Here is a 57065-nt window from a genome sequence, read left to right as displayed (position 1 = left end):
GGCCGCATTGCACGGCGAGATCAACCGGCGTGAACGGCCCCGGCCCCGAACGCGCTTTGAGAAACGGCGTCCGGCTGCCGTCGACGATGAAAACCGGTCGTGCCATCAGCTCGCCGCCCTCTGTTCACCGAGTTCCTGGAAGAACTGATGCACATCTCCGGTTTTCTTGTAAATCGGCGACAGCGCTTCGGGCGCAAAATCATCGACCTCGATCACTTTTGTGACGGCTTCATGAGCGGCCGCAAGCTGCTCGCCTTCGGCCTGCGTGATCACGCCCTTGGCGACGCCATCCTTCCAGTCGCGGATGTGCGCGGCCCGCATGCGCTTGGCGATCGCATCGGTGCCCGCAACGAGCTTGAACGCGCGCTCCAGCCGGGCAAAGCCGCCGTCGTCGTCGACATGGGCGAGATCCGGCGTGAGACGCTCGCGCGCGGCCGATGGCTCCAGCACGAGACTTGCGCATTGGTGCACGACACGGTCAGACGGGCCGAGCACCCGCGCGCCGAAGGGCTGGACCACGAGCTTGAGGATAACAGCGACAAAACGGTTGGGCAGATTGGCGAGGATCTCGGCAAGCCGGTTCTCGATGGTCTTGAAGCCGGTCGCCATGCACCATTCCAGCGCAGCAAAATCCTCCTTCTGCCGGCCCTCGTCCTGCCAGCGTTTCAGCGCGGCGGAGAGCAGATAGAGCTCGGAGAGGATGTCGCCGAACCTCGCCGACAGCATCTCCTTGCGCTTGAGCGCGCCGCCGAGCGTGAGCAGCGCCATGTCGGCGCAGAGCGCAAAGGCCGCAGAGTAGCGCGCGAGCTGGCGGTAGAATGGCGTTGCATCGCCCGCATCCGGCGCAAGCGCGAAGGCGCCGAAGCTCCAGCTGCGGCCGAACGCACGCAACAGCGTCTGGAAGCTATGGCTGACATGTTTCCAGAACGCTTTGTCGAACGCGGCGAGCCCGCGCTCGCGATTCGTGTCCGCAAGCGCGTTCATCTCGTCGAGCAGATAGGGATGCGCGCGGATCGCGCCCTGCCCGAACACGATAAGGTTGCGGGTCAGGATGTTGGCGCCCTCGACCGTGATACCAACAGGCACGGCGCGGTGCAGATTGCCGAGATAGTTTTGCGGACCGTCGATCACGGCCTTGCCGCCATGGATGTCCATGGCGTCGTCGACCGCGGTGCGCATCCGCTCGGTCGCGTGCAGCTTCATGATGCCGGAGATGACGGCGGGATGGATGCCGGCATTCAGCGCCGCGCAGGTCAGCCGGCGTGCCGCGTCGAGCTGGTAGGCGGTGGCGACGATGCGCGCGAGCGGCTCCTCGACGCCCTCGAATTTGGAGATGGAGATGCCGAACTGCTCGCGGATGCGGGCATACGCGCCGGTGGTGCGGGCGGCATAGGCGGCACCGGCCGCCGATAGCGACGGCAGCGAGATGCCGCGGCCGGCGGCAAGCGCCGTCATCAGCATCTTCCAGCCCTGCCCGAGTCTCTCCTTGCCGCCGATGACGTAGTCGAGCGGGATGAAGACGTCGCGGCCCCAGTTCGGGCCATTCTGGAACACTTGCATCGACGGCAGATGACGATGGCCGATCTTGACGCCGGGCAGATTGGTCGGGATCAGCGCGACAGTGATGCCAAGCTCTTCCTGGCTGCCCACGAGATGATCAGGATCGTAGGCCTTGAAGGCGAGCCCGAGCAGCGTCGCGACCGGGCCGAGCGTGATGTAGCGCTTGTGCCAGTTGAGCCTTAGGCCAATGACCTCGCGGCCCTCGAAATCGCCCTTGCAGATGATGCCGGTGTCGACCATCGAGGCGGCGTCGGAGCCGGCTTCGGGGCTAGTCAGGCCGAAGCACGGAATGTCGCGGCCGTCGGCGAGGCGCGGCAACCAGCGCTCCTGCTGCTCTTTCGTGCCGAAGCGCATCAGAAGCTCGCCGGGCCCGAGCGAGTTCGGCACCATCACGGTGACGGCCGCCGCAATCGAGCGGGTCGAGATCTTGCGCACCACTTCCGAATGCGCATACGGCGAGAAGCCGAGGCCGCCAAACTCCTTCGGAATGATCATGCCGAAGAATTTTTCGCGCTTGACGAAATGCCAGACCTCCTGCGGCAGGTCGCGCCATTCCCAGAAGATCTTCCACTCGTCGAGCATGGCGCAGAGCGCGTCGACCGGGCCGTTGAGGAAGGCCTGCTCCTCGGGGGTGAGCGTCGCCTGAGGCACCTCCAGCAGCTTCGACCAATCCGGGTTGCCGGTGAAGAGATCGGCATCCCACCAGACGTCACCGGCCTCCAGCGCCTCGCGCTCGGTGTCGGACATCGCTGGCAGCACGCCGCGCGCCCAGGAGAAGATCGGCTTTGTGATGGTGTCGCGGCGGAAGCTCATGGCTGACCTCATGCATCGGCGCGGTTATCGGCATTTTAGCGGAAAGTGGCCGGGGTAAGTGAACACTTCGCGAGCAAAAAGACGCGAATTGACGCGGCCGGGCGGCCGCCCCGGGGGCCATAACGGCCGGGGCGTGGGGGCAGTTCCGGGGAGGGGAATCGGGCTGAATGCCCTGTCGTCATTCCGGGGCGACGCGCAAGCGTCGAGCCCGGAATCCATAACCACCATCGGGAGTATGGATTCCGGGCTCGCGCCTAACGGCGCGCCCCGGAATGACGATGCGGAGAGAGTGGCTTAACCCGGATCAGATCAGTCCGGCCGCACCATCTCGAACATGTTTTCCGGCTTGATCTCGAAGTAGTCGCCGCGACGGCCGGCGCGGACGATGGGGCGGGCGGCGGCGGTCTGGTAGACGCCGTCCTTGATCATGGCCTTGTCGATATGGACGGCGACGACCTCGCCCAGCGTCAGCCAGGCATCGGCCTCCTTGCCATCGGCGCCCTTGAGGCGGACGATGTCGGACACCTTGCACTCGAAGGCAACCGGGCTCTCGGCCACGCGCGGCACGTTGACGAGCTTGCCGGGGACGGCGGTCAGCCCTGCGAGCTTGAACTCGTCGACCTCGGGGCCGACATGCGCGGCGGTCGCGTTCATGTGCTTGGCGAGATCCATGGTCGTCAGATTCCAGACGAACTCGCCGGTCTGCTCCATGTTCGACACCGTGTCCTTCCAGTTGGTGGAGGAAAACCCGATGATCGGCGGCACGTAGCAAAAGGCGTTGAAGAAGCTGTAGGGCGCGAGGTTGACGTGGCCCTTGGTGTCGCGGGAGGAGATCCAGCCGATCGGCCGCGGCGCGATGATGGCGTTGAAGGGATCGTGCTTGAGGCCGTGGCCCTTGGAGGGCTCGTAGAAATAGAGGTCTTTGTCGGTCACGGCGAGGTCTTCCCCTGATCCAGGCTACGTCGGCCTGCTTATAGGGGAAATTCCAGCGCCCGTCAGTGGCGCGGCGACAGACCGGCGATGACGAAATCGATCATCTGGTCGATGGTCGGGCCCGGCTTGGTAGCGCACTGGGCGATCATCTGGGGGTGGAAGAAGCGCATCATCGCGGTGCAGGCGCACATCGAGGCCAGTTGCAGGTCCGGCGCCTCGAACTCGCCGGACGCGGTACCTTGCGCGATCACCTGGCCGATGACGCCGGCAATGCACTCCATATGGGCGACGCAGACGTCCCAGTCCTCCTGCATCGCGATCTCGACCATCTCATGCAGCTTGTTATCACCGACATAGCGCTCGGTGTTCATGCGGTGGATGGTGGTGAGCAGCTCGCGGAAGCGCGGGAGCACCGGACCAGGCCTCGCCACGATCCGCTGCGCTTCGATCTCGACCTCGCCCATCAAGGCCCGCGCCACCGACTGGTGGATCGCCTTCTTCGATTCGAAGAAGCGATAGACATTGGCGGGGCTCATCCTGAGCTCCTTGGCGATGTCCCCGACCGTGGTCTTCTGGTACCCGATCTGGCGAAACAGCCGCTCGGCCACCTCGAGGATACGATCCCGGGTGTCGCCTTCGATATGTTCCGCAACCAGTGTCATGTGTCAGGACTCGTCCATCAGCAGTCTTCTCATTTATTCAGCCGCTTCAGCAAGCGGAATTGCGTGCTGGTCATCGCTCCCATGCTGCGGCGCGGCAGGCTGCTCGGGGGTGCCCGCCTCGTCCAGGCTCTTCCTGAACCACAGGGCGTAGAGGCCCGGCAGGTACAGCAGCGTCAGGAAGGTCGCGACGAACAGGCCTCCCATGATCGTGATCGCCATCGGGCCCCAGAAGGCCGAGCGCGACAGCGGGATCATGGCCAGGATCGCGGCGAGCGCCGTCAGCACCACCGGCCGGGCGCGGCGGACGGTTGCCTCCACGATCGCCTCGCGGCGGGTCAGGCCGTGGGAAACGTCGGTCTCGATCTGGTCGACCAGGATGACCGTGTTGCGCATGATCATGCCGGCGAGTGCGATCAGGCCGAGCAGCGCCACAAAGCCGAACGGGGCATTGGCGACGTTGAGGCCGAACGAGGCACCGACGATGCCGAGCGGCGCGGTGAGGAACACCAGGATCAGGCGCGAGAAGCTCTGAAGCTGGAACATCAGCAGCGTCAGCATCACCATGACCATCAGCGGGAAGAGGATGAAGATCGAGGCGTTGCCCTTGGCGGATTCCTCGAACGCCCCACCCGGTTCGATACGGTAGGCCGGCTCGAGATTGTCCTTGATCGCCTTCAGCTTCGGCGTGATCTGGCTGGTGACGTCGGGCGCCTGCACGCCGTCGACGACGTCGGAGCGCACGGTGATCGCCATGTCGCGGTTACGCCGCCACATGATCGGCTCCTCATGGGCATACTCGATCTTGGCGATCTGCTGGAGCGGCACGGCGACGCCGTTCTTCGAGGTGATGGTCAGATCGCCGACGCCGCCGAGATCGAGTCGTTCGGACGGGACCGCACGAGCGACCACGGCCACCTTCTCGATGCCGTCGCGAATGGTGGTAACCTGCGCACCCGAGATCAGCATCGACAGCGCCTGCGAGACGTCCTGCGGCGTCAGGCCCATGGCGCGGGCACGATCCTGGTCGACGACGAGCTTGAGGTAGGGCGACTGCTCGTTCCAGTCGAGCTGGACGTCCTTGACGCTCTTGTTCTGCCGCATGACGTCGCGGACCTGATAGGCGATCTCGCGCACCTTGTTGGCGTCGGGGCCGATCACGCGGAACTGGACGGGGAATCCGACCGGCGGACCGAAGTTGAAGCGGTCGACGCGCACGCGCGCCTCTGTCAGCATGCCCTCCGCAGCCGCGTTCTCGATCTTGGCCTTGATGCGCTCGCGCGCCTCGACGCCCTTGGCGACGATGACGATCTCGGCAAACGCCTCGTTGGGAAGCTGCGGATTGAGGCCGAGCCAGAAGCGCGGCGAGCCCTGGCCGACATAGGACGTATAGGTCTCGATGTCCTTGTCGTCCTTGAGCAGCGTCTCGGCCTTCTTCACCGCCTTCTCGGTGACGTTGAAAGCGGTGCCCTCGGGCAGGCGAAGCTGGAGGAACAGCTCGGGCCGCTCCGACAGCGGGAAGAACTGCTGCTGGACATGGCCGAAGCCGACGATCGAGGCGATGAAGACGCCGACGGTCGCGGCCACCACGGTGATGCGGTGGTTGACGCACCATTGCACGATGGCGCGCAGGCCGCGGTACATGCGGGTCTCGTAGACCGCGTGCGGATCGTGATTGTGGTGCACCTTGATGTTGGGCAGCAGCATGACGCCGATATAAGGCGTGAAGATCACCGCCACGAACCAGGAGGCGACCAGCGCGATCGCCACGATCCAGAAGATGCTGCCGGCATATTCGCCGACCGCGGAATTGGCAAAGCCGATGGGGAGGAAGCCAGCGGCCGTGACCAGCGTTCCCGTGAGCATCGGAAACGCAGTGGATTCCCAGGCAAAGGAGGCCGCGCGAAAACGGTCCCAGCCCTGCTCCATCTTCACCACCATCATCTCGACCGCGATGATGGCGTCATCCACCAGCAGGCCGAGCGCGATGATCAGCGCACCGAGCGTGATGCGGTGCAGATCGAGCGACATCATGTTCATGACGACGAAGACGATACCGAGCACCAGCGGCACCGACAGCGCGACCACGATGCCGGTGCGCCAGCCGAGTGCCAGGAACGAGACGAACAGCACGATGACGAGGGCTTCCATGAAGGAGTGCACGAACTCGCCGACGGCGTGCTCGACCACCTTGGGCTGGTCGGCGATGAGCTTGACGTCGATGCCCTGCGGCACCGCCTTCATGAACTCGGCGGTGGCCTTCTCGACCTCCTTGCCGAGATCGAGGATGTTGGCGCCCTTGGCGGTGACGACACCGATGCCGATCGCGGCCTTGCCTTCCTGGCGCACGATGAAGCTCGGCGGGTCGACATAGCCGTGGGTGACGGTGGCGATATCGCCTAAACGGAACACGCGGCCGTTGCTCTCGACCGGCGTCTCGGCGACGGCCTTGGCGCCATCGAGCGCGCCGGTGACGCGCAGCGGCACGCGCTGCGACGAGGTCTCGACCGTGCCGGCCGGAGTCACGTTGTTCTGCTTGGCGAGCGAATCGAACAGCGCCTGCGGCGTGATGCCGAGAGTGGCGAGCTTGGCGTGCGAGAATTCGACGAAGATGCGCTCGTCCTGGTTGCCGTAGACGTCGACCTTGGTCACACCCGGCACCTTCAACAGGCGCTGGCGGAAGCCTTCCGAGACCTTCTTGAGCTGGGCATAGTCGGCGCCGTCGCCGGTCATCATGTAGAGGATGGAATCGACGTCGGAGAACTCGTCGTTGACGACGGGTCCCAGAATGCCCGACGGCAACTGGCCCTGCACGTCGGCGAGCTTCTTGCGCAGCAGATAAAACAGATACGGCACGTCCTTCGGCGGCGTGGAATCGCGGAAGGTCACCTGGAGCGCGGTGAAGGCCGGCTTGGAATAGGTCTGCACCTTCTCGAAGTAAGGCAGCTCCTGGATCTTCTTCTCGATGGGATCGGCGACCTGCGTCTGCATCTCCTGCGCGGTCGCGCCCGGCCAGATCACGGAGACGTTGACCACCTTCACCGTGAAGAACGGATCCTCGGCTCGCCCGAGCTTCTGATAGGAGAAGAAGCCGGCGACGCCGAGTATGATCATCAGGAACAGGACCAGCGTCGGATGGCTGACGGCCCAGGCCGAAAGGTTGAAGCGCTTCATCGCACTCTCCAAAGATGGTCCAATTGCAAAAAAACCACAGCCACTCTGTTCAAACCGTCGTCGCGAGGCAGCGAAGCAATCCAGGGGGCTGGGCAGGTTCTGGATCGCTTCGCCGCTTCAGCCCCGGCATTTGCGCTTGGGCCGAAACTCACCTCACACGACGTGACTCGTAAACTCTAGAAAGACAGCGACGAGACGATCCGCACCCGCTGGCTCGGATCGAGCTTCTGCACGCCGAGCGCCACGATCTTGGCGCCCTCTTCGACACCGCTGGTGATGATGACGTCGTTGCTCTCGTAGGACTTCACCACGACCGGCTTGAGCGTGACGGCGCCATTGTCGTCGACGACATAGAAGGAGGGCTTGCCGCCTTCGTTGAACAGCGCCGACAGCGGCAGCCGCGCGACGCGCTCGGTCGCGGCATCCGACAGCGTCAGCGTCGCGGTCATGCCGAGCGAAACCTTGTCGTCGGCCTCGGGCAGCGAGAACTTTGCAAGATAGGTGCGCGTCGACGGATCGGCCGTCGGCGCGATCTCGCGCAGCTTGGCCGCATATTTCTTGTCCGGCTCCGACCAAAGAGTGACGCTGGCGGCGCCCGACTTGGCACGTCCGACCAGCGTCTCAGGGATCGCGACGACCGCTTCCTTCTCGGCAAAGCGGGCGACACGGATCGAAGTCTGGCCTGCGGCAACCACCTGGCCGGGCTCGATCAGCGTTGCGGTGACGACGCCACGGGCGTCGGCGTTGAGCGTCGCGTAGGAAAGAGAATTCTTGGTCAGCTCGACTGAGCGCACGGCCCGGTCCAGACGCGCGCGGGCCTCGTCGGCGGCGGCGCGGCTCGAATCCATCGCCGCATCCGTAGTCCAACCCTTGGCCTTCAGATCCTTGGCGCGCTGCTCGGCAGCGGCGGCCTGGGCCAGCACGCCGGTCGCGGCGGTCTGCTCGGCGACGGACTGCTCGGCCTGGAGCTTCAGATCGACCTCATCGAGGGTCGCGAGCGGCTGGCCGATTTCGACGGTCTGGCCGACCTCGACCAAGCGCTTGGCAACCTTGCCGGCAACCCGGAAACCGAGATCGCTCTCGATCCGGGGCCTGACGGTGCCGACGAAGCTGCGCTCGGGCGTTTCGGCATCATAATGAGCTGTTGCCACCAGAACCGGCCGCGGCGGCTCGGCCTTTTCAGCGACGGTGTCATTGCACCCGGCCAGCGCAGCGGCCATGAGGGCCAGCGACACACCCGCCAAGAGCTTGGAATAGCTGGACAAAACTGACCGAACGAACATCGGAGGACACTCCCGCGACTGCAATGAGAGGAATGTCGACTAATCACTGATAAAAGTCAATAATCGTCAGTCATCAGGAAAGCGTGATCGTTAAGGGGTGGTAAGGATTTGGATGGCGGTTGCCGGGAGGGTGCGATCGTAGGGTGGGCAAAGCGGAGCGTGCCCACGATGCCTGCCGGAATCAGGAAAATGGTGGGCACGGCGCGAATCGCGCCTTTGCCCACCCTACGAGAGCCCGTAGCCCGGATGGAGCGGAGCGCAATCCGGGGCCTGCAGGCTGTAGCTCGGAGCGCCCCGGATTTCGCTTCGCTCCATCCGGGCTACGCAGCGGTGAGTGCTGCTCTACCGCCCCTGCCCGGCGAACTCGTGCTTGCTCTCGTGGCCACCGACAAAAACCAAAATGCCGGCGATCAGGGGCAGGACCGCCAGCACCAGCAAGCCGGTCGAGGTCTGGCCGGTGGCTTCCTTGACCCAGCCGATCAGGTACGGCCCGCCGAAGCCGGCGAGATTGCCGATCGAGTTGATCAGCGCGATGGCGCCGGCCGCCGCCGTGCCGGAGAGCCAGGCGGTCGGCAGGGTCCAGAACACGCCGAAGCAGCAGAACACGCCGATCGCCGCCACAGTGAGCACCACCATCGTCATGGTGGGATCGGTGAGATAGGAGGAGACGGCAAGCGCGACGGCGGTGAGCAGCAGCGGCGCGCCGACATGCATCACGCGCTCGCGCGTCGCATCGGAATGCCGCGCCCACAGGATCATGGCGATGGTGCCGAACAGATACGGGATCGCGGTGACAAAGCCGGTCTGGGCGTTGGTGAGGCCGAACGCCTTGACGATCTGCGGCAGCCAGAACTGCATGCCATAGAGCGCGCCGACGAAGCCGAAATAGACGAGGCTCAGCATGATCACCTTCGGCGACGACAGCGCCTCGCCGAGCGACAGATGCTTCACCGTCTGCTTGGCCGCGATTTCCGAATCGAGCCTGGACTTGAGCCAGGCCTTCTGATCGGCCGAGAGCCAGTCCGCCTTCTCCGGCCTGTCGGTGAGATAGAACCAGGTGACGATGCCCAGCAACACCGAGGGGATGCCTTCGATGATGAACAACCACTGCCAGCCCTTCAACCCCATCGCACCGTCGAGCCCGAGCAGCAGGCCCGAGACCGGCGCACCGATCACGGTGGAGACCGGGACAGCGATGGCGAAGGCCGCGAGGAAGCGGGCGCGATACTCGGCCGGGTACCAATAGGTGAGATAGAGGATGATGCCGGGGAAGAAGCCGGCCTCGGCGACGCCGAGCAGGAAGCGCAGCACGTAGAAGCTCGTCACCCCGCTGACCAGCGCCATCAGCGCCGAGATGATGCCCCAGGTCACCATGATGCGGGCGATCCAGCGGCTCGCGCCGAACTTCTCCAGCGCCAGATTGCTCGGCACCTCGAAAATGAAATAGCCGATGAAGAAGATGCCCGCGCCCCAGGAGAAGATCAGCGGCGTGAACTTCAGCTCCGCGTTCATGGTCAGCGCGGCGAAGCCGAGATTGACGCGGTCGAGATAGGAGAAGAAGTAGGCCAGCACCAGGAACGGAATCAGGCGCCAGGAGATGGCGCGGATCGTCGAGGTCTCGATTTCCGACTTGGCTGAGCCGGCGGAACCGGCATAGGTCGTGGTCTGGCTCATGGCTTTCCCCCCGGGGTTGTTGCTCTTATGGGCTGGTTGCGGTTTTGAGCATCGCGGGCAAAGAGTCAATGGAGCGAGCAATGCACGGGGCGCAACCGGATAAACCTGTTGCGCCGCTACAGACATCACTGATCCGCGCCGGCCTTGCTCTTGCGGTCATCGCCTGCGGGCTGTCGTTGCGTTGGTACGGCTTTCCGCTCGGGCTTCCCGCCTTCGTGGTGAAGTATGGCGGCTCGCTGCTATGGGCGACGATGGTGTTTCTGCTGGTCGGGGTGTTGCTGCCGGGGATGTCACGGAGCCGACTTGCAGCCATCGCCGTGGCGATCGCGATCGTCGTCGAGTTCTCCCGGCTGGTGCATGCGCCCTGGCTCGATGCGTTTCGGCTCACCACCGCGGGCGCGCTGCTGTTAGGACGGATCTTCTCGCTGTGGAATCTGGTGGCGTATGGGGTGGGGATTGCGTTTGGCGTTTGGGTCGATGGTCTTGTAGGGTGGGCAAAGGCGCGTTAGCGCCGTGCCCACCATTCTCCTTCGCGGACCACGATGGTGGGCACGCTTCCGCCTTCGCTCTTCGAGCTACGGCGGACAAGTCGCTTTGCCCACCCTACGAGACCGAAGCCGTGGCGAGCGCGCTTCACTCCGCCAATTGAAACCGCTCAAAGCGATCGAGCTCCTCCTCGATCACGCGCTTCAGCTCCTTGCGCCCCGCCGTCTTCTTCCCCTGCCCGACCCAGGTCCATTTCTGCATCAACAGCTTCTTCACCTGCCTATCGGTCTTGAGGTCAAGCGCCGCGACGATCTCGTCGCCCACCAGCACGGGCAACGCGAAATAGCCAAGCTTGCGCTTGGCCTTCGGCACATAGGCTTCGAACAGATGGTTGTAGCCGAAGAACAGATTGGTGCGCTTGCGCTGGATGATCAGGGGATCGAACGGCGAGAGGATGTGAACGAGATCGGGCGCGGCGCCCTCACCCGGCTCCAGCGCCGCGGGCGCGGCCCAATGCTCCTGCTTGCCGGCGCCCTCGATCGCAACGGGCACGAGCTCGCCGCGGCGCACGCGCGAGGCGACCAGCTGAGCGATCGCCTTCTTGCTCGGCGCATCGAGGTGGCAGATCGAATCCAGGCTGACCACGCCCTGCGACCGCAGCGCGCGGTCGAGCAGATAGGCCGTGATGTCTCTCGCTGACGCCGGCCTCGGCAGCTTGTCCCAGCCGAAGTGCCGCGTCATCAGCTCGTAGGTCTTGAGCATACCCTGGCGCGCGCTGACGGTCGCGACGCCGGTGTAGAAGGCGAGCTGCAAAGCCCGCTTCGAGGGTTTTCGGCTCTGCCAGAGATGCTCCTTCTCGGTGAGCACGTCGTCCTCGATGTCGCGGATCGTCAGCGGACCGGCGCGCAGGAGCCGCATCACCTTGCGCGTATCGGCCGGCTTGACCGAGGCGTACCATTTGTGCCCCTCGCGCCGGTGCTCGCGCATCGCCGGCAGGAAGAAGCGAAAATCGTTCGCTGGCACGTAGGACAGCGCATGGGTCCAGTATTCGAACACGCTCCTGTCGACGCTCTGGGCCTGGCGCAGATCGGCACGCCGGTAGGACGGAATGCGGCTGAACAGGATGTGGTGGTGGCTGCGCTCGATGACGTTGATGGTGTCGATCTGCACATAACCGAGATGGTCGATCGCATCCGCCACCGCGCGCGCCCCCTCCCCGAACGGCGCGCGCTCGTCCAGCCGCTGGGCATGCAGCCAGATCTGCCGGGCCTGTGTCGTGGGGATCGGAAAGGGTTTGGGCGCGCGTGACATTGCAGGAGGCAATGTAGCCGGATTCGCGCCAGGAAAAAGAGAGACGCCAAAGAAGCTTTCTCAAGAAAAAGCCGCGCTGCCAACTGCTGACAGCGCGGCCGAACCGTGCGCGCCTCACTTCATCGACATGGCCTTCTGCGCCTTCATGTAATGCGTGCAAGCGCTCTTCATCTTGCCGTTGCTGATATCGGTGTTGGCCATGGCTGCGCTGCGAGGGTGCAAGGCCTCAATTGCCGTTCTTTTGCACCTTGGGCCGGTCACCGACGCTGCCTGTGGCGACATCGGGCTCGCAGGACGCTTTGCCACGCCCCTCCGCCTGGCAGCGATAGACGCTGCCGGTGAGGCGGTCGACCAGCCACATGTTCTCGTCGTTCGGACCGTCGAGGCCGACATAACGGCTGCTCAGCCCGGTGATCAGCGTGGACAGCAGGATCGCCACCGCGATCATCGCCGCACCGACATAGATGGGCATTGAGCTCAGAAAGACTGTCCGATCCTGCGGCCCGCCACGATAGAACTGGTAATCACTCGGCCTGGGCACTGGACTGAACTCGGCTCCCTTCCTCGGCGGTTGTTGGACGCGGAGTCCTGCTAGGCGCCCAACTGGCCGAATTCTTGTTCGCACGCGGGCCATCACGCGACGGCTTTGCGACGATCGGTGAGCAAGGGTTTCCGGAACAAATTGGCGGCCCGAACCGGGCCGCCTGTTGCTTGCCTGCCGGCTCAGCGGCGGCCGAACAACCCGCCCATCATACCGCCGAACAGACCGCCGGGGCCGCCTGGCGGACCGGCACCGCCACCGCCGTAATGGCGCCGGCCGCCACCGCCGGAGGACCGGCGACGCGCGGGCTCGTCGTCTGCCTGCTCGGAGGAGGCCGCGCGGGTCGAGACAATCTCCGACAGCAGGGCCTTGTGCTGGAGCTTGTTGAGATAACCAGTCGCAGGATAGCCACGGGCAGCCTGCCACCGCCTCATCACGGAACGGGTCTCATCGTCGAACTTGCCCGTCGCCTTGACGTCGAAGCCGAGCCCGGTGAGGCGGCGCTGCACGTCGCGGCGCTGGTTCTTGTCCAGACCGATCTGGTCTTCAGACACCTGGTTGGCTTCTTCCGTAAAGGTCGCGGGATCGATCCCGGCCGAGAGATTGCGGGTGGTGATGGATGGACCATCCTGCAACGCCGCGATGCGGGCGAGTGCGATCGATTTGAACGTGCCGTTGGGATAGCTGGTGAGATAGGCGTTGAGTTCCTCGACCTTGTTGGAGTCCCTGATCGAGCGCCAGAACTCGAGCTCGACGTCGGAGCCTTGCTTGCTCGCGGCCGACACCGGTGCGTTCGACGGATCGGTCGTGGCCGCGGCCGGCACACCAACCGGATTGAGATAGACGTTGCCCGTGAGGTTGGTGTGCCCCCAGGGCAATTGCCCCTTGCTGGTCTCGTCACTGACCTGGGCACGGACCTTGGTCATCGCCTGCTGGATCTCGATCCCGGGCTGGGCAATGTTGGCGACGAGCGCGCGGGTGAACGGGCTGTTGGTGCCGGCCTCGCCGTCGAGCGCGGTCTGGCCGGGGCCGGTGGCAAAGGCAATCAGCGTGCCCTCGCCCGACTTCATCTCGGCAAGACCGGTCTGGACGTTGACGGAGCGGGTGGCCTTGGCCGAGCGGATCTTTGCCGCGAACGGATTGTCGCGGCAGGCGTCCAGGAACACGAGCTTCACCTTCGCGTCCGACATGGTCTGATCGAGCGTGAGGTCGACATTGATCGCCGCGCCCAGCTTGACGTCCATCTCGGATTTCAGGTCGGCGTCGACCGGCAACAGGTAGTTGACGCCGTTCACGGCAATCCCGTGGCCGGCATAGAAGAACACCGCGACGTCGGCGCCTTCGCTCTTCTTGCCGAACTCCAGCAGCTTCGCGGTCATGGCATCGCGGGTGAGGTTGGCGCCCTCGACGACGTCGAAGCCGACATTGCGCAGCACCCTGGCCATCGCCTTGGAGTCGATCGCGGGGTTGGGAAGCTGCGGGACGTTCTTGTAGGCGGCGTTGCCGACCACGAAGGCGACGCGCTTGTCCGCGAAGGCCGCGTTGCCGCTGACGAGAAATACTGCGATTGAAATTGCTGCGATCAAGAAGCGCATGATCATTCTCCCCTGATCCAAACTTCCTCGCTGCTCTCGGTTCGACCTGAGCCGATCCGATGAGAGCAATCTGATCCAATTCACAACGACGCACTGTGATCTGGATCACTCGGGGATTTCTGCTGCTCGAACCGAGCTGAGAGTCGCTGCGACGGTCGCTTTTTGGGCTGCTGACGCAGCGGGCAATACGGCTGGTGACGAACAATGGCCAAAAGATTGTACCTGCGCGGGCTGCGAGTCCAGCCGGTTCAGCTGTCGATGCCGAATGAGACGGCGCTTCTTCCCGGTGGCAGGGCACCGCCGCTGGCCCGACATGCCATGGATTCCGATCGGCGCCGGCGCGAGGATGCACGGGTCATTTCGGTCGTCTGGAATGTGACCCGCATCACATCGAGGCTGTTGAACCTTCCCTACGCTCGCAACATCAAATCGCCATCAGGCGTAACAGCGAGGATTCGACAATGACCCGTTTTGATAAGTTTTTTGGACTGAAGGCGATTACCCTCACGGCCGCGCTGTCGATGACGGCGGGCCTGGCTTTCGCCGGCGATAACGTCTCCGCCAACCAGATTCTGGATGCGCTGAAGCCCAAGCCGGCGACCCGCGGCCTGTCCGTCGGTCCGCAGGCCGATCCGGCGGTGCAGGCCAAGGAATCGACGTTCCTGAACACGGTGCGCAACCGCTCGACCCGGTCGCTCTCGACGGGCGAGCGCGAGCAGATCGCCGAGCTCGCCGCGACCAAGCCGAAGATCGATCTGGAGATCCAGTTCGACTACAACTCGGCCGACATCGCCAAGACGTCGGTGCCGTCGGTGCAGGCGCTCGGCAAGGCGCTGTCCGATCCGTCGCTGAAGGGCTCGACCTTCGTGGTCGCCGGCCACACCGATGCGATCGGCGGCGAGGAGTACAATCAAGGGCTCTCCGAACGGCGCGCCGACACCATCAAGAAGTACCTGGTGCAGAACTATGGTCTCAACGGCACAGATCTCGTCACCGTCGGCTATGGCAAGACCAAGCTGAAGGACACCGCCAACGGCGCCGACCCGATCAACCGCCGCGTCCAGGTCGTGAACATGGAAGCCAAGACGACGGCGTCCAAGTAAAATTGTCCAAGTGAAATTCAAGTCATCGCCGCGTGAAACACGCCGCCTGCCACGATCGTGACAGGCGGCGCTTTCATATCCAGCTCTGGAACAGCATCAACCGGTTGAACGTCTGCATGGACGTGCCGATGAAGGCCGCCGAGATCGGCAGCATCACCGCAAAGCCGATCGCCGCGACCCCGACATAGGCCCACAGCAGCCAGCGCGGCAGCCCCTCTCGTCGCAGCACATAGACCAGCGCAAGCGACGCCACCGTTGCGGCCGGCAGATAATAGTAGAGGAAGCCGAGCGTGCGCGGCAGCAAAGCCCAGGCGAGCCACGAGCCGAAATAGAACGCCGCGATCAGGAACGCGTCCCAGCGCCGCGCGACGATAAAGTCGCGCAGCACGACGGCGAGCGCGAGCAGCGCCGGCCACGCGACCAGCGGATTGCCGAGGAAGACGATCGCGGAGACATTGTTCTCCGAGGTCTTGTCGAACAGGAACCACACCGGGCGCGCGAGCAGCGGCCAGGATGGCCACGCGCTCATATAGGTATGGCCGGCGATCGCGGTCGTAGTGTTGTCGGCGAATATCCGGCGCTGCGCCTCGATCAGATCCGGCAGCGACGCTCCGTAGAGCGGCACGAAAGCGGCAAGATATGTCAGCGCCGGCAGCACGGCAAAACAGAGCGCGACATGCTGCACGCGAAGATCGGGCCAGAGATCGGGCCGATACCAGTCGCTCGGCGTCGCGCCGGCGAACAGCGTGCGCCAGCCCTGCATCAGCCGGATCACCGCAACCATCACGATGCAGATGCCGAGCGGAAACAGGCCGCTCCATTTGCAAGCCGCCGCGAGGCCAAACAAGGCGCCCGCGAGCGCGAACAACGCATGCGGGCGCTCTCTTCGAAAGCCGTGCATGAAGGCGGCAATCGCGAGCAGGCCGAACCCGAGCGCGTAAATGTCGAGCATGGCGATGCGCGCCTGCACGTAAAGCATCTGGTTGAAGCCCGCGATCGCCGCGGCGGCGATCGCGGGCCCTTGCGCGGAGAACAGCGCGAGCCCGCACAGATAGATCGCGACGATCGCCAGCGCGCCGAACAAGGTCGACGGATAGCGCCAGCCCAGCGCATTGTCGCCGAAGGCGGCGATCGATGCCGCGATCAGCTCCTTGGCCAGCGGCGGATGCATCGGATTGAGCATCGGTTGCGACATCGTGGGTGCCAGCATCTGCCGTGCCGCCGGCACGTAATGCACCTCGTCGAAGACGAACTTCTCCGGCGCCGTCAGGCCGATCAGCAGCGCGAGATGCGCGACCAGGAAAATCGCGACAGCGATCACTGCGCTCTGCGACACCTTCGGAACCGCGGGCAATTCGAACGGCTGCTGTGGGGCTATTTTGCGTGGCAAATCTGCTTCACCGCGGAGAAAAACAAAGACGGCACTTTTCATTGAACGCATTCTGCCGCAACTGTCACTAAGCATAACGCACGTCCAGCACCGCTTGTGATAATTTCGCCACATCAGAAGCGCGCACGATCCGGTACGATCAGGGACATATCGATCGGTTGCGAAATGAATTTGCGTTTCTGGCTTTTCCCCACTCTGTTGTCGGCCGCGTTGTGCGCGGCGCACTGCGCGCAGGCGCAGACGCGCGTCGGCGAAGCCGTCGTGATCCAGAACGACGTGGTGCGCGTGGCCACGACCACGACGCCGATCAGTGTCGGCGACAGCATGCTGCGCGACGAGACCGTGCGCACCGGCGCCGACAGCGCCGCGCGCTTCGTCATGGCCGACAGCACCAACCTCTCGCTTGGCCCGAGCGCCACGCTGAAGCTCGACCGCACCGTCTTCAACGACGAGCACAGCTATCGCGACGTCGCGATCCGCATGACCACAGGCGCATTCCGTTTCGTCACCGGCCATTCGGAGAAGACCGCTTACAAGATCACCACCCCGCTCGCGACCATCGGCGTGCGCGGCACCACGCTCGACATCCTCTCCCAGCGCGGCCGCTCCGTCGTCGTGCTCCAGGACGGAGCCGCCAGCGTCTGCACGACGAACTCCCAGTGCGTGCAGCTCACCCAGCCCGGCGACACTGCAATCATCACCTCGGCCGGCGGCAAGGTCAGCATCACCAAGACCAACACGCCGCCCTGGACCTTTGCCGCCAATTGCGCCGCAAGCGCCGGGCTGTGCTCGGTCAACCAGTATGCGGACGCCTCGCCGACCATCACGCCTGCCGTCCACGACGACGGCATGCTGTGCGGGCGGTGATGATGGCGAAACTCGACGTCAGACGCCTCGTCCTCGCCGCCGCGCTGACCGCAACCGCTGCGTTTGCGTTCTTCGCGTTCAATGCGCGACCGGCGGCAGCGCAGGCGACTTGCGAGTCCGGATGCGGTGGGCCGACGCCCTCACCGTCACCGACCTATTCACCGTCGCCGTCGCCGTCGCCGACACCCACACCGACCCCCTCGCCTTCGCCGAGCCCCTATCCGTCGTCCTCGCCGAGCCCGTATCCACCGCCTCCACCTTCGGGCCCGACCGGCGCGGACTCCAGCGGCAATTCGATCGGCGGCCTCGCCAACCAGCGCTTCAACCAGATGATCACCAACCGGGTGCTCGGCACGGTGCTGCTCGGCGTCAACGAGCAGGTCAATTGCAGCGACTGCATCAGCGCATTCGGCTCCGCCGGCTCGTTCTCGGCCGGCATTCACGGCCGCAAGGAGCTGACCAACAACCTGTCTCTGCTCGCCGGCATCGCCTACACGCAATACAGCGAGGGCGGCTACAATATCACCAGCGCGCCGATCGGAGCGTTCGCTCTGCGCTATGACTTCACCGACTGGGGCTCGTCGCGCCCGTTCTTCGACGTCGGCACCATCCTGACGCCGTGGGAGAAGGCGCGCTACACCCGCAACTACAACACCAGCCTCGGGCCGGTGAGCGTCACGGGCTCGACCAACGCGTCGAATTACGCCGTCTATGGCCGTGCCGGCTGGATGAGCCGCGTGTCCCCGCGCGACGAATTCGCGGCCTCGATCGAAGTCTGGCAGCTCTGGCAGCGCGTCTCCGGCTATTCGGACAGCGCCGTGGCGTTCAATCCGTTCGACGCCTCCATTGCGACCGGCACCGACCGCACCAGCCTGGTCAAGATCGGCGGCCAGTGGACGCACCTCTTCGGCAGCAACATCGAGACCAACATCAATGGCGGCTGGGTGCAGTCCTTCGCCAGCCATGGCGGCATCGTCGCCACCGTGACCGGCGACGGCCTGGTGGTGCCGACCATGGGCAACCAGGGCTGGTTCGAATATGGCGGCCGCCTCGGCTTCCGCGTGCAGAAGGGCTGGATCGTCGACCTGTTCGCCAACGGCACGCTGGGCCCGCAGCCGGTGGGGAACACCATCCATGGCGGCGTGGGGCTGCGGATTAATTACTGAGGCCTCTAGGCAAGGTTTCGTAGGGTGGGCAAAGCGGAGCGTGCCCACCAACTCTCTCAATCGTCGATGAATGGTGGGCACGGCGCTTTGCGCCTTTGCCCACCCTACAGCACCTGTGTTGACGTCACGCTGCCGACTTGCCCTCGAACGCGCGACGCAGCACTTCCACATCGAGCTTGACCATCTTCATCATGGCTTGCATCGCGCGCGCAGCCGCAGCCTTGTCTGGGCTCGACAGGAATTCGAACATCACCTTCGGCACCACCTGCCAGGATACGCCCCAGCGATCGCTGATCCAGCCGCACTGCTGCTCCTTGCCGCCATGAGCAAGGAACGCGCTCCAGACGCTGTCGACCTGAGCTTGATCGTCGCAATGGATCATCAGCGAGATTGCGTGGGTATATTCCACCTTCATGCCGCCGTTGAGCGCGACCAGGGGCTGCCCGGCCACCGTGAACTCGACGACGAGCACCGAGCCTGTCTTGCCGGACGGGCCGTCCGAAACGTTGCGCTGGACGTGCGTGATTTCCGAGTTCGGAACGAGCGACACGTAGAACTTCGCGGCTTCCTCGGCATCGCCGTTGAACCACATGCAGGGCACGAGCTTGGACATCGTGAATGCTCCTCTTGGGATGGTCGATATTCGTTGGCTTCGGTCAGGCGTTCGCCATGTCGGACTGCGCGGCGAAGGCCGCCATGTCCATCCAGTTCACGCCCCACATATGACCATCCGGATCCTCGAAGCTGCGGCCGTACATGAAGCTGTATTCGTCCTTCGGGCTGGGATCGGCCACACCGCCCGCGGCCTCGGCCTTGCCGACGACGTCATCGACCTCGACGCGGCTGTCGGCCGAGAGGCAGAGCAGCACCTGGTTGGAGGTCTTGGCATCCGCGATCGGCTTCGGCGTGAACTTGCGGAATTTGTCGTGGGTCAGGAGCATGGCGAAGATGGTCTCGGAGAAGACCATGCAGCTCGCCGTCTCGTCGCTGAATTGCGGGTTCCTGACCGCACCGACCGCCTCGTAAAAGGCCGTCGCGCGCTTGAGGTCGGTCACCGGCAGATTGACGAAGATCATTTTGGGCATCGGAGGCTCCTTGGGCGGGGTTCTGCCCAAGGACGGATGGCCCGACGGCCATCCGACACGGCTTCCGAATATTTTTTGAAGGCCGTGCCTGCGTGGTTCTGTCGCACAGAACCAGCAGGCTTTCAGGCCCTTACTTCTTCTCGTTGGGATCCCGGTGCACGGGGTCGATCCACAGCACGGTCTCGGGCTTCTCGACCGGCTCGATGTCGAGGTTGATCGCGACCGCCTCGCCGTCGCTGCGCACCAGCACGCATTCCAGCACCTCGTCCCGGCTGGCGTTGATCTCCTGATGCGGCACGTAAGGCGGGACGAAAATGAAATCGCCGGGGCCGGCCTCCGCGGTGAATTGCAGGCTCTCGCCCCAGCGCATCCGCGCCTTGCCCTTCACCACGTAGATGACGCTTTCGAGATGGCCGTGGTGATGCGCACCGGTCTTGGCGTCCGGCTTGATGCTGACCGTGCCCGCCCACAATTTCTGCGCGCCGACGCGCGCGAAATTGATCGCGGCCGCGCGGTCCATGCCGGCCGTCGACGGCACATTGGTATCGAGCTGATTGCCGGGAATGACGCGCACACCGTCATGTTTCCAGCGATCGTCATGATCGTGGTCATGGTGGGAATGCGTGTGGTCATGGCCGGTCATGGGACTTGCTTTCTGTTGGTTCCGTGCGCGGCAAGCTAACCAAAGCGGGCCTATCAAGCCATACCCAAAATCGGAACTCTCGTAGTCGGCAGGCGTTGTTTTCGCGAGCCAACTGGAAGGAGAGTTTCATGGGTAGCACGAGCGACAAGATCAAGGGCACCGCCAACGAGGCCATCGGCAAGGCCAAGCAGGGCATCGGTGAAGCCACCGGTTCCGATCGCCTGAAGGGCGAAGGCGTGGTCCAGGAAGTGAAGGGCAAGGGCCAGCAGGCCATGGGCGACGCCAAGGACGCCGCGAAGGAAGCAATCGATCGCGCCGCGGCTGCGGCAAAGCGCGCGGCGGAGTGACGCGCGTCAATCTGAAAGCGAAGAGACCGGCCGCGAGGCCGGTCTTTTTGTTTTGCGCTGATCTCTATCCGTCATGGCCGGGCTTGTCCCGGCCATCCACGTCTTGGCTGCACGAAGGAAAGAACGTGGATGCCCGGGACAAGCCCGGGCATGACGACGTAGGTTCACTTCACCGCGAGCAATTCCACGTCGAACATCAAAGTCGCGTTCGGCGGGATCACGCCGCCGGCGCCGCGCGCGCCATAGCCGAGCTGCGGCGGGATGATCAGCGTGCGCTTGCCGCCGACCTTCATCGTGGCAACGCCCTCGTCCCAGCCGGCGATGACACGGCCCTTGCCGATCGGAAACTCGAACGGCTCGTTGCGGTCGACCGACGAGTCGAATTTCTTGCCCTTCTGGCCGTTCTCGTAGAGCCAGCCGGTGTAATGCATCACGCAGATCTGGCCGGGTTTCGGCGAGGCACCGGTGCCGACAACGTTATCAATGGTCTGCAAGCCTGAAGCTGTGGTCATGGGTTTTCCTGCGGTCTGGGCCGAGGCCGTGGTGGAAACGAATGTCGACACGCTGCCGATCACGGTGATCGCAAGTGCCGACATGATGGCGAAGAGTGCGCGCTGGAAACGCTGCATAAGAGACCTTCCGTTTGAGGCGGAAGGTGTCTAGCGCAACGAAGCAATCGTTTCCAGCCCTCGGCCCTTAATAGCCCAGTGCGCAGCCGTCCTTGCGCGGATCGGAACCGCCGGTGAGCGTGCCCTTGTCCCAGTCGATCCAGATCGCCTGCGCGCCGCCGAGCGGGCCGACCACGCTGGTGGTCTTGTGGCCGAGCTTCTTCAGGCCTTCGACGATATCGGCAGGCACGCTGTCCTCCAGCTGGTACTGGCCCTCGTAGTGCAGACCGCGCGGCATGTCGATCGCCTCCTGCACGTCGCAGCCATAGTCGAGGATGTTGGTCACCACGTGAGTCTGGCCGACCGGCTGATATTGTCCGCCCATCACCGCGAACGGCATCACGGAGCGGCCGCCCTTGGTGAGCAGGCTCGGCATGATCGTGTGAAGCGGACGCTTGCCGCCGGCGATGCAATTGGGATGGCCGGGCTGGATGCGGAACCCACCGGCGCGGTTCTGGAACAGCACGCCGGTCTTGTTCGAGACGATCGCCGAGCCGAAGGAATGCGCGATCGAATTGATGAACGAGCAGACGTTGCGGTCCTTGTCCACGACCGTGATGTAGATGGTCGAGGGATTCATCGGCGGCGCGACGTTCGGCAGGTCGAGCATGCCGTCCATGCGGATCTTGCTGATGTACTCGTCGGCAAAGCCCTTCGCGAGCATTTCGGCGACGTCGATCTTCATATGCTCAGGGTCGGCGACATGCATCTCGCGGTTCATGTAGGCGATGCGCGCGGCTTCGGCTTCGAGATGGAAGCGCTCGATGCTGAGCGGCGCGTACTTGGTCAGGTCGAACCGCGACAGGATGTTGAGCATCAAGAGCGCGGTGACGCCCGGGCCGTTCGGCGGGCACTGCCAGACGTCGTAACCCTTGTAGTTGGTGCCGATCGGCGTCGTCGTCTCGGTGGTGTGGGCGGCGAAATCGTCGAGCGTGTGCAGGCCGCCGATCCCGCGCAGGGTCTCGACCATATCCTCCGCGATCGCGCCCTTGTAGAAGGCGTCGCGGCCGTCCTTGGCGATCGCGCGCAGCGTCTTGCCGAGTTCGGCCTGGCGGATGATGTCGCCGGCGACCGGCGGCTTGCCACCCGGCAACAGGTAACGCACCGTGTTGGTGCCACCCTTCAGCTTCTCGAACTGGTTCTTCCAGTCGAAGGCGATGCGCGGGGCGACGACGTAACCCTCTTCCGCCGCCTTGATCGCGGGCTGGAGCAGGCGGTCGAAGCCGAACTTGCCGTGATCGCGCAGCACGGTCGCGAAGGCGTCGATCACGCCGGGGATCGAGACCGCATGCGCCGAGGTCAGCGGCACGGAATTGATCTTGCGCTCGAGATACCAGTCGGCGTTCGCCGCCTTCGGGGCCCGGCCGGAGCCGTTATAGGCGATGATCTTGCCCTCGCCGCGCGGCTGGATCAGCGCAAAGCAGTCGCCGCCGATGCCGGTCGATTGCGGCTCGATCACGCCGAGCAGCGCCGAACCCGCCACCGCCGCGTCCACCGCCGTACCGCCCTCGCGCAGCACCTCGATCGCGGCCAGGGAGGCCTGCGGATGCGAGGTCGCGACCATCGCGTTGGTGGCGTGGACCGTGGACCTGCCGGGGAAATGGAAGTTTCTCATCGAAGTTTTGCTCTCTCAGGGCTCTCTTGGGGGGCTCTCTTGGGCGGTCGACGCGGAGGGCGCGCCGTCTCGGAAAAACCGGGCCTACATGACACATTCCAGCCCGCCGGGGCAATGCTGGCATACCAGCGAAATAGCTGCCATCCGCTGGGCGTATAGACCTTTTGCCGTCCGGGGCCATGCGGGTTTTCTGGGCGGCGGCCGCCTGCTAAACGAGCCGCCATGATCCACAAGGTCGCCGCCTTTTACCAATTCGCCGCCCTGCCCGATTACCGCGAGCTACGCGAGCCGTTGCGCGCGTTCTGCGCGGGCCTCGCGCTCAAGGGCAGCGTGCTGCTCGCCCAGGAAGGTATCAACGGCACGATTGCGGGTGCGCCCGAGGCGATCGACGCCTTCGTCCACGAGCTCGCGCACGGCGCCCTGTTCGGCGGCCGGCTGAACAATCTCGAGCTGAAATTCTCGACCGCCGAGGCGATGCCGTTCGGCCGGCTCAAGGTGCGGCTGAAGAAGGAGATCGTCACGCTCGGCGACGAGGCCGCCGATCCAACGCGCCAGGTCGGCACGTACGTCGAGGCCGCCGAATGGAACGCGCTGATCGCAGCACCCGACACGCTGGTGCTCGACACCCGCAATGCCTTCGAGGTGGCGATGGGCACGTTCGAGGGTGCGGTCGATCCCGAGATCAAGAGCTTTGGCCAGTTCAAGGATTTTGCCGCCGAGCAGCTCGATCCGGCAAAGCACCGCAGGATCGCGATGTTCTGCACCGGCGGCATCCGCTGCGAGAAGGCGAGCGCGCATCTGCTCGCGCGCGGCTTTGCCGAGGTCTATCACCTCAAGGGCGGTATCCTCAAATATCTCGAAGAGGTGCCGGAGGCGCAGAGCCGCTGGCGCGGCGAATGTTTTGTATTCGACGAGCGCGTCGCACTCGGTCATGGCTTGCGCGAACGGGGCCTACGCGAACAGGAATTGGGGCACGACCGTGACGAGTGACATCAAGACGCTGGGCGAACGCATCGACACGCTGGAGACGCGCATCGCCTATCAGGACGATACGATCGAGACACTCAACCAGACGATCACCGCGCAGTGGAAGCAGATCGACGCGCTGACGCGGAAGATCGCAGAGCTCGGCGAGCGACTTCAGGAAGCCGAGACGAATGCGCCGGGCCCCGCCAACGAGCCCCCGCCGCATTATTGAGGATGATGAGCTACAGCCCTGACGCTTTCGGCAGCAGGCTCGCCACCTCGACCGACATCATCAGGCGGTCGCGCCCACCCTGCTTCGCCGCATAGAGCGCCTGATCGGCTGCCTCGACGAGCGAGCCCACGCCGGCGGTGCGTTCCAGCGCGGGCCGGCAGGCCGCGCCGCCGAGCGAAGCGGTGACGCAGCCCGACGCGTGATTGGTGCTGTGGACGAGGCCCGCCTCGCGGATCGCCCGGCGGATCCGCTCGCCGATCCGCGCGCAGCCGGCGGCATCGGTGTTCGGCAGCAGCATGGCGAATTCCTCACCGCCGTAGCGCGCAGCCAGATCTCCGGCGCGCTGCATCTCGGCCGCGATGACCTTCGCCACCACGCGCAGACAGGCATCGCCTGCGGGGTGGCCGTATTCGTCGTTGTAGGCCTTGAAGTGATCGACGTCGATCATCAGCAAAGCGAGGCTGGAGCGGTCGCGATAGGCGCGCGCCCATTCCTCCTTCAACCGTTCGTCGAAGCGGCGGCGGTTGGCGAGCCCGGTGAGGCTGTCCTCGATCGCGAGCGTCTCGAGCCTGGTCTCCAGCTTCTTCTGCTCGGTGATGTCGCGCGAGATCGCGACCACCCCGTCGACGCTGCCGTTTTCCTTGCGCGTCACCCGCATGGTCGATTCGAGCCAGACTTCCGAGTTTTGCCGGTGCGCGTTGCGATAGGTGACGCGCGCCTCGTCCTTTTCGCCACGCTTCATGGCATCGACGAGCGCCTGGACCTGCGGCCGATCATCCGCATGGATGCCGGCGAGCGCCGGCGTTCCGATCAGCTGATTGGGCCGCCAGCCGACGACGCGAACCGACGAGGGCGAGACATAGCGCAGCCGCTCGTCGAGCCCGATGCGGGTCACCATGTCGCTGGAGCCTTCCGCGAGCAGGCGGAAATGCGCCTCTTTCTCGACCAGGGCCGCGGCCATGCGCTGGCCCCGCTGCAACTGCCGCACCAGCACCGCGCCGATGACCGCGATCAGCACGACCAGCGCGAGCACGTAGAGCATGCGAGAGATCGCCGCGGCTCGCCAGGGCGCCAGCAGCTCGGCCTTGTCGACCATGGCAAGCAGGACGAGCGGATAACGGCCAGAGCGCTTGAAGAAGCTGACGCGCTCGGCGCCGTCCAGCGGCGACCTGAAATGGTATGCGCCGCCCGGCTGCTGCAGGCTCGCGTCGCGGAATAGCGGGGTGTCGGCGACGCTGCGGCCGACGAACCTGTCGTTGCTTGGATTGCGCGCGATGATCATGCCGTCGCCATGCACGAGCGCCACGGAGCTGTTGCGGCCGAGCTCGAACTGCTCGTAGAAATGCGCGAGATAGTTCGCGCTGATGGTCGCAAGCACGACGCCGCCGAAGCTGCCGTCCTGCTTGTTGAAGCGGCGCGACAGGGTGACGACCCATTCGCCATCGAGCTGGCTCCGCACCGGATGGCCGACATGAGGCTCCCGTTTCGAGGACAGCTGGTGATGACGGAAGAAAGCGTCGTCGCTGAGCGTCGAGCCGATCGTGCCCGGCGAGGTCAGCCAGTTGCCCTGGTCGTCGATAATGGCGAGGCTGTGAATGCGCGCGATCGCCTTCTTGCGCGCCTCCAAGAGGTTCCTGAGCTTGGCGATCGTGGCGGGTTCGGCGCCGTCCATCTCCAGCCGGCTGACGACGCCGACGACGCCGGAATCCAGCAGGTCGAGGCTGTCCTCCGCATGCTGCGTCAGCGAGCGCGCAACATTCGCCATCTCGGTCTCGGCGCCCTTGAGCACGGCATCGCGCGCGGCCCATTCACGCCAGCCGCTGACGCCGAGGATGGTCGCACAAGTGAGCACGACGAACGCCGCCGCGCGCAACGGCAGGCGGCTCCATCCGGCTCTTTGTGAGGCGACGGTCATGCGGCAGAAATCTCCGATCGCCGGAACTTCCACCGCTTCTGTTATTGAACCCTGAAACGCTTGAGGACATTCGCAGCGTTATGCGGGTTTTCCCGTACTCCTACGGACTGGAGCGTCGCTGGATCGCTAACAATGCGTTAGCGACCCTATCGGAAACCGAGCGCCCCGGCGCTCGCTGAACGTCGGCCTTAGCTGAAGATCGACTTAACCTTGTCCCAGAGCGAGGGACTGTCGGCGTCCGCATCGGCCTTCGACGGTGTCGGCTGCGCAGCGCTGACCGGATCGGACGCAGGGAAACTGTCCTCCAGCCCGGCTTCAAGCCTGGTATGGCGATCGGCGGCCAGCGCCTTGCCAAGATCATCAGCGTGCTTGTCGTGCGGCGCGGGATTGAATGTCTCAGCCATGGAGTCCTCCTCGATTGGGAGGTCAACGCGGTGCATTTGCGCTGGTTCCACTGTTCCGCTCCGGCTTCCGGCAGTGTATCAGGAACCTCAATCTTGATAGGACCGTCCGTGCCCCAGTCTGCGACAAAGCCCTTCATCGACGTGCTCTCCGGCCAGCGCCAGGCTACCCCGCCCATGTGGATGATGCGGCAGGCCGGGCGTTATCTGCCGGAATATCGCGAGGTGCGAGCCAAGGCCGGCGGCTTCCTCGATCTCTGCTTCAACCCGGAGCTTGCCGCCGAAGTGACGCTGCAGCCGATCCGCAGGTTCGGCTTCGATGCGGCGATCATCTTCTCGGACATCCTGGTGATCCCCTATGCGCTCGGCCGTTCCGTGCGGTTCGAGGTTGGCGAGGGTCCGCGGCTGGAGCCGCTGGATGATCCCGCAAAAGTCGCGACACTCGCCGCGCACGCCGACTTCAGCAAGCTCAAACCGGTGTTCGAAGCGCTCAGGCTCGTGCGCGGTGCGCTCGATCCCAAGACCGCACTGATCGGCTTCTGCGGAGCGCCGTGGACGGTGGCGACCTACATGGTCGCAGGCCAGGGCACGCCCGACCAGGCGCCGGCACGGATGATGGCCTACCGGCATCCGGAGGCGTTTGCGAAAATCATCGACGTGCTCGTGGAGAACTCGATCGAATATCTGCTGGCGCAACTCGCGGCCGGTGCCGATGCGTTGCAGATCTTCGACACCTGGGCCGGCGTGCTGCCGCCGGCCGAGTTCGCGCGCTGGTCGGTCGAGCCGACCCGGCGCATCGTCGAAGGCGTGCGCGCAAAAGTGCCCGATTCGAAGATCATCGGTTTTCCGCGCGGCGCCGGCGCGCAACTGCCCGGTTACGTCGAGGCGACCGGCGTGAATGCCGTCAGCATCGACTGGACTGCCGAGCCGGCCTTCGTCCGCGAGCGCGTGCAGAGCCGCGTCGCCGTTCAGGGCAATCTCGATCCGCTGGTGCTGATCACAGGCGGCGCTGCGCTCGATCGCGCTGTGGACAACGTGCTGGCGAACTTTGCGCAAGGGCGCTTCATCTTCAATCTCGGCCACGGCATCCAGCCGGAGACGCCGATCGCCCATGTCGAGCAGATGCTGAAGCGCGTGCGGGGCTGAGGCTCCGCGCCGTCATTGCGAGCGCAGCGAAGCAATCCAGAATCTCTCGGCGGTGACAGCCTGGATTGCTTCGCTACGCTCGCAATGACGGATGCTGTACGTACTGCGCTCTCAAAATTTAGCGCGGCCGGCTGCGCTCGATGATCTCGGCGGCGCCCTTCGTCAGCAGCTCCAGTCCCACCGCACGGCCGAGCTCGCGCGGGCGGTTGGCGGGGCCCGTGTGCGAGGCTTCGATGATGGTGTTGCCGGAGAGGTCGAGCACGGACGCCGTCAGCGACATCTGATCGCCTGCGATGGTCGAAAAACCCGCCACCGGCGAATTGCAATGGCCGTTGAGCACCCACAGCACCTCGCGCTCGGCATCGGCAGAAGCGTGCGCAGAGGGATCGTCGATCGATGCCAGGATCTGCCGCGTCTGCCAGTCCTGCGCGGCACATTCCACGGCGACGATGCCCTGCCCTGCCGCGGGCAGCATCTCCGCCGCGGAGAATTCATAGGCGATACGGTGCGAGAGGCCGACGCGGTCAAGACCGGAACGCGCCATGATCAGCGCATCGGCGGGACCAACCGCGCCGCCATCCGGCAACTTCTGCTTCTCGCCATTGTCGAGTTTTCGCACGCGGGTGTCAGCGGCGCCGCGGAAGTGGATCACTTCGACATCGGGAAACAGCCGCCGCGCATAGGCGGCGCGACGCACGGCGTTGGTGCCGATCTTGAAACCCTTGCCGCGCGACTGGCGCAGCGCTTCCAGCGTCACCCCATCGCGCAGCACCAGTGCGTCACTCGGGGGATCGCGCGATAGCGTAGCGCCGATGACGAGGCCGGGCGTGTCCTCGTTGCCAGGCATGTCCTTCAGCGAATGCATCGCGGCCTGCAATTCGCCGGAGAGCACGGCAGCGCGGATCTGCGCCACGAAGGCGCCGCCCTTGCCGCCATGCGGCAGCAGCTTGCCGGTCTGGTCGAGATCGCCCGTGGTGTCGAACTTGACGATCTCGACATCGAGATCGGGCATGGCGGCGGTCAGGCGGCGCGCGATCTCTTCCGTCTGCGCCAGCGCCATCGCGCTCTTGCGTGTGCCGATCTTCAGTCGCGTAGCCAAGTCGAATGTCCTTTCAGCGCAATGTTTATCGCGCATCCTCCAATATCATGTCGGAGGCCTTTTCGGCGATCATGATGATCGGCGCGTTGGTATTCCCCGACACGAGGTCCGGCATGATCGAACCGTCGACGATGCGAAGGCCTTCGAGCCCCCTCACCTTCAGCCGCTGGTCCACCACCGCCAGCGCGTCATTGCCCATACGACAGGTCGAGGTCGGATGGTAGATGGTGCTGCCGCGCTCGCGGCAATAATCGAGCAGCTCTCCATCCGTGGATACCTTTGCGCCAGGATCGTACTCGCTGACCACGAACGGCTTCAGCGCCGGCGCATTCAGGATCTTGCGCAAGATCTTCAGGCCTTCGACATTGGTGGTGCGATCGGTCTCGGTCGACATGTAGTTGATGCGGATCTCCGGCGGCGCGGTCGGGTCCGCGCTTTTGATGCGCAAGGTCCCGCGGCTTTCGGGCCGGAGCTGGCACACCGACGCCGTGAACCCGGAAAAATCATGCAGCTTCTCCCCCATCTTGTCGGTCGAGAACGGCAGAAAGTGCACCTGGATGTCGGGCGAAGCGAGGCGAGGATTGGTCTTGAAGAACGCGCCCGCGGTGCCGGCCGCGATGGTCAGCCAGCCCTTCCGGAACAGCGCATAGCGCGCGCCGGCCAACGTGCGGCGAAACGGATTATTGACGGTGTCGTTGAGCGTGATCTTCTGCGAGCAGCGCATCACGATGCGGACCTGCATGTGGTCCTGGAGATCGTGGCCGACGCCCGGCGCGTCCAGCACGACATCGATGCCGTGCTTGCGCAAGAGATCGGCAGGGCCGACGCCGGAGAGCTGAAGGAGCTGCGGCGAGTTGTAGGCGCCGCTCGACAGCACGACCTCTTTGCGCGCGCGGGCCCGGCGCACGGTTGTGCCTTGCCGGTATTCGACGCCGACCGCGCGGCGTGCCTCGAACAGCACGCGCTGGCCGAGCGCCTCGGTCTCGACCTTGAGATTGCTGCGCGTCTTCGCGGGTCCAAGATAGGCCACCGCCGTCGAGGCACGGCGGCCGTTGCGCGTCGTGGTCTGGAACAGACCGACGCCCTCCTGCGTGGCGCCGTTGAAATCGGGGTTGTAGGGCAGACCGGTCTCGACCGCGGCATCCATGAAGGCCTTCGACAGCGGATCGGTCACGACCATGTTGGACACCGGCAGCGGGCCGCCGCTGCCGTGATATTGATCGGCGCCACGCGCCTGGTTCTCGGCTTTCTTGAAATAGGGCAGCACGTCGTCATAGCCCCAGCCGGCATTGCCGTGCTGGCGCCAGCGATCGTAATCCTCGTGCTGGCCGCGGACATAAAGCAGGCCGTTGATCGAGCTCGATCCGCCCAGCGTCTTGCCGCGCGGCTGGAACACCTGGCGCCCCTTCAATTCGGGCTCCGGTTCGGTCTGATACATCCAGTTGACCGTCTTCTCCTTGAACAGTTTTCCGTAGCCGAGCGGCACGTGGATCCAGATGTTGGAATCCTTAGGTCCCGCCTCGAGCAGCAGCACGCTGTGCTTGCCGTTCGCAGACAGCCTGTTGGCGAGCACGCAGCCAGCGGAGCCGGCGCCGACGATGATGTAGTCGAACTCAGGATCGGACGGCGCGAGGGAGGAATTTGCGTTCATGCGCTACTGTTCTTTTTGTTGGTGTGGGCGTTTCCGGTTCGTCACTAGCACAATCATGCGCGTAGACGCAGCGCCTCGACCAGTGACTTGAACGCACGGGCATATTCCGCCCCTGCCCTTGCGATATCCGTGCGCCCGGCGCAGGCGACCGCCGCCTCCGTCACCGCGCCGAGCAGCAGCCGCGCCAGCGGCTCGACCGGTTGCTTTGCGATGAGGCCGGCCTCCATCGCCACCGACAGCGCGCGCGGCATCTTACCGCCAAAATGCTGCGCGTCGATCTCCCGCCAGCGCTCCCAGCCGAGCACGGCCGGGCCGTCGCGCAGGATGATCTGACCTGTCGGGCCCTTGGCGGTCGCCGCAAAGTAATGCTGCGTGCCGGCGACCATCGCGGCGAGCACGTCCTTCTCGGCGCGCGCGGTGCGGTCGATCTCGGCGACGAGATCGCGCGAGACAGAATCGAACACCGCTTCGAACACCACCTCCTTGGTCTTGAAGTGATGATAGACCGCGCCCTTGGCAACGCCCGCGGCCGCCGCGATGTCGTCCACGGTGGTCGCGGCAAAGCCCTGCGTCCCGAACAGGCGCCGCGCCTCCGTCAGGATCGCCTCGGATGTCGCCGCCCGCCGCTCCGCCTGCTTTGCCATCGCTCCCGTCTAGTCCAATTCGTCGCACCCGGCCAGTTGACTTTTCGACTACCGGTCGGTATTTACCGACTATCAGTCTGTTTTAATCGTGAGGTGCGCCATGCCGAGCCGTGACGTCGTCGAAGCTTTTGCGAAGCGGTTGGAGGATGGGGAGTTTGTCGAAGCGATCGAGCAGTACTACACGTCCGATGCCGCGACCTATGAGAACAACGCCGCCCCGACAGTCGGCCGCGACAAGCTCGTCGCCAAGGAGCGCGGCGTGCTCGCGGCCTCCAGGAAGGTCAAGGCCGTCCGCATCGGGCCGAGCCTGATCGAGGGCGATCACGTCGCGACACGCTGGCGGTTCAGCTTCACCAATGCCGAAGGCGTCGTCCGAACGCTGGATGAGATCGCGTGGCAGACCTGGCAGGGCGATCAGCTGATCGAAGAACGGTTCTATTATGATCCGAAGCAGCTCGGGCGGTGACGTTCGGCACATTTGGCAACAGAGCGGGCTGGCAGCCTCCTCGCGGCCATCCTTCGAGACGCCCGCCTTCAGCGGGCTGCTCAGGATGAGGCCTGCTCCGCGGCAACATCTTAGACCCTCATGGTGAGGAGCGCAGCCTTGCGGCGCGTCTCGAACCATGAAGGCCGAGCGCGTTCTGCGATCGGCCCACTGTTACAACCGTAACGCGGGGCGCCGCATTTGTATCGATTTGTTATCGATACCCTCGCTTGAACACGCAGAAGTGGCCATGGCGATCGTGGCCAGCGGGGATAATTCATATTTCGTCAAAGGTTTGCAGCGAATCCTCCTGATCGAGCCGGACAAACGGCCCATGCTGCTAGGCCCTGGAATGCGGACTCAAACGACCAGCTATTTCGCGCGGCTGTTCGCCGGCGATCTGTCGGCCTTTGGCGGTCCTGCAACCGACGAAGCCGTCGCCGGACATATCCGCGCCGATCAGATGTCACTGGTGCTCGGCTACTCCGTCGGCATCATGCTTGCCAATGCCTGCAACGCGGCCGTACTCGCCATCGCGCTCTGGCATTCGCCGGACTGGAAGTTTGCGTTGGCCTGGGCCGCGATCGTGGCCGGCGCCGCGATCGCGTTCGGCCTGCAATCCCACGCCTCGCGCCGGATCACAAAACCGCAATTCGTTTCGCGTCGGGCGATGCATCGGCTGGTGCGCAACGCCTTCGTGCTCGGCGTTGCCTGGGGCATCGTCCCGGTCGCCTTCTTCGCGAATGCCGCGACCGGCGGCCAGCTCGTCATCACCTGCCTTTGCTCGGGGATGCTGGCCGGCGGCGCACTAGCCTTCGCCACGATCCCGATTGCGGCCATCGCTTTCACGAGCCCCATCTTCGTCGGCATCGCCATCTGCCTCGGCCGCGACGGCGATCCCGCCTATGTGCTGATGGCCATCCTGGTGGTGGTTTACGGCAGCGTGCTGCTGCGTGCGGTGTTCGTCAATTCATTCGCTTTCGCGCGGCGCGTGATCCGGCAGATCGAGGCCGAGCGCACGGTCCGGCAGGATCCCCTCACGCTGTTGCCCAACCGCTTCGCCTTCAACGAGACGCTCGAAGCCGCGCTCCGGCGGATGGCCCTGTCCGGCGAGGAATTCGCGGTGCTCCTGCTCGACCTCGACCGCTTCAAGGAAGTCAACGACAAGTTCGGCCACCCCGCCGGCGACGAATTCCTGATCCAGGTCGCAGGCCGGCTGCAACGCTGCACGCGCGCGGCCGAGCACGTCGCGCGAATTGGCGGCGACGAGTTCGCGCTGGTGATGGCCAATCTGGCACGGCCGGAGGATGCGCTCGAGATCGCCGAACGCTTCGTCGCGGCCTTCGACGAACCGTTCCAGATCGAGGGCCGCCAGATCGCCGGCGCGACCAGCGTCGGCATCGTGCTGGCGCCGCGCGACGGCACCACGCAGCTCGACATCATGAAGAATGCCGACGCGGCGCTGTATCGCGCCAAGAAAGCAGGTCCCGGCACGGTCTGCTTCTTCGAGGAAGCCGATGACAGGGTGTCACGCGATCGCAAGGCGCTGCAAGCGGACCTCGAAGGCGCCATCGCCAGAGACGAGCTGTTCCTGGTGTTCCAGCCGTTCCTCGATCTCGGCGAGAACCGCATCACCGGCTTCGAGGCGCTGCTGCGCTGGCAGCATCCCCGGCGCGGACTGGTGCCGCCGAGCGAATTCATCCCGATCGCCGAGGAGACCGGGCTGATCCACGAGATCGGCGAATGGGTGATCCGGCGTGCCTGCGCGACGCTTTCGGACTGGCCGGAGGACATCAGGGTCGCCGTGAACTTCTCCGCCGCGCAGTTTCACAGCACCGGCATCCTCCAGACCATCGTGCAGGCGCTCGCGGACGCGAAGGTCGCCCCGCACCGGCTCGAGGTCGAGATCACGGAATCGATGCTGCTGTCGAAATACGGCTCCGCGGCGTCAATCCTGAACGCGCTGCTCGAGCTTGGCATCACGGTGGCGCTAGACGATTTCGGCACCGGCTTCTCCTCGCTCACCTATCTGCGCAAGCTGCCGTTCAGCCGTATCAAGATCGACCAGTCCTTCATCCGCGACATGCTGGTGCAGCCCGACTGCGCCGCGATCGTGAAGTCTGTGATCTCGCTGGCGCGCGACCTGCGCATCGGCGTGGTTGCGGAAGGCGTCGAGACCGCCGACCAGCTCGAGTTTCTGCGCCAGTTCGGTTGCGACGAAGCGCAGGGCTATCTGATCAGCCGGCCGGTGTCGGCCGATGGCGTTCTGGCGCTGTTGAACACGAAAAAGCAGCGGGCGACTTACGCGGCGTAGGGAAATACTCGCAAATGTGAGGCGGTCCGCTTCCAGGGGTGAAGCAGACTCGCGCAGGGCAGAATTTCTTCAAGCCACCCTTTGCAAATGAATCACTGCCAGGCAGTTCTGCATCCCGCGCCAGTCTTCGCGGTCATAGGGTTGGTCTGCATCCCTGACCTAAGGCTGTCCGCTGTTTTGAGAGCGTTTCCGAGTGTTTCGGCGCGCTACCACTCTCAAGACGGCTTGCCGTGTCGGCCCCATTAAGCAACACTTGCCTCATTTCAAAGTAATTATTTTTGAGGGGCATCATCATGCCTGAGATATTTGAAGTCGTGCTGTGGTGTGCCGCGCTTGCGACATGGTTGATGCTTCTCTTCGCCCTCGTGAGCAAGACCCTGAAACAGCTCTCAAAGAGCATCCGCCGCGCGATAGAGGAAGCTTTCAAGCCCGACTTGAAGTGATCTCGGCTACGATGCCCGATCGAAACTGAACCGGCCCGCCCCGGTGACGAAGATCAACATCGCGCCTCCCATGATCGAGACATTCTTCAGGAAGTGGTTGTATTGACCGATCTGCTGCGCACCCGCGGGATACTCCCAGTAGCGGTGCGCAATAGCCGTTGCCGCCAATACGAACACAAACGTCAGAATTGCGCAGTAGCGCGTACCGACGCCCAATATCAAACCAACGGATATCAATACTTCCAGTACGATGTTCGTCATCGTGAACAGCTCGGGTGCTGGAAGATTCAGGGACCTGAAATACCCCACAGAGCCGCTGAAGTTGGATATTGCTCCATACGCGCTTCCGACGAATACCCACGCGAGGAGAATGCGGCCGATTAAAATCAGCGCGTCAGCTCGCCCTGTGGCGAACGCATCGACTGCCAGCGAGACAGAATTGGATTTCATGGCAGAACCTCCACCCTTGCTGTCCAAGACCGGCTGAACGCATCTATTGCCGAGAGCAAACCTATCATGATTGGTGGACCGCACGAAGCGCTCTTGCCGGCCCATTGACGCTGCAAAGCCCGCTTCGTCACCGCCCTTAGCTGCCTCGCCAGGACGACCTGCACCCGCCCGCTCCGAAAGTAGGGCGGATGCGCGAGCCTTCAGGCTGATCGCGGTTTCCGAGTACGCCTTCCAGCTCCGGTCAGACCGCATCTTCCCGGAGCAGCGTGTCCACGGTGATGGTACCGCGGGCGCGGGAGACGCAGGCGCAGATCTTCTGGTTGCTTTGCTTCTGGTGATCGCTGAAGAAGACGTCGCGATGATCGATCTCGCCGTCGACCTCGACCACGTCGATCGCGCACAGGCCGCATTCGCCGCGCTTGCAATCGTACATCACGTCGTGTCCGCTGGCATTGAGCACATCAAGCATCGAGCGCTCGCGCGGGATTTCGAGCTCGACATCGGTCCCCTTCAGGCGCACGCGAAACGTCTCGGTCGGCAGCGTGCCGCTGGAGCCGAAGGTCTCGTAGCGGAGATCGGGAAGCGGATGGCCGGCGCCGATCCAGGCGTGGCGCGCGGCATCCAGCATCCTCATCGGGCCACAGAACAGCGCCAGCGCACCTTGCGGCAATGATCCGAACAGCGCATCGAGGTCGAGTCGCCGGCCCTCGTCGCTCGCGTGAACGAGCAGGCGCTCACCGAGCATTTTGGCGAGATCGTCGAGATAGGCGGCATCGGTGCGCGAGCGCACGGCATAATGCAGCGTGACATCAACGCCGCGACGCGCCAGCGCCTGTGCGGCGCCAAGGATCGGCGTGATACCGATGCCGCCAGCGATCAGGCAATAGTTTTCGCGCGTCCAGTCGACTGCGAGCAGCGAAGCCGGCCGGGTGATGTCGAGCCGAGCCCCGGGGGTGAGCTGCCACATGTAGCGCGAGCCGCCGCGGGAATCCTCGGCGCGGCGCACCGCGATCCTGAATCCGCGCGAGGACGCCTCACCGACCAGCGAATAGGATCGCGTCTCCGGCAGGCCGTCGATGGTCACGCTGATATTGATGTGGCTGCCGACCGGATAGGCCGTGCCGTCGAACTGATCCGGCAGGATCAAGAATTCGCGGATGCCCGGCGCAAGATCGCGCGTCGCGACCAGCGTTGCCGGAATCCAGGTTTCGATGAAGCGCATGGCGATTGCCCTAGTCGGTTGCGGTCCTGATCAGCGCGAGCGCCGGCAAGAGGTCGAGATGGGTGCGGTTGCGCAGCGCAAGCCGCAGGTTTCGCACTGCGAGGCGCGCGTGCTCGCGCATCACGGCCTCGGCGCGGGCGCCTTCGCGGTTCTCGATGGCGTCGATCACGACGCGATGGTGCTCCTGCCCGATGATCAGAATCTGCTGCGCCTCGGGCAGCGCCGATTGCGCCATCACGAAACCGCTTGGCGAGGCGAACGGCAGCGCCGAAGCGCGGTCGATCTGCCGGATCAGCGGCGGGCTGCGCGACAATTCCGTGAGCAGTGCGTGGAAGCGCGCGTTCAGCGTGACATAGGATGAGAACGCGTCGACCGAGATCGGCACCTGGCGCAGCAATTCGTCAATTGCGGCAAGGCACTCCTTCAGCGGCTCGAGCTCGCGCGCGGAAACGCCGCGCTCGGCTGCGAAGCGCGCGGCGAGCCCTTCGAGCGTGCCGCGCAGCTCGATGGAATCGGAGATGTCGCGCTCGGAAAACGCCTTCACCATGAAGCCGCCTGAGGGAATCGCCTCCAGCAGGCCTTCCTCCTCGAGCCGCACCAGCGCCATGCGCACCGGTGTGCGCGAGGCGCCGGTCGTCTCCACCGCCTGCAGCTCGGAGATGCGCTCGCCGGGCCGTAAGCGACCCGACAGGATCTGGTCGCGCAGCGCGAGCTGCGCCTTCACGGTCTGCGAGACGGAGCGGTCGACCTCTCGCTCGGGCGCTGCTTTCACCTGGCCTACTCCGCGGCCTGGAGCTGCTGCGGCGCGCTTTCCTTCGCCACCATCCTGTCGATCAGCTTGCGCGTCCACATCGCACCGGCATCGATGTTGAGGTTGTAGAAGATCCGATCGGGGTTCTCGTCCATGGCGCGCTGCTGCGCCTCGAGGATCAGTTCGTCCTCGTGGAAGATGCCGGAGACGCCTTCGCGGATCTCGGTGGTGATGCGCTGCTCGCCGATCTGATAGTTGCGCACGAAGGCCCAGAAATAGTGGCAGGTCTTCTCGGTCTCCGGCGTGATGGTGTTGAGCACGAAACCGTTGACGCCCTGCGAGCGGTCGCCTTCGGGCGCGCCGGTACCTGTCGGCGCCACGCCGACATCGATCGCGATCGTGCACGGGGCTTCGAAGCGGATGATCTGCCAGCGGTCGACGAGGCCGGGCTTGCCGAGCTGCTTGGCCCAGAACGGCGGCGCCTCGATGCCGCGCATCCAGCGCGTCACCGTCACCGTCTTCTCGCCATGGGTGACGTCGAACGGCGCCTCGGCGACCGCATCGTTGCCGATCGACGAGCCGTGCACAAAGGTCTCGTGGGTGAGGTCCATGAGATTGTCGAGCACGAGGCGGTAGTCGCAATTGACGCGGATGGTCTTGCCGTCGCCGGCCCAGGCCGGATCGTGATTCCAGTGCATGTCAGGGACGAGCGCGGGATCGGCGAGCGCAGGGTCTCCCATCCAGAGCCAGATGTAGCGATGACGCTCGACCACGGGATAGGCGCGGACACAGGCCGACGGATTGATGGTCTCCTGCGAGGGCATGAAGGTACAGCGCCCCTGCGCATTGTATTTCAGGCCGTGATAGCCGCAGACGACGGTGTCGCCTTCCAGCCGGCCCTTGGACAGCGGCACCAGGCGGTGCCAGCAGGCATCCTCCAGCGCGGCCACCGAGCCGTCGGCCTTGCGGTACATCACGACATGCTTGCCGCAGATCGTCCGCGGCAACAGCGCCGGCTTGACGTCGGCGTCCCAGGCCGCGGCGTACCAGGCGTTCATCGGAAAGGGTTTTGTCACGGGTCGCTCTCCCAAGCGCTTATGAATACGTTATGTATACAATAGCGGAGAGGTAGAATCGTTCAAGGCTAAATATGGCGTATTTGGATACCTATTATCTTGGTTATGTATACAACTATACCGGAAGTCATTCCCCGCGAAGGCGGGGAATCCAGTACGCCGCAGCTCCTCCGCATCACGGCACGGCCGCGGCGTACTGGATCACCCGCTTTCGCGGGTGATGACAGCGGAGAATGCGGCAAACACTTCCTCGGAGCAGCAACCGAAGAGTCGTCCTGGGCTCGGCGCCCTACGCCCCGAACACCTTCTTCAGCCCTGCCTGGGCCTCTTCCTGAATCCGCTTCAGGTGCTCGGTGCTGCGGAAGCTTTCCGCGTAGATCTTGTAGACGTCCTCGGTGCCCGACGGCCTTGCGGCGAACCAGCCGAAATCGGTTTCGACCTTGATGCCGCCGAACGGCTGGCCGTTGCCCGGCGCCTTGCCCAGCGTGGCGCGGACGGGATCGCCGGCGAGGTCCTTGAGGCCGAGCTGCTCGGGCGTGACGGACTTGAGGATGTTCTTCTGGGGCGCAGTGGCGGCGACGTCGATGCGCGCATAGTGCGGCACGCCGAGCTCGGCAGTGAGGTCGTTGAAGAGCTGGCTGGGATCGCGGCCGGTCTTCGCCATGATCTCGGCTGCGAGCAGGCCGAGGATGATGCCGTCCTTGTCGGTGGTCCACACCCCGCCGTCGCGGCGCAGGAACGAGGCCCCTGCACTCTCCTCCCCGCCGAAGCCGAATCCGCCCGTGAGGAGGCCGTCGACGAACCATTTGAAGCCGACCGGCGTCTCGACCAGCCTGCGGCCGAGCTTCTTGGCGACGCGGTCGATGATCGAGCTCGACACCACGGTCTTGCCGATCGCGGCATCCCTGCCCCAGTTCGGGCGGTTCGCGAACAGATAGGAGATCGCGGTCGCAAGGTAATGGTTCGGATTCATCAGGCCGCCGGTGCGCGTCACGATGCCGTGGCGGTCGGCATCGGTGTCGTTGGCAAAGGCGACGTCGAAGCGGTCGCGCATCGCGATCAGGCTCGCCATCGCGTAAGGCGAGGAACAATCCATGCGGATCTTGCCGTCCCAGTCGACGGTCATGAAGCGGAAGGTCGGATCGATCGCCTCGTTCACGACGGTGGCCTTCAGGCCGTAGCGCTCGATGATCGGATGCCAATAATGCACGGCGGCGCCGCCGAGCGGATCGATGCCGATATTGATTCCGGCGGATTTAACCAGATCGAGATCGACGACATTGCCGAGATCGGCGACGTAGGGCGTGATGAAGTCGTAGGCGTGCACGTTCGCGGATTTGCGCGCCTTGGCGTAGTCGATGCGCTTCACGCCCTTCAGGCCGTCGGCGAGATAGGCGTTGGCGCGCTTCTCGACCACGGAGGTCGCGTCGGTGTCGGCCGGGCCGCCATGCGGGGGATTGTATTTGTAGCCGCCGTCCTCGGGGGGATTGTGCGAGGGCGTGACGACGACGCCGTCGGCAAGGCCGCTAGCGCGGCCCTTGTTGTAGGTCAGGATCGCGTGCGAGATGACAGGCGTCGGGCTGTAGCCGCCGTCCTTGTCGATCATGATGTCGACGCCGTTGGCGGCGAACACCTCGACGGCGCTGACCAGCGCCGGCTCGGCCAGCGCGTGGGTGTCGATGCCGATGAAGAGCGGACCGGTCAGGCCCTTTTCTGTCCTGTAGTCACAAATTGCCTGCGTGGTCGCGAGGATGTGGCCCTCGTTGAAGCTGTTCTTGAACGATGTGCCGCGATGGCCGGAGGTTCCGAACGCCACCCGCTGCGTGGGATCGCCGACATCGGGCTTGCCGGCGAAATAGGCCGTCACCAGCCGCGGAACATTGGTGAGCGCGTCCGGCGAGACCAGCTTGCCCGCCGCGGGGTCAACATCAGCCACTGAAATATCCTCGTCCTGTCGTGCAGAGTTTGTGGATTACCATAGCATCGGCCGGGCCCCCGCCAAGGGCACAACACGCGCGGTTGGCTGGCCGTTCCTGAGATCATGCTATGGTCTTTCAAATCGGGGCTTTTTCGAGTCGGGGCATGACGCTGTTTCACAGGCTCTTGGTTGTGCTGATGGCCTGGCTTGCGACCGCTGGCATCGTGACCAATGCGACGGCCGCGGAGTTCTACACGGAAGACCTGCGCATTCCGATGGCGGAGGCCGGGCCGCAGGGGCTGGAGGCCTTTCTCGTCCGGCCGGCCGGAACGAAGCGCTATCCGCTCGCGCTGCTCAACCACGGCTCGCCGCGCAGTTTCGACGACCGCGCGACCATGTCGGCGCACAAATATTACGGGATCGCGCTCGAATATGCCCGGCGCGGCTTTGCCGCGCTGATCGTGATGCGGCGCGGATATGGCACCTCGCCCGGCGGGCGCGTCGACAGCGTCGGCGTTTGCGCGAATGCCACCTATCTGCCGGCGGCGGCGGTTGCGATCGCGGATTTGCGCGCGGCGATCGATGCGATGGGGCGCAGGGCCGACGTCACGACATCGGGCATGATCGCGGCCGGCCATTCCGCCGGCGGGCTTGCCACCGTCGCGCTGACCGCGCAGGCACCGAGTGGTCTCGTCGCCGCGATCAGCTTTGCCGGCGGCCGCGGCTCGCGCGATGACGACGACGTCTGCAACAAGGACGGGCTGGTGCAGGCGTTCGCCACGTTCGGCAAAACCTCGCGCGTGCCGATGCTGTGGGTCTATGCGGCCAACGATTCGTTCTTCGGTCCCGATCTCGCGCGCCGCCTCTATGACGGATTTCGCGGCAATGGCGGTCACGCGAAATTCATTGCGGCGCCGCCTTACGGCGATGACGGCCACTATCTCTATTCGGTGGTGGGCCGCCCGCAATGGACGCCCTATCTCGACGCCTTCCTGCGCGAGCGCGGGCTCGGCCATGACATCCTGAGCCTTCCCGATCCGCTGCCGCCGCCGGGCCAGCTCAACGAGGCCGCGCGCGCCGAATTCTCCCGCTATCTCGCCAGCACCATGCCGCACAAGGCTTTTGCGGTGTCGCCGAACGGCGGTTACGGCTGGCGTTCGGGCCGCACGACCGCCGACGACGCCCGGCGCGATTCGCTTAGCGCCTGCATGAAATGGTCGCCGACCTGCACGCTGTATGCGGTCGATGACCAGCTGGCCGGGGCGACGCAAAGGACATCGACGGATCAGAGCGCCCGCGCGCGATAGGCGCGAGGGTGATCGGATCTTTCGACGGATAAGGCTAGAGCCGCTCGCTGAGCGCGAGCTTGTAGCCGACGCCGGTGACGGTCGCGATCACGGGCGTGCCGCTGCCGACGAGCTTGCGGCGCAGCCGCGCCACCAGCGCGTCGACCGTCCGGATATCGACCTCGGCCTGGCGGTTGCTGACGACCTCGATCAGATAGTCGCGGCTGAGCGGCCGGCCGTCGGCGCCGACCAGCGCCGCGAGCAGATCGAACTCGGCGCGCGTCAACGCCACCGGCTTGCCGTCGCTGCCGAGCAGCTCGCGCCGGGTCAGGTCGATGATCCAGTCGCCGAAGGCGATCGAATTGTGGTTGCGCGCGGCCTTGCGGTCGATCGAGCGCCGCCGCAGCACGCTGCGCGCGCGCGCGAGCAGGTCGCGCAGATTGATCGGCTTGGTGACGTAATGGTCGCCGGCGATCTCGAGGCCGAGGATACGATCGACGTCGGTGTCGCGGCGCGTCACGAAGATGATGCCCGCGTTGCTGGTCGCCTGGATCTCCTTGGCGAGCTCGAAGCCGTCGCCGTCAGGCAACTGCACGTCGAGGAAGACGAGATCGGTGCGCGAGCGCAGCGCCTGGCGGCATTCCGCGCAGGAGCCGGCGCCGACCACGTCGAAATTGTTCTCGCTGAAATAGCCGACCAGCATCGTCCGCGTCACGGGATCGTCTTCGACGACGATCAGCCGTTCGCGGCCGGCAGGCCTCAATTCCTGACGTGCGGAATCAACCACGTTGTTGGATGTCCTGTGTGCTTGTGGCGCGGCTTGAAAGTTCAAGTCGTCGCGCAGCGCACTGTCCTGTGAACGAACATTCACGACTTATTCGAGCCCCCGAGATTGCCTGCTGGAATACTAGGCGTGTTGTGCTGCCCGAACAATATTGGTCATGGTATTGGCGTATTAAGTATGAATTGCCCCACAATTCTCATCGCGCGCATCATCATGCCGGCGTGGCGCGTGCGAGCGACGACCAGCCCCCTCGACACCGCCGATCCCGTACATTCGGCATCAGACTCAACCGCTGGTTAACGTAAAGAAAGGCTTCGGCTTCGAAACAGCCGGCCGCGCCTCTATGGTCTCCGCTTGCAGATGCGAAACCACGGAGCAGGCGTGATGCAGGGGCAGGCCCGGTTGGCCGCCGAACGAACCGAGCAAGGTGCAACGCCTTTCGGCCGTTCTCACACGCTCGACGTCCTGCGCGGCCTCGCCATCGTCGGCGTGATGGCGATCCACGTCTCACAATCCTTTCCTTCAAAGATCCACGCCCTCGACTTCGCCTTCATGTGCGGCTGGACCGGCGTCAACGTGTTCTACTTCGTCAGCGCCATGACGATGTGCCTGATGTGGACGCAGCGCACCGAAACCGACCCGACGCGCAAATTCTACATCCGGCGCTTCCTGCGCATCGCGCCGCTGTTCTGGCTCGCGATCCCGGTTTACCTCGCCGTCAACGGCACGGGTCCCAGCTACAACGCGCCCAACGGCATCGGACCGCTCCAGGTGATCCTGACCGCGACATTCCTGCACGGCTTCTGGCCGGACAGCGTCAACAGCGTCGTGCCGGGCGACTGGTCGATCGCGGCGGAAATGACGTTCTATCTCGTGTTCCCCTTCGTGATCACGGCCTTCGGATCTCGCCGCCACCTCTATCTTGCGCTCGCGATCGCGCTGCATCTCGTCAATGTCTGCCTGTTCAAGCCGTGGGCCTTCGCACTGTTCTCGGCCTATTATGGTCCCGGCCACGAAGCGTTCGTGTGGAACGCATTGCACATCAGCTTCCTGAACCAGTTGCCGGTCTTCCTCGTGGGCTGCGCGCTGTTCTTCTCGCTGCGCGACGGCTTTGCGAAGTCGGATGCCGCGATCTTTGCCGCCTTCATCGCGCTGTCCTTCATCGCCGACCGCGCGACCGGCTCGCATGAATTCAACTATTTGATGATCAACCTCGTGCTCGGCGCGCTGGTTGCAGGTTGCATCCGCCTCGCGATCCGCTGCCGGCCGATCGAGGCGCTCGGCCGCAACTCCTATTCGATGTACCTGTCGCACTTCGCGGTGATCTACGGCCTGCGCCAGATCTGGCCGCTTACGGACGGACTGGTCTCGCTGCTGATCGCCTATGCCGTCACCGCCGCGCTCAGCTATCTCGTCGCACGCGCCACCTGGCATCTGGTCGAGCGGCGCGCGCAGGATTTTGCGCATCGCCTGACGTCCGCGGGATCGGACCGGTCAACGATCCGGCCAACCATCGCGGCCACTGTGGCCGGTCTGCACTGACGCGCGACTTGTCTAGCTGACGCCTTCGAATCTAAAGTACGCCACGAGCGATCTTCAGACACGCTGGGGCGGCGTGATCAGATCGACCGGCTTCACGCTGGAGTAGGCGCCATGGAAGTCATACTGCTCGGCACCGGCGGCCCACGCCCGGACCCGCGCCGCATGGCGACGACCACGCTGATCAGGCTCGGCGAGGAGAATATCCTGTTCGACGCGGGCCGCGGCGTCATGGTGCAGCTCCACAAAGCCGGCGTGCCGCTCGGCGCCATCGACACGGTCTTTCTCACCCATCACCACTTCGACCACATCGGCGACCTCTATGATGTGATGCTGAATTCGTGGATGCATGGGCGCAAGGACGATCTGCGCATCTACGGTCCGCCCGATACCGAACGGCTCGTCAACACGCTGATCACACAGGTCTACGACAAGGACATCGCTTGGCGGGATCAGGGCGAGCCGACCTTTGGCGGATGGAAGCCGGTCGTCGCGACGGACATCATTCCCGGCCCCGTCCTCGACACCGGTCGCTGGAAGATCAGCGCCGAGCTCGTCTCACATGGCGACGGTCTCGACATGTCGCCGGCGTTTCTCGCGCGCTGGATGTGTCTCGGCTTCCGCTTCGAAGCCGAGGGCAAGGTCATCGCGATCTCCGGCGACACGGTCCCCTGCCCCGGTCTCGAGCGGCTGGCTGAAGGAGCCGACCTACTGGTGCAGTGCTGCTTTCTCGCAACACCTGAAATCAACAACGACCATCTCCGCCGGCTCGCGAAATACACGATCGCCTGCGGCGATACGGTCGGCAAGATCGCAGCCAAGGCCGGCGTCAAGAAGCTTGCGCTGACCCATCACCGTCCGCGCACCGACGATGCCATGCTGGATGCGTTGCTCGCGGACGTCAGGAAGGACTATTCGGGTCCCGTCGTGCTCGGCGAGGATCTCACGCGAATCGAGGTCTGAGGACTGCGCGATGCGCCGTCCGGTTTCAGGACGATCCAACCTCGATCCGGTACGACAGTTCTTCGTTCGCGCCGGCCGCGATGTGCATCAGACCAGGCTTGTCGCTGAACTCGCCTTCGAAACCGACGGGACTGGCATAGCCGCGCCACGGCTCGATGCAGAGGAACGGCGCGCCTGTCGGTTTCGACCAGACGCCGAGCTCGCGAAAGCCGCGCCATGACATTTTGAGCCAGGGCCCGCCCCCTTGCCCGGCCGCATAGCGGACCGCATGGCTGTTGACGGGGTCGAGGATGACGGCGTCATTGGTGAACAGGGATTCCGACAAAGGAAGCACGGTGCCTCTGACGGGGCTCGGATCCGTTGCCGCGAGCAGGAGTCCGCCCTCGACACGGCGAACCGGAGACGGCTCCTCGTTCGTGAACGTCAGCGCGTAGCTCTCCTTCGACATTCCAGGCTGAAGCGGCCAGTTGAAGGCGGGATGGCCACCGAGCGACACCGGCAATGTCTCCTTGCCAGTGTTCACGACCGTGAGCGAGAGATCGAGACCAGCGTCGTCGATCGCATAGGTGGCGGTCAGGCGAAATGCGAACGGATAGAGCGCGCGCGTTGTCTCGCTGTCTTCGAGCGCCAGGGTGCAACGGTTCTCGCCGCGCTCTACCCACGCGAACCGGCTGTCGCGCGCAAAACCGTGCTGGGTCATCCGGTAGGTCTTGCCCCGGTGCCGCATTTCGTCATTGGCGAGACGCCCGACGATCGGAAACAGCAGCGGCGCGTGGCGTGGCCAGGCCGGCCCTGCCTGCCAGACAAATTCGACACCGCTGCCGTTCTTCAACGAGCACAGCTCGGCGCCGTGTGCCTTGATGGTCGCGGTGAGCCCGCCACTGCGGATCGTGTGCGTGTCGTCGGTCATGACAATCTCCATCGCGGCAACGAGGCCAAACGCGGCGACCTGATGCGACCGGATCATAACGCATCAGAAACGATTTCGCCCGCCCCAGGATGAGGCGGGCGAACCCGAACTTCAAACGACTGGCTTAGGCCTGGGACGATCGCCCGATGCTCTCGTAGGTGAAGCCGGCGGCTTGCATCTCTTCGGGCGGGTAGATGTTGCGGAGATCGACCACGACGGGCTGGGTCATGGCCGCCTTCAGCCGGCCGAGATCGAGCGCGCGGAACTGCACCCATTCGGTGACGATGACGAGCGCATCGGCGCCTTGCGCGCAGGAATAGGCGTCCTCGCAATAGGTGATGTTCGGCAGCTCGCCCTTGGCCTGCTCCATGCCGACGGGATCGAAAGCCTTGACCGTCGCGCCCATGTCGATCAGGCCGGTGACGAGCGGGATCGACGGCGCATCGCGCATGTCGTCGGTGTCGGGCTTGAAGGTGAGGCCGAGCACGGCGATGGTCTTGCCGCGCAAGCTACCGCCGAGCGCCTGGCTGACCTTGCGCGCCATCGCGCGCTTGCGGTTCTCGTTGACGGCCAGCACGGATTCGACGATGCGCAGGCTCACGTCATAGTCCTGCGCGATCTTGATCAGCGCCTTGGTGTCCTTCGGGAAGCAGGAGCCGCCGAAGCCGGGCCCCGCATGCAGGAACTTGGTGCCGATGCGGTTGTCGAGGCCGATGCCGCGCGCGACCTCCTGCACGTTGGCGCCGACCTTTTCCGACAGGTCCGCGATCTCGTTGATGAAGGTGATCTTGGTCGCGAGGAAGGCGTTCGCGGCGTATTTGATCATCTCGGCGGTGCGGCGCGCCGTGAACATCAGCGGAGCCTGGTTCAGCGACAGCGGGCGATAGACGTCGCCCATCACCTTGCGGCCGCGCTCGTCGGAGGTGCCGACGACGACGCGATCGGGATACTTGAAGTCGCGGATCGCAGCGCCCTCGCGCAGGAATTCGGGGTTGGAGGCGACGACGACGTCGGCCGCAGGGTTGGTCTCGCGGATGATGCGCTCGACCTCATCGCCGGTGCCGACCGGGACGGTGGACTTGGTCACGACGACGGTGAAGCCCGACAGCGACTGCGCGATCTCGCGCGCGGCGGCGTAGACATAGGACAGATCGGCGTGACCGTCGCCGCGGCGCGAGGGCGTGCCGACCGCGATGAAGACGGCATCGGCGTCCGCGACCGGCTTCGACAAATCGGTGGTGAAGTCGAGCCGCTTGGCCTTCACATTGGTCGCGACCAGCTCGTCGAGGCCGGGCTCGTAGATCGGAATCTCGCCGCGATGAAGCGCCGCGATCTTCTTCTCGTCCTTGTCGACGCAGGTGACGTCGTGACCGAAATCCGCAAAGCAGGCTCCGGACACCAGTCCCACATAGCCCGTTCCGATCATCGCGATTCGCATGAAAAACTCTTTCCGTTGAAGACGGATGTTCCACTGAACACCCTAGACCATTTCTGTATCCGGCCGCACGCCCAACATTAGGGCAGGTTGCTTCGCGAACCGAATAAACCTTAACCGCCGCGCGTGACAGGCGTTGCGGTCATCTCCTGAAATACGCGACATGCATTGGTTGCATTCTACGTATGCGAGAGATACGCCGCGTAAGCGCGTCTCACGCCATCCTCGAGCGAGGTCGTCGCGCGCCAGCCGAGCTTGGCGAGCCGGCTGACGTCGAGCAGCTTGCGCGGCGTTCCGTCGGGACGCGAGGTGTCGAAACTGATCTCGCCGCTGTAGCCGACGATGGCGGCCACGACGCGCGCGAACTCGGCGATGGTGATGTCCTCGCCGGTGCCGATGTTGACCAGCTCCGCGCTCGAATAGGTCTTCATTAGGTGCACGCAGGCATCCGCCATGTCGTCGACATAGAGGAACTCGCGCCGCGGCGTGCCGGTGCCCCACACGATGACGCTCTTTGCTTCCGAAACCTTCGCCTCGTGGAAGCGGCGGATCAGGGCGGCGACGACGTGGCTCAATTCAGGGTGATAATTGTCGCCGGGGCCGTACAGATTGGTCGGCATCACGCTGATGAAGTCGCTGCCATACTGGCTGCGATAGGCCTCCGCCATCTTGATGCCGGCGATCTTGGCAATCGCATAGGGCTCATTGGTCGGCTCCAGCGGGCCTGATAGCACGGAATCCTCGCGCAAGGGCTGCGGCGCCAGCTTCGGATAGATGCAGGACGAGCCCAGAAACATCAGCTTCTCGGCGCCGTTGAGATGCGCGGCCTGGATCACGTTCGCGGCAATCGCGATGTTGTCGTAGATGAACTCGGCACGCAGCGTGTTGTTGGCGACGATGCCGCCGACCTTGGCCGCGGCGAGGAAGATCACTTGCGGCCGCGTCCTGGCGAACCAGTCGAACACGGCGGCCTGGTTGCAGAGATCGACCTCGCGCCGGTCGACCGTGACGAGGTTGACGTCCTCCCGCGCCAGCCGGCGCACCAGCGCGGCTCCGACCATGCCGCGATGGCCGGCGACGTAGACGCTCTTGCCCCTCAGCTCAAACGGTGCGTTTGCCACTGGCCGCATCCCGTTTTGCCTCCGCCAGGTCGCTCATCATCATCTCCTCGACGAGCTGGGCAAAGCTGCGCTTCGGCGTCCAGCCGAGCACCTCGCGCGCCTTGCTGGCGTCGCCGACGAGGAGATCGACCTCGGTCGGGCGGAAATAGGTCGGATCGATCTTCACCACCGTCTTACCGCTCGTCTCGTCGACGCCGGTCTCCTCGACGCCCTTGCCACGCCAGGCGATGCGGCGGCCGACATGCGCAAAGGACAGCTCGACCATCTCGCGCACCGAGCGCATCTCGCCGGTGGCAAGCACGAAGTCGTCGGGCTTGTCGGCCTGCAGGATCCTGTGCATGCCCTCGACATAGTCCCTGGCATGGCCCCAGTCGCGCTTGGCTTCGAGATTGCCGAGATAGAGCGTCTGTTCCAGCCCGACCTCGATACGCGCGACGCCGCGAGTGATCTTGCGGGTCACAAAGGTCTCGCCGCGGATCGGGCTCTCATGGTTGAACAGGATGCCGTTGCTAGCGAACATGCCGTAGGCTTCGCGGTAGTTCACCGTGATCCAGTAGCCGTAGAGTTTTGCAACGCCATAGGGCGAGCGCGGATAGAACGGCGTCGTCTCCTTCTGCGGGATCTCCTGCACCAGGCCGTAGAGCTCGGAGGTCGAGGCCTGGTAGAACCGCGTCTCCTTCTCCATGCCGAGGATGCGGATCGCTTCCAGGAGGCGCAGCACGCCGATGGCGTCGGCGTTGGCGGTGTATTCCGGGCTCTCGAAGCTGACGGCGACGTGGCTTTGGGCTGCGAGATTGTAGATCTCGGTCGGCCGGATCTGCTGCACCAGGCGGATCAAATTGGTCGAATCCGTCATGTCGCCGTAATGCATCAGGAACGGCACGTTGCCGACATGCGGGTCCTGGTAGAGGTGATCGACGCGCGCGGTGTTGAACGAGGACGAGCGCCGCTTGACGCCGTGCACGACATAGCCGAGCGACAGCAAATATTCGGCGAGATAGGCGCCGTCCTGACCGGTCACGCCGGTGATGAGAGCGATCCGCTCAGCCATGGGCCCGCGCCTGGTTCGGGGTCAAAGAGGTTCAGAGGGACGGGATAACCACCGTTCGCGCCCGCTGACAAGGCCGCCGGCGGTCAAAAGCGCAAGAACCAGCGCAAGAACCGGCTTAAGAGCCGGCATTCCCGGGCGACACGCAGGTGCCGTCGCCCGCGGGATCAGACGCCGTGGTACTTCCGATACCATTCGACGAAGCGGCCGAGGCCATCCGCGATCGACGTGGACGGCGAGAAGCCGACGTCGCGCTGGAGCGCGGAAATGTCGGCGCGCGTCTCCAGGACGTCGCCGGCCTGCATCGGCAACAGCTGGCGGATCGCCGGCTTGCCGATGATCTTCTCGAGCGTCTCGACGAACTCCATCAGGTTGACCGACCTGTTGTTGCCGATGTTGTAGACGCGATACGGCGCATAGCTCGACGAATTTTCCGGCCGCTCGGCATTCCACGCGGGATTCGGCGCCGCGGGCCGATCGAGGGTGCGGATCACCCCTTCGACGATGTCGTCGACATAGGTGAAGTCGCGCCACATGTCGCCTTTATTGAAAATCCTGATCGGCTCATTCGCGAAGATCGCGCGCGTGAACAGATAGGCGGCCATGTCGGGCCGGCCCCACGGGCCGTAGACGGTGAAGAAGCGAAGCCCGGTCACCGGCAGCTTGTGAACATGCGCAAAGGTATGCGCCATCAGCTCGTTGGCTTTCTTGCTTGCGGCGTAAAGGCTGACCGGATGGTTCACCGAATGCTCGGTCGAATACGGCAAGGTGCGGTTGGCGCCATACACCGAACTCGACGAGGCGTAGACGAGATGCGCCAGACCATGGCGCCGGCCGGCTTCGAGCACGGTGACAAAGCCGTCACAATTGGCCCGGATGCTGGTGATGGGATCGTCGATCGACGCGCGCACGCCGGGCTGCGCCGCCAGATGCACGACGCGATCGGGCGAGACCTCGTCGAAGACGCGCGTCACGGCGGCGAAGTCTGCGAGATCGATCTTGTGGAATTTGAACCCTGGATGGTGTTCGAGCGTTGCGAGACGCGCACGCTTCAGCGCGGGATCGTAATACGGAGTGATTGCATCGATGCCGACGACCTGCTCGCCACGTGCCAACAGCCGTTCACAAACATGCATTCCGATAAAGCCGGCAGCACCGGTAACGATCACTGGCCGCAAAGTTGTCATCTCGTTCATTCCGCGGAGCATTGCCAGACCAGGACATGAGAGGCAAGGTTTGGACAGTCACGACAATCATCAAATCAGTCCGCCCATGCAAGCGCATCGAAATGTGTAGGAAACATGATGGCGTCATGCACCATCGCATGCTATCCGCCTGCAAGGATGCTCGGACGATAGCGCCACATGTGCTAGACGTCATAGGACGTATATTCGGCGCCTGATGCTCAGTCTTCGGGCATTGTTCGCGCAAGAACCCGCAAAGAAAAAGATCGACTTTGAAACTCTCCATCAACGGCAGGTTCCTGTCACAATCGCTCACGGGCGTGCAGCGCTACGCCGCCGAGATCGTCAAGGCGATGGACCGCTTGCTCGCGAGCGGAGAGGCTCCGCAGCAACTGCTGGATGCAGAGTGGCAAATCCTTGCGCCGCCGAATGCGCAGACGCTTCCAGGTCTTCGCCGCATTGCCATCAAGCAGATCGGATCTTTGCAGGGGCACGCGTGGGACCAGATCGATCTGGCGCGCGCCGCGGCCGGCACCCGTCTCGTCAGTCTCGCCAATTCCGGCCCCGTACTCCACCGCGACCATCTCGTCGTGATTCACGACGCGCAGGTTTTCCGGCGGCCGGACTTCTTCAGCTGGCGCTACCTCGCCCTGCACCGGACGCTCGGCCATCTGCTGGCGCGCACGGCAACGATCGCAACAGTTTCGGCGTTTTCACGCAACGAACTTGCCGAGGTGCTGTCGCTGGATCCGGCTTCGATCCCCGTCATTGCGAACAGCGCGGAACATTTTGCGACCGTCGCGCCCGACTTCTCGATCATCGACAAGCTGCGTCTTGCGCCCCATCAATTCTTCCTCTTCGTCGGCTCGATGACGAAGAACAAGAATGTCGATACGGCCATTCGCGCCGCCGAGCAGCTTGGCCGCGCCGATTTTCCGCTGATCGTGGTCGGCGGCGATAACAACAAGGTGTTCGGGGGCGCGGCCGCGGAATCGAGGGCCGGCGTCGTCATCGCCGGGCGCCTGAAGGACGAGGAGATTGCCGCGCTGTTCTCCCGGGCCGCCGCATTCGTGTTTCCGAGCCTTTATGAGGGATTCGGCGTGCCTCCCCTGGAGGCGATGTTCTTCGCCTGTCCGGTGATCGCGAGTTCCGCCGATGCCGTGCGCGAGACCTGCAACGATGCCGCCGTCTATTTCGATCCGCTCAACGCGGACCAGCTGTCGGCACGGATGCGCGAAAGAATTGAACTCGGCAGGATCTCGCCGGTGGAACAGGAGAAGCAGCGGCAGCGCCTTATGACATATTCCTGGGCCAAGTCCGCCGCAGCGATGCTCGAATTCCTCGCCAAACCGGCATCCCGATCCACATCCGACCGTGCGAAACAATGACGCGGCCCGATTATTGCTGCTTAGCGAGGTTAGACGTGCGCCTGCAAGATCCGGCGTCTCCAGTATCTGGCGCCTTCAAGACAAGGAAGGAATGACCGTTGTCCAGCGGCCTGAAGATTCTGCATGTCGCCGAAACGGTCCGTGGCGGCATCGCGACCTACCTCAACGAGCTGCATCCGCACCAGAGCGCGAGCTTCGGCCCCGGCAACGTCAACTATGTCGTTCCCTCCGACCATCGCAGCGACCTGGTGAACATCGAGGACGACGCGGTCACCACTTTTCCGCGCGACGGACGCAACGCGGTCGGCCTGTTTCGCATGCTGTTTGCAACCATGCGCGCAGTCCGGCAGCTTCGTCCTGACGTCATCCACCTGCACTCGTCGTTCGCCGGGCTCGTGGTGCGCCCGGTGCTCTGGCTCACCTATCGGCGCTCGCGCATCGTCTATTGCCCGCACGGCTGGGCCTTCGGCCGCGAAACCGGCCGCCTCAGCCGCGAGGTGACGAAGTTCACCGAGCTCGTGCTGTCGAAATTCACCCATCGCATCGTCTGCATCTCGGAAAGTGAGCAGGCCGACGCCAAGCAGGTCGGAATCGCGGCGAATCGCCTGGTTCTTGTGCACAACGGGATTTCCAAGCAGCGTCCTGCGCTCGACAAGGGCGCAGCGCAATGGCGGTCGGAGAAGATCAAGGTCCTCTTCATCGGGCGTCTCGACCGTCAGAAGGGCTACGATCTCCTGATCGAGGCGGCGCGCGCACTCGGAGACAAGCTCGACGTGCGCCTGATCGGCGCCTCGGTCGTCAGCAAATTCCGCAGAAGCGATCTGCCCGCCAACGTCTCTTTTCTGGGCTGGATGAACCGCAACCAGATCGAGGCCGAGCTCGACCAGGCCGACATGGTCGCGATTCCCTCACGCTGGGAGGCGTTTGGCCTGGTCGCCATCGAGGCGATGCGGGCGGCCAAGCCGATCATTGCCTTCCGCATCGGAGCCCTGCCGGAAATCGTCGAAGACAATGCGACGGGCGTGCTGTGCGACGAAGTCTCGGCCGAAAAGCTGGTTGAAGGTTTTCAACGCGCAACCAGGCTCGACCTGGCTGCGGTCGGCCGTGCCGGATATGAGCGTTTCACCCGCCTCTACGACATCGAGCAGACCCACCGCACGCTTAGTCAGGTTTATGCCGACGTCGTGCATGTGCGGATGAGCGAATCCGGGCAGCAAGCGAAGTTGCAGTCCGATTTCCCGAACAATCTGCGATCGTAGCGACCGGCTGATCAGGCCAGCCGGCGGGCATCGCCCTGCGCGAACTCGCCGTCATTCACGCGTTTATCGGAGAACGACCACGCAATGGCCGACGCGACGATCATCGCGCAGGTGAGAAAGCCGGCCGCGAACAGCAGTGATCCGGTGTGCAACATCGTCTTCGCCTTCCTTTTGTTTGGCCGACCACTAGCCGGATCAGGATTAGGAAGACCTTACGGACGCCAGCGTGACGCCAGCTTCCAAATCTAAGCGTTAACGGAGGTGGAATCCCGTCGCAGAAACATTGGTCCGATGACCCGGCGAGAACGTCCGCTCTGGCGCCATGCCCGCCGCAGGACGACGAAAACACAACGCAGGATCACTCAGGACGGGATCCAACACTTGAAGTTCATGGCGATGTCATCTCGCGACAATGCCGTCGCATCTGCATGTCCGTCGCCGCGCGCTGCTCATTGGTTCGATCGCAGTCTCAATCGTGACATCGACCTGACACGTGTATGTATGGTTTGCGAACTGCTTATTTAAGAGGATGTTCCGCACAAATTTTGGACAGAGATTTCGGCGTGTATCCGCGTTCACAAGTGGCAATAAGGTCACAGCCACAAGTGCTTTACCATAAAGTCGAAGACGTAGCAGTGACTCCGCAGCACGGGATTTGTACGGTGATTCCGATTTTAGATGAGTGCGAGGGAATAGTGGTGGCTAAGACCGAACGTTTTGATTTTGATTTCGGTATTAGCCGAATCCTGGCCGCTGCTGCGATCAGCTTCTCCTTGACGGGTTGCGGTAGCTTCATTCCGTTAGACGCTCCTGATGCCGTCGCGACGCAAACAAATGCAGCGCTGATCACCGAGCCGACCGCGCCGCTCGCCTATGCCCTGATGCCGGTCAATCCGGCGATCCTGCAGGCGACCAACGCGTTCACGGACTCCGCCGGAATGGTGTTCTCCCGCCTCCCCGGCGGCAACTACCGCGACGTCACCATCGGCATCGGCGACATCGTCACCGTGACCGTATATGAAGCGCAGGCAGGCGGCCTGTTCATTCCGCGCGAAGCAGGCGTGCGGCCGGGCAACTTCGTGGACATTCCGCGCCAGCAGGTCGACCAGTCCGGCAACATCAACATCCCCTACGCCGGATCGATCAAGGTCGCAGGGCTGACGCCGCGCGCCGTTTCGAACATCATCCGCGAGCGTCTCAAGGACCGCGCCATCGATCCGCAGGCCGTCGTGAGCGTGGCCGAACAGCGCGGCAACCAGATCAGCGTGCTCGGCGAAGTCAACTCGCCCCTCCGCTTCCCGGTCGATCCGGGCGGGATTCGCCTGATGGGCGCGATCGCGCGCGCCGGAGGCCCGAAATATCCGTCCTACGAGAGCACGATCACGATCAAGCGCGAGGGCCGCACCTACAGCGAGACGATGTCCTCGGTCGTGCACAACCCCAACGAGGACGCGCTGCTCGCTCCAGGCGACGTCGTCTTCCTGACCCGCATTCCGCGCGTCTACATGGTGTTCGGTTCGACGCCGTCTCCGGGATCGATCGGCGGCACCAACAACCGTCGTTTCACATTCGAGAACGACAACATGTCGCTGGCTGAAGCCATCGCGAAGGCAGGCGGTCTCGACGGCGCCCGTGCGGACTCCAAGTCCATCTACGTCTACCGTTTCGAGCCCAAGCCGCTGCTGGAGAAGATCGGCATCGCCGTATCCCAGTTCCCGACCAAGTCGGTCCCTGCCGTCTACAAGTTCGACATGAGCAAGCCGGACGGCTGGTTCCAGGCGGATACGTTCAGGATGCGCGATCACGACGTGATCTCGGTGGCGGAATCGCCGTCGATCGAATTCATCAAGCTCATGGCCCCGCTGAACGCGGCAACCGCCAACGCGGACAACATCAGCTCGGTGGTCGTGAACTCCAAATAGCCCAACTCAGCGCGCTCAATGACGAGCGTGCAGACAAGGCGGCCCCACCCCATTGGGGCCACAGAAGAGTATTAGCCTTGTCGGGTTGACGCGAGCAGGAGTGGACACGAGCGTGACCGAGCAAAACAGGAAACGCGCCCTGCGTCGTTTCCGGATGTTGATGTGCGGGCTCTGCGTCGCGGCCGGCCTCTCATATCCTGCAGACGCACAGAATGCGCAGCCGCTCGATCAGCGCTTCCTGCTGGGCGTCGGCACGCACCAGGGCCTCGGCGGCGTCACCAGCGCCCGCGGCTATGTGCCCGCGACCGCCATCAAGCAGATGAAGGAGCTGGGGGTCACCTCGTTCCGCGACGACTTCCCCTGGTCGGATTTCGAGCTGCCCGGCAAGCGGCTCGGCTTCAATGCCCTGAACGGCCGCCTCGAGAACCAGATCAGGTCCGGCGTCGGAATCCCGCTGCTCATTCTCGGGACCGGCCATCATCTCGTCCCGAATTCCGATCCGCCGACGACCGACGAAGCGCGCCAAAGATTCGTCACCTATGCCACGGCAGCCGCGCAAGCGGTCGCATCACGGCAGCCGATCTTCGAGTTGTGGAACGAGTACAATCTCAGAGCGCGCGCGGAGCCGCTGTTCACCGTCGAAAACTATGCGACGCTCGCCCGATCGGTGCAGCCCGCGGTCAAGCAAGCGGCGCCGTCCGCGCCTTTCGTGGTCGGAGCGCTGGGCGACGATCCCGGCTGGAAATGGACCGACGCCCTGCTGAAGACCGACCTGCTTCGTATCGCGGACGGGATGTCCATTCACATCTACAACCATTGCCTGTCACCGGCCGGGCGGACCGCAGCCGAGGCGATCGAACGGCTGCAAAATCTTCATCAACGCGTCGCACAGGCGACCGGCAATCCCGACTATCCGATCTATCTGACCGAAACGGGCTGGCCGACACCAAGCGCGAAATGCGGCGTGACCGAGCAGCTTGCCGCCGACAACATGGCGCAGATCATCCTCTGGGCCTCGACCGCCGGTCCCTGGCTCAAGGGGATATGGCTCTACGAGCTGAAGGACAGTGGGACGAAGCCTGGTGAACTGGAGGACAATTTCGGCATTTATCATTTCGACAATTCGCCGAAGCCTGCCGTGTGTTCCATTCGCGAAAGCTGGGCCTTCATCCGCACCAGCCTGAAGGCAACGCGAACCACGCCGGCGCCCGGCGTCGTGCAGATTCGCAGTGACAGTGGATCGGAAACGAAACTCGCGCTTTGGTCGGAGACTGCGTCGAAGCGCTTCGAAGTTCGATTAAAAAATGCGGAACCGAATGCCGAGATCAGATATGTATGTCAGCAAGCGCCGGGCCCTGCCGCCGGCGCCTGGACGGCGTTATCGACAACGCCGTTGCTTGTCAGCGTCAAGGGCACGGCCGTGCCGGATTTCGAGATCCGGCCATCGAACTGACGCTGCGGCGGGCTGCTAATCCGAGGCTATCCTTGAAAATACTGATCGTTAACACGCTCTATCCGCCCGAGATCATCGGGGGCGCCGAAGTGTCTGTGTCGCTGCTCGCGGAGGCGTTCGTCCAGCGCGGCCATCAGGTGTCCGTGGTCTCCCTTCAGAACAAGCAGGAGCGCACGATCGACGAACTCAAGGGCGTGCGCGTATACCGCGTGCCGATGGACAACGATTACTGGCCGTTCGGCAACGACAGGAAGCCCTCCTCGGTCCAGCGCCTGAAGTGGCATCTCAAGGACACATGGAATCGCAAATCCGCGGTGCGGTTCGCCGAAATTCTCGACATCGAGAAGCCCGACGTCGTCCACACCAACAACCTCACGGGCTTCTCGGTCTCGCTGTGGTCGGAAGCCAGGCGGCGCAACATCAGGATCGTGCACACCCTGCGCGACTATTCCCTGCTCTGCAAACGCTCGACGCTGTTTCGGGGCGATGCGACATGCGCGCAGCGCTGCACCGTCTGCGCCGCCATGACGTCGCCTTATCTGCTGGCCTCGCGTATGGTCGATGCGGTGGTCTCGAACAGCCAATTCGTGCTCGACCAGCACACCAGGCTGAAATATTTCCCCGGCACCGATGGCCGCGTCATCTTCAACATCGCCGATCCGAGCTCCGTGGTGCCGTCACCAGCTTCGAGCTCGGATGATCTGATATTCGGGTTCATCGGGCGGCTCGAGGCTGAAAAAGGTATTGAGGTAGTCCTCAAGGCGGCCGAGCAGCTTCCCGACGAGGGCTGGCAACTGAAAATTGCCGGAAAAGGGCTTGAGGATTACGTGCGGGGGCTAAAAAGCCGCAGCGGAAAGAAGGTCGAATGGCTTGGCTTTGCCAAGGCAGCTCAATTCTATGCCAGCATCGACGTCTGCCTGGTGAGTTCGGTCTGGCCGGAGCCGCTGCCGCGCACGTTGATCGAAAGCATCAACGCCGGCCGGGCGACGATTTGCTCGACGGCCGGCGGGATTCCCGAGATCGCGGGGTTTTCCAATATGGTTGGGTCCTACGAGCCCAGCGATCATAAGCGACTGGGAGAATTGATGCTGAAGGCCGTCAACGAAAGGTCACACTGGAAAGTCTCCCGGCCTCCGCAGCCAGGATTT

The 57065-nt window shown here is 64.1% G+C and carries 53 protein-coding genes (2 of these 53 running past the window's edge); 20 read left to right on the top strand and 33 right to left on the bottom strand.

Translation table 11 applies throughout. From position 1 onward, the window contains the following. The 7 genes from AB7245_RS09940 to AB7245_RS09910 form a co-directional block, all read right to left on the bottom strand. Positions 1-106, bottom strand: partial view of an acetyl-CoA C-acetyltransferase gene (locus AB7245_RS09940; protein WP_085398538.1) — the beginning only. Its footprint begins 1178 nt before the window's first position; 106 of the gene's 1284 nt are visible here — the first part of the coding sequence; the start codon lies at positions 104-106; the stop codon falls past the left edge of the window. Then, a complete protein-coding gene (locus AB7245_RS09935) occupies positions 106-2373 on the bottom strand; it encodes an acyl-CoA dehydrogenase (RefSeq protein ID WP_085398539.1) in 2268 nt (755 codons plus the stop codon). Before AB7245_RS09935 ends, AB7245_RS09940 begins: the two co-directional genes overlap by 1 nt. Before the next feature lie 309 nt (positions 2374-2682). After that, on the bottom strand, positions 2683-3306 hold the full coding sequence (locus AB7245_RS09930; RefSeq protein ID WP_028160319.1) for a flavin reductase family protein: 624 nt from the start codon (positions 3304-3306) through the stop codon (positions 2683-2685). Between the two features lie 62 nt (positions 3307-3368). Next, the gene (locus tag AB7245_RS09925) at positions 3369-3968 is read right to left on the bottom strand and encodes a TetR/AcrR family transcriptional regulator (protein ID WP_063985197.1); all 600 of its coding nucleotides are present in this window, start codon (positions 3966-3968) and stop codon (positions 3369-3371) included. 33 nt (positions 3969-4001) lie between these two features. After that, entirely contained in the window at positions 4002-7139 is a 3138-nt protein-coding gene (locus AB7245_RS09920; protein WP_085399104.1) for an efflux RND transporter permease subunit, read from the bottom strand. Between the two features lie 176 nt (positions 7140-7315). After that, entirely contained in the window at positions 7316-8422 is a 1107-nt protein-coding gene (locus AB7245_RS09915) for an efflux RND transporter periplasmic adaptor subunit (protein ID WP_028148596.1), read from the bottom strand. 342 nt (positions 8423-8764) lie between these two features. After that, the gene (locus AB7245_RS09910) at positions 8765-10096 is read right to left on the bottom strand and encodes an MFS transporter (protein ID WP_085399105.1); all 1332 of its coding nucleotides are present in this window, start codon (positions 10094-10096) and stop codon (positions 8765-8767) included. A gap of 80 nt (positions 10097-10176) precedes the next feature. Here AB7245_RS09910 and AB7245_RS09905 point away from each other — a divergent pair, with 80 nt between their 5' ends. After that, on the top strand, positions 10177-10605 hold the full coding sequence (locus AB7245_RS09905) for a DUF2809 domain-containing protein (RefSeq protein ID WP_085399106.1): 429 nt from the start codon (positions 10177-10179) through the stop codon (positions 10603-10605). A gap of 124 nt (positions 10606-10729) precedes the next feature. On the opposite strand, the gene AB7245_RS09900 is transcribed toward AB7245_RS09905, so the two are convergent. From AB7245_RS09900 to AB7245_RS09890, 3 genes are all read right to left on the bottom strand, one after another. Continuing rightward, positions 10730-11893 carry a winged helix-turn-helix domain-containing protein gene (locus tag AB7245_RS09900; protein ID WP_085399107.1) on the bottom strand — a complete coding sequence of 388 codons (1164 nt, stop codon included), beginning with the start codon at positions 11891-11893 and terminating at the stop codon, positions 10730-10732. 226 nt (positions 11894-12119) lie between these two features. Further along, complete coding sequence (locus AB7245_RS09895) at positions 12120-12365, bottom strand: hypothetical protein (RefSeq protein ID WP_085399108.1); 246 nt, start codon at positions 12363-12365, stop codon at positions 12120-12122. Positions 12366-12616: 251 nt separating this feature from the next. After that, complete coding sequence (locus AB7245_RS09890; RefSeq protein WP_085399127.1) at positions 12617-14029, bottom strand: caspase family protein; 1413 nt, start codon at positions 14027-14029, stop codon at positions 12617-12619. A gap of 461 nt (positions 14030-14490) precedes the next feature. Here AB7245_RS09890 and AB7245_RS09885 point away from each other — a divergent pair, with 461 nt between their 5' ends. Next, a complete protein-coding gene (locus AB7245_RS09885; RefSeq protein ID WP_354078963.1) occupies positions 14491-15132 on the top strand; it encodes an OmpA family protein in 642 nt (213 codons plus the stop codon). 73 nt (positions 15133-15205) lie between these two features. Here the strand turns inward: AB7245_RS09885 and AB7245_RS09880 are convergent, their stop codons facing one another. Continuing rightward, complete coding sequence (locus AB7245_RS09880) at positions 15206-16636, bottom strand: phospholipid carrier-dependent glycosyltransferase (protein ID WP_094183871.1); 1431 nt, start codon at positions 16634-16636, stop codon at positions 15206-15208. A gap of 51 nt (positions 16637-16687) precedes the next feature. On the opposite strand from AB7245_RS09880, the gene AB7245_RS09875 reads away from it, so the two are divergent. Together AB7245_RS09875 and AB7245_RS09870 are read left to right on the top strand one after the other, a co-directional pair. After that, positions 16688-17389, top strand: coding sequence for a FecR family protein (locus AB7245_RS09875; RefSeq protein WP_085399111.1), 702 nt, complete (start codon positions 16688-16690; stop codon positions 17387-17389). A gap of 2 nt (positions 17390-17391) precedes the next feature. Further along, a complete protein-coding gene (locus AB7245_RS09870) occupies positions 17392-18555 on the top strand; it encodes a hypothetical protein (RefSeq protein WP_354113359.1) in 1164 nt (387 codons plus the stop codon). A gap of 124 nt (positions 18556-18679) precedes the next feature. Here the strand turns inward: AB7245_RS09870 and AB7245_RS09865 are convergent, their stop codons facing one another. The 3 genes from AB7245_RS09865 to AB7245_RS09855 all read right to left on the bottom strand — a co-directional run bounded on the left by AB7245_RS09865 (position 18680) and on the right by AB7245_RS09855 (position 20283). After that, the gene (locus tag AB7245_RS09865) at positions 18680-19168 is read right to left on the bottom strand and encodes a VOC family protein (RefSeq protein WP_071916231.1); all 489 of its coding nucleotides are present in this window, start codon (positions 19166-19168) and stop codon (positions 18680-18682) included. 43 nt (positions 19169-19211) lie between these two features. Continuing rightward, positions 19212-19640, bottom strand: coding sequence for a VOC family protein (locus tag AB7245_RS09860; protein WP_085399112.1), 429 nt, complete (start codon positions 19638-19640; stop codon positions 19212-19214). Between the two features lie 130 nt (positions 19641-19770). After that, positions 19771-20283: a cupin domain-containing protein gene (locus tag AB7245_RS09855; RefSeq protein ID WP_028148584.1), complete on the bottom strand. Its 513-nt coding sequence runs from the start codon at positions 20281-20283 to the stop codon at positions 19771-19773. 128 nt (positions 20284-20411) lie between these two features. On the opposite strand from AB7245_RS09855, the gene AB7245_RS09850 reads away from it, so the two are divergent. Next, positions 20412-20630: a CsbD family protein gene (locus AB7245_RS09850; protein WP_028148583.1), complete on the top strand. Its 219-nt coding sequence runs from the start codon at positions 20412-20414 to the stop codon at positions 20628-20630. A 164-nt stretch (positions 20631-20794) separates the two neighbouring features. Here AB7245_RS09850 and AB7245_RS09845 read toward each other — a convergent pair whose 3' ends face one another. Further along, a complete protein-coding gene (locus AB7245_RS09845) occupies positions 20795-21193 on the bottom strand; it encodes an FKBP-type peptidyl-prolyl cis-trans isomerase (protein WP_354113368.1) in 399 nt (132 codons plus the stop codon). Here AB7245_RS09845 and AB7245_RS09840 point away from each other — a divergent pair. Continuing rightward, on the top strand, positions 21141-21293 hold the full coding sequence (locus tag AB7245_RS09840; protein WP_245343969.1) for a hypothetical protein: 153 nt from the start codon (positions 21141-21143) through the stop codon (positions 21291-21293). The genes AB7245_RS09845 and AB7245_RS09840 overlap by 53 nt on opposite strands. 33 nt (positions 21294-21326) lie before the next feature. On the opposite strand, the gene ggt is transcribed toward AB7245_RS09840, so the two are convergent. Further along, complete coding sequence (gene ggt / locus AB7245_RS09835) at positions 21327-22913, bottom strand: gamma-glutamyltransferase (protein WP_085399114.1); 1587 nt, start codon at positions 22911-22913, stop codon at positions 21327-21329. Positions 22914-23135: 222 nt separating this feature from the next. On the opposite strand from ggt, the gene trhO reads away from it, so the two are divergent. Together trhO and AB7245_RS09825 are read left to right on the top strand one after the other, a co-directional pair. Further along, entirely contained in the window at positions 23136-23903 is a 768-nt protein-coding gene (trhO, locus tag AB7245_RS09830; protein WP_085399115.1) for an oxygen-dependent tRNA uridine(34) hydroxylase TrhO, read from the top strand. Continuing rightward, entirely contained in the window at positions 23893-24111 is a 219-nt protein-coding gene (locus AB7245_RS09825; RefSeq protein ID WP_063985210.1) for a SlyX family protein, read from the top strand. Before trhO ends, AB7245_RS09825 begins: the two co-directional genes overlap by 11 nt. A gap of 10 nt (positions 24112-24121) precedes the next feature. On the opposite strand, the gene AB7245_RS09820 is transcribed toward AB7245_RS09825, so the two are convergent. Together AB7245_RS09820 and AB7245_RS09815 are read right to left on the bottom strand one after the other, a co-directional pair. Beyond that, positions 24122-26026 carry a diguanylate cyclase domain-containing protein gene (locus tag AB7245_RS09820; RefSeq protein ID WP_085399129.1) on the bottom strand — a complete coding sequence of 635 codons (1905 nt, stop codon included), beginning with the start codon at positions 26024-26026 and terminating at the stop codon, positions 24122-24124. Positions 26027-26214: 188 nt separating this feature from the next. Further along, positions 26215-26430 carry a hypothetical protein gene (locus tag AB7245_RS09815; protein WP_071917675.1) on the bottom strand — a complete coding sequence of 72 codons (216 nt, stop codon included), beginning with the start codon at positions 26428-26430 and terminating at the stop codon, positions 26215-26217. Positions 26431-26538: 108 nt separating this feature from the next. Here AB7245_RS09815 and hemE point away from each other — a divergent pair, with 108 nt between their 5' ends. Next, positions 26539-27573 carry a uroporphyrinogen decarboxylase gene (gene hemE, locus AB7245_RS09810; RefSeq protein WP_085399116.1) on the top strand — a complete coding sequence of 345 codons (1035 nt, stop codon included), beginning with the start codon at positions 26539-26541 and terminating at the stop codon, positions 27571-27573. A 118-nt stretch (positions 27574-27691) separates the two neighbouring features. Here the strand turns inward: hemE and hemC are convergent, their stop codons facing one another. Genes hemC through AB7245_RS09795 form a run of 3 tightly spaced genes read right to left on the bottom strand, consistent with a single transcriptional unit; the run spans position 27692 to position 30967 of the window. Beyond that, positions 27692-28672 (bottom strand): hydroxymethylbilane synthase, encoded by a 981-nt coding sequence (gene hemC / locus AB7245_RS09805; protein WP_085399117.1) that lies wholly within the window; start codon positions 28670-28672, stop codon positions 27692-27694. A gap of 25 nt (positions 28673-28697) precedes the next feature. After that, positions 28698-30323, bottom strand: coding sequence for a GMC family oxidoreductase (locus AB7245_RS09800; RefSeq protein WP_085399118.1), 1626 nt, complete (start codon positions 30321-30323; stop codon positions 28698-28700). A 53-nt stretch (positions 30324-30376) separates the two neighbouring features. Continuing rightward, positions 30377-30967 carry a TetR/AcrR family transcriptional regulator gene (locus AB7245_RS09795; protein ID WP_085399119.1) on the bottom strand — a complete coding sequence of 197 codons (591 nt, stop codon included), beginning with the start codon at positions 30965-30967 and terminating at the stop codon, positions 30377-30379. Between the two features lie 100 nt (positions 30968-31067). Here AB7245_RS09795 and AB7245_RS09790 point away from each other — a divergent pair, with 100 nt between their 5' ends. The 3 genes from AB7245_RS09790 (at position 31068) to AB7245_RS09780 (ending at position 34208) form a co-directional block, all read left to right on the top strand. Further along, complete coding sequence (locus AB7245_RS09790) at positions 31068-31433, top strand: nuclear transport factor 2 family protein (RefSeq protein ID WP_085399120.1); 366 nt, start codon at positions 31068-31070, stop codon at positions 31431-31433. A gap of 370 nt (positions 31434-31803) precedes the next feature. Beyond that, positions 31804-33765 carry a putative bifunctional diguanylate cyclase/phosphodiesterase gene (locus tag AB7245_RS09785; protein WP_085399130.1) on the top strand — a complete coding sequence of 654 codons (1962 nt, stop codon included), beginning with the start codon at positions 31804-31806 and terminating at the stop codon, positions 33763-33765. A gap of 293 nt (positions 33766-34058) precedes the next feature. Continuing rightward, on the top strand, positions 34059-34208 hold the full coding sequence (locus tag AB7245_RS09780) for a hypothetical protein (protein ID WP_166084486.1): 150 nt from the start codon (positions 34059-34061) through the stop codon (positions 34206-34208). Positions 34209-34214: 6 nt separating this feature from the next. On the opposite strand, the gene AB7245_RS09775 is transcribed toward AB7245_RS09780, so the two are convergent. The 5 genes from AB7245_RS09775 to pgm form a co-directional block, all read right to left on the bottom strand. Then, the gene (locus tag AB7245_RS09775) at positions 34215-34658 is read right to left on the bottom strand and encodes a DoxX family protein (protein ID WP_071917677.1); all 444 of its coding nucleotides are present in this window, start codon (positions 34656-34658) and stop codon (positions 34215-34217) included. A gap of 241 nt (positions 34659-34899) precedes the next feature. Continuing rightward, positions 34900-35880 (bottom strand): PDR/VanB family oxidoreductase, encoded by a 981-nt coding sequence (locus AB7245_RS09770; RefSeq protein ID WP_085399121.1) that lies wholly within the window; start codon positions 35878-35880, stop codon positions 34900-34902. A 10-nt stretch (positions 35881-35890) separates the two neighbouring features. Then, on the bottom strand, positions 35891-36652 hold the full coding sequence (locus tag AB7245_RS09765; protein ID WP_028148569.1) for a GntR family transcriptional regulator: 762 nt from the start codon (positions 36650-36652) through the stop codon (positions 35891-35893). Between the two features lie 5 nt (positions 36653-36657). Beyond that, positions 36658-37707, bottom strand: a complete 1050-nt coding sequence (locus tag AB7245_RS09760) for an aromatic ring-hydroxylating dioxygenase subunit alpha (RefSeq protein ID WP_187387662.1) — start codon at positions 37705-37707, stop codon at positions 36658-36660. Positions 37708-37996: 289 nt separating this feature from the next. Then, a complete protein-coding gene (gene pgm / locus AB7245_RS09755; RefSeq protein WP_354078978.1) occupies positions 37997-39643 on the bottom strand; it encodes a phosphoglucomutase (alpha-D-glucose-1,6-bisphosphate-dependent) in 1647 nt (548 codons plus the stop codon). A gap of 146 nt (positions 39644-39789) precedes the next feature. Here pgm and AB7245_RS09750 point away from each other — a divergent pair, with 146 nt between their 5' ends. Then, positions 39790-40932 (top strand): alpha/beta hydrolase family protein, encoded by a 1143-nt coding sequence (locus AB7245_RS09750; protein WP_085399123.1) that lies wholly within the window; start codon positions 39790-39792, stop codon positions 40930-40932. Between the two features lie 34 nt (positions 40933-40966). On the opposite strand, the gene AB7245_RS09745 is transcribed toward AB7245_RS09750, so the two are convergent. Then, positions 40967-41782 carry a response regulator transcription factor gene (locus AB7245_RS09745; RefSeq protein WP_063979731.1) on the bottom strand — a complete coding sequence of 272 codons (816 nt, stop codon included), beginning with the start codon at positions 41780-41782 and terminating at the stop codon, positions 40967-40969. A 297-nt stretch (positions 41783-42079) separates the two neighbouring features. Between AB7245_RS09745 and AB7245_RS09740 the strand changes: the two genes are divergently transcribed. Together AB7245_RS09740 and AB7245_RS09735 are read left to right on the top strand one after the other, a co-directional pair. Beyond that, the gene (locus AB7245_RS09740) at positions 42080-43237 is read left to right on the top strand and encodes an acyltransferase family protein (RefSeq protein WP_085399124.1); all 1158 of its coding nucleotides are present in this window, start codon (positions 42080-42082) and stop codon (positions 43235-43237) included. A 111-nt stretch (positions 43238-43348) separates the two neighbouring features. Continuing rightward, positions 43349-44197 carry an MBL fold metallo-hydrolase gene (locus tag AB7245_RS09735; RefSeq protein ID WP_085399125.1) on the top strand — a complete coding sequence of 283 codons (849 nt, stop codon included), beginning with the start codon at positions 43349-43351 and terminating at the stop codon, positions 44195-44197. A gap of 25 nt (positions 44198-44222) precedes the next feature. Here the strand turns inward: AB7245_RS09735 and AB7245_RS09730 are convergent, their stop codons facing one another. The 5 genes from AB7245_RS09730 to AB7245_RS09710 form a co-directional block, all read right to left on the bottom strand. After that, on the bottom strand, positions 44223-45107 hold the full coding sequence (locus AB7245_RS09730; protein WP_085399131.1) for an aldose 1-epimerase family protein: 885 nt from the start codon (positions 45105-45107) through the stop codon (positions 44223-44225). Between the two features lie 124 nt (positions 45108-45231). Continuing rightward, positions 45232-46545: a UDP-glucose dehydrogenase family protein gene (locus AB7245_RS09725; protein ID WP_166084326.1), complete on the bottom strand. Its 1314-nt coding sequence runs from the start codon at positions 46543-46545 to the stop codon at positions 45232-45234. 176 nt (positions 46546-46721) lie between these two features. Continuing rightward, positions 46722-47663: a GDP-L-fucose synthase gene (fcl, locus tag AB7245_RS09720; protein ID WP_439034216.1), complete on the bottom strand. Its 942-nt coding sequence runs from the start codon at positions 47661-47663 to the stop codon at positions 46722-46724. Then, positions 47644-48714 (bottom strand): GDP-mannose 4,6-dehydratase, encoded by a 1071-nt coding sequence (gene gmd, locus AB7245_RS09715; RefSeq protein WP_354113356.1) that lies wholly within the window; start codon positions 48712-48714, stop codon positions 47644-47646. Before gmd ends, fcl begins: the two co-directional genes overlap by 20 nt. A 164-nt stretch (positions 48715-48878) precedes the next feature. Then, on the bottom strand, positions 48879-49898 hold the full coding sequence (locus AB7245_RS09710) for an NAD-dependent epimerase (RefSeq protein ID WP_038960118.1): 1020 nt from the start codon (positions 49896-49898) through the stop codon (positions 48879-48881). Positions 49899-50167: 269 nt separating this feature from the next. On the opposite strand from AB7245_RS09710, the gene AB7245_RS09705 reads away from it, so the two are divergent. Both AB7245_RS09705 and AB7245_RS09700 read left to right on the top strand, forming a co-directional pair. Beyond that, complete coding sequence (locus AB7245_RS09705) at positions 50168-51283, top strand: glycosyltransferase family 4 protein (protein ID WP_085402129.1); 1116 nt, start codon at positions 50168-50170, stop codon at positions 51281-51283. Between the two features lie 98 nt (positions 51284-51381). Further along, positions 51382-52542: a glycosyltransferase gene (locus tag AB7245_RS09700; protein WP_081369340.1), complete on the top strand. Its 1161-nt coding sequence runs from the start codon at positions 51382-51384 to the stop codon at positions 52540-52542. Positions 52543-52553: 11 nt separating this feature from the next. On the opposite strand, the gene AB7245_RS09695 is transcribed toward AB7245_RS09700, so the two are convergent. Continuing rightward, positions 52554-52697 (bottom strand): hypothetical protein, encoded by a 144-nt coding sequence (locus tag AB7245_RS09695; RefSeq protein ID WP_166084269.1) that lies wholly within the window; start codon positions 52695-52697, stop codon positions 52554-52556. Between the two features lie 543 nt (positions 52698-53240). Between AB7245_RS09695 and AB7245_RS09690 the strand changes: the two genes are divergently transcribed. The 3 genes from AB7245_RS09690 to AB7245_RS09680 all read left to right on the top strand — a co-directional run. Next, the gene (locus AB7245_RS09690) at positions 53241-54464 is read left to right on the top strand and encodes a polysaccharide biosynthesis/export family protein (protein ID WP_245344124.1); all 1224 of its coding nucleotides are present in this window, start codon (positions 53241-53243) and stop codon (positions 54462-54464) included. A gap of 160 nt (positions 54465-54624) precedes the next feature. Continuing rightward, entirely contained in the window at positions 54625-55917 is a 1293-nt protein-coding gene (locus tag AB7245_RS09685) for a hypothetical protein (RefSeq protein ID WP_085402194.1), read from the top strand. After that, on the top strand, positions 55800-57065 hold the 5' portion of the coding sequence (locus AB7245_RS09680; RefSeq protein ID WP_439034215.1) for a glycosyltransferase family 4 protein. 81 nt of this gene lie beyond the right edge of the window; the window shows 1266 of its 1347 coding nt (coding positions 1-1266); the start codon lies at positions 55800-55802; the stop codon falls past the right edge of the window. Before AB7245_RS09685 ends, AB7245_RS09680 begins: the two co-directional genes overlap by 118 nt.

It is taken from the genome of Bradyrhizobium sp. 604_D8_N2_3, from assembly GCF_051810765.1.
In the GTDB taxonomy this organism is placed as follows: domain Bacteria; phylum Pseudomonadota; class Alphaproteobacteria; order Rhizobiales; family Xanthobacteraceae; genus Bradyrhizobium; species Bradyrhizobium barranii.
The sequence above is the reverse complement of the archived record's forward strand: the minus strand, read 5'-3'. Positions and strand labels throughout refer to the sequence as shown.

Excerpts from the sequence above, each read along its gene's own strand:
- AB7245_RS09935 (WP_085398539.1), bottom strand. The coding sequence starts at position 2,373 with ATGAGCTTCCGCCGCGACACCATCACAAAGCCGATCTTCTCCTGGGCG.
- AB7245_RS09925 (WP_063985197.1), bottom strand. The coding sequence starts at position 3,968 with ATGACACTGGTTGCGGAACATATCGAAGGCGACACCCGGGATCGTATC.
- AB7245_RS09920 (WP_085399104.1), bottom strand. The coding sequence starts at position 7,139 with ATGAAGCGCTTCAACCTTTCGGCCTGGGCCGTCAGCCATCCGACGCTG.
- AB7245_RS09915 (WP_028148596.1), bottom strand. The coding sequence starts at position 8,422 with ATGTTCGTTCGGTCAGTTTTGTCCAGCTATTCCAAGCTCTTGGCGGGT.
- AB7245_RS09910 (WP_085399105.1), bottom strand. The coding sequence starts at position 10,096 with ATGAGCCAGACCACGACCTATGCCGGTTCCGCCGGCTCAGCCAAGTCG.
- AB7245_RS09905 (WP_085399106.1), top strand. The coding sequence starts at position 10,177 with ATGCACGGGGCGCAACCGGATAAACCTGTTGCGCCGCTACAGACATCA.
- AB7245_RS09900 (WP_085399107.1), bottom strand. The coding sequence starts at position 11,893 with ATGTCACGCGCGCCCAAACCCTTTCCGATCCCCACGACACAGGCCCGG.
- AB7245_RS09895 (WP_085399108.1), bottom strand. The coding sequence starts at position 12,365 with ATGCCCATCTATGTCGGTGCGGCGATGATCGCGGTGGCGATCCTGCTG.
- AB7245_RS09890 (WP_085399127.1), bottom strand. The coding sequence starts at position 14,029 with ATGCGCTTCTTGATCGCAGCAATTTCAATCGCAGTATTTCTCGTCAGC.
- AB7245_RS09885 (WP_354078963.1), top strand. The coding sequence starts at position 14,491 with ATGACCCGTTTTGATAAGTTTTTTGGACTGAAGGCGATTACCCTCACG.
- AB7245_RS09880 (WP_094183871.1), bottom strand. The coding sequence starts at position 16,636 with ATGTGGCGAAATTATCACAAGCGGTGCTGGACGTGCGTTATGCTTAGT.
- AB7245_RS09875 (WP_085399111.1), top strand. The coding sequence starts at position 16,688 with ATGAATTTGCGTTTCTGGCTTTTCCCCACTCTGTTGTCGGCCGCGTTG.
- AB7245_RS09870 (WP_354113359.1), top strand. The coding sequence starts at position 17,392 with ATGGCGAAACTCGACGTCAGACGCCTCGTCCTCGCCGCCGCGCTGACC.
- AB7245_RS09865 (WP_071916231.1), bottom strand. The coding sequence starts at position 19,168 with ATGTCCAAGCTCGTGCCCTGCATGTGGTTCAACGGCGATGCCGAGGAA.
- AB7245_RS09860 (WP_085399112.1), bottom strand. The coding sequence starts at position 19,640 with ATGCCCAAAATGATCTTCGTCAATCTGCCGGTGACCGACCTCAAGCGC.
- AB7245_RS09855 (WP_028148584.1), bottom strand. The coding sequence starts at position 20,283 with ATGACCGGCCATGACCACACGCATTCCCACCATGACCACGATCATGAC.
- AB7245_RS09850 (WP_028148583.1), top strand. The coding sequence starts at position 20,412 with ATGGGTAGCACGAGCGACAAGATCAAGGGCACCGCCAACGAGGCCATC.
- AB7245_RS09840 (WP_245343969.1), top strand. The coding sequence starts at position 21,141 with ATGGGTTTTCCTGCGGTCTGGGCCGAGGCCGTGGTGGAAACGAATGTC.
- ggt (WP_085399114.1), bottom strand. The coding sequence starts at position 22,913 with ATGAGAAACTTCCATTTCCCCGGCAGGTCCACGGTCCACGCCACCAAC.
- trhO (WP_085399115.1), top strand. The coding sequence starts at position 23,136 with ATGATCCACAAGGTCGCCGCCTTTTACCAATTCGCCGCCCTGCCCGAT.
- AB7245_RS09820 (WP_085399129.1), bottom strand. The coding sequence starts at position 26,026 with ATGACCGTCGCCTCACAAAGAGCCGGATGGAGCCGCCTGCCGTTGCGC.
- AB7245_RS09815 (WP_071917675.1), bottom strand. The coding sequence starts at position 26,430 with ATGGCTGAGACATTCAATCCCGCGCCGCACGACAAGCACGCTGATGAT.
- AB7245_RS09800 (WP_085399118.1), bottom strand. The coding sequence starts at position 30,323 with ATGAACGCAAATTCCTCCCTCGCGCCGTCCGATCCTGAGTTCGACTAC.
- AB7245_RS09795 (WP_085399119.1), bottom strand. The coding sequence starts at position 30,967 with ATGGCAAAGCAGGCGGAGCGGCGGGCGGCGACATCCGAGGCGATCCTG.
- AB7245_RS09790 (WP_085399120.1), top strand. The coding sequence starts at position 31,068 with ATGCCGAGCCGTGACGTCGTCGAAGCTTTTGCGAAGCGGTTGGAGGAT.
- AB7245_RS09785 (WP_085399130.1), top strand. The coding sequence starts at position 31,804 with ATGCGGACTCAAACGACCAGCTATTTCGCGCGGCTGTTCGCCGGCGAT.
- AB7245_RS09780 (WP_166084486.1), top strand. The coding sequence starts at position 34,059 with ATGCCTGAGATATTTGAAGTCGTGCTGTGGTGTGCCGCGCTTGCGACA.
- AB7245_RS09775 (WP_071917677.1), bottom strand. The coding sequence starts at position 34,658 with ATGAAATCCAATTCTGTCTCGCTGGCAGTCGATGCGTTCGCCACAGGG.
- AB7245_RS09770 (WP_085399121.1), bottom strand. The coding sequence starts at position 35,880 with ATGCGCTTCATCGAAACCTGGATTCCGGCAACGCTGGTCGCGACGCGC.
- AB7245_RS09750 (WP_085399123.1), top strand. The coding sequence starts at position 39,790 with ATGACGCTGTTTCACAGGCTCTTGGTTGTGCTGATGGCCTGGCTTGCG.
- AB7245_RS09740 (WP_085399124.1), top strand. The coding sequence starts at position 42,080 with ATGCAGGGGCAGGCCCGGTTGGCCGCCGAACGAACCGAGCAAGGTGCA.
- AB7245_RS09735 (WP_085399125.1), top strand. The coding sequence starts at position 43,349 with ATGGAAGTCATACTGCTCGGCACCGGCGGCCCACGCCCGGACCCGCGC.
- AB7245_RS09730 (WP_085399131.1), bottom strand. The coding sequence starts at position 45,107 with ATGACCGACGACACGCACACGATCCGCAGTGGCGGGCTCACCGCGACC.
- AB7245_RS09725 (WP_166084326.1), bottom strand. The coding sequence starts at position 46,545 with ATGCGAATCGCGATGATCGGAACGGGCTATGTGGGACTGGTGTCCGGA.
- gmd (WP_354113356.1), bottom strand. The coding sequence starts at position 48,714 with ATGGCTGAGCGGATCGCTCTCATCACCGGCGTGACCGGTCAGGACGGC.
- AB7245_RS09710 (WP_038960118.1), bottom strand. The coding sequence starts at position 49,898 with ATGACAACTTTGCGGCCAGTGATCGTTACCGGTGCTGCCGGCTTTATC.
- AB7245_RS09695 (WP_166084269.1), bottom strand. The coding sequence starts at position 52,697 with ATGTTGCACACCGGATCACTGCTGTTCGCGGCCGGCTTTCTCACCTGC.
- AB7245_RS09685 (WP_085402194.1), top strand. The coding sequence starts at position 54,625 with ATGTGCGGGCTCTGCGTCGCGGCCGGCCTCTCATATCCTGCAGACGCA.